Annotated in this window: 57 protein-coding genes and 1 pseudogene (2 of these 58 cut by a window edge); 37 read left to right on the top strand and 21 right to left on the bottom strand. The window is 69.6% G+C overall.

The annotated features are described in order from the left end of the window. Both ACWDSJ_RS17565 and ACWDSJ_RS17560 read right to left on the bottom strand, forming a co-directional pair. Window positions 1–609: the 5' portion of a hypothetical protein gene (locus ACWDSJ_RS17565; protein ID WP_450033137.1), read on the bottom strand. The gene continues 294 nt to the left of window position 1, outside the view; only the first 609 of its 903 coding nucleotides appear in the window; the start codon lies at window positions 607–609; the stop codon falls past the left edge of the window. Window positions 610–673: 64 nt separating this feature from the next. Next, window positions 674–2062, bottom strand: a complete 1389-nt coding sequence (locus ACWDSJ_RS17560) for a helix-turn-helix domain-containing protein (RefSeq protein ID WP_450033136.1) — start codon at window positions 2060–2062, stop codon at window positions 674–676. Window positions 2063–2252: 190 nt separating this feature from the next. On the opposite strand from ACWDSJ_RS17560, the gene ACWDSJ_RS17555 reads away from it, so the two are divergent. Next, window positions 2253–3047 (top strand): hypothetical protein, encoded by a 795-nt coding sequence (locus ACWDSJ_RS17555; protein ID WP_450033135.1) that lies wholly within the window; start codon window positions 2253–2255, stop codon window positions 3045–3047. Beyond that, a complete protein-coding gene (locus ACWDSJ_RS17550) occupies window positions 3044–4222 on the top strand; it encodes an acyl-CoA dehydrogenase family protein (RefSeq protein ID WP_450033134.1) in 1179 nt (392 codons plus the stop codon). The genes ACWDSJ_RS17555 and ACWDSJ_RS17550 overlap by 4 nt, the downstream gene beginning before the upstream one ends. On the opposite strand, the gene ACWDSJ_RS17545 is transcribed toward ACWDSJ_RS17550, so the two are convergent. Next, window positions 4215–4724, bottom strand: a complete 510-nt coding sequence (locus ACWDSJ_RS17545; protein ID WP_450033133.1) for an NUDIX domain-containing protein — start codon at window positions 4722–4724, stop codon at window positions 4215–4217. The genes ACWDSJ_RS17550 and ACWDSJ_RS17545 overlap by 8 nt on opposite strands. Window positions 4725–4832: 108 nt before the next feature. Further along, the gene (locus ACWDSJ_RS17540; protein WP_450033132.1) at window positions 4833–5252 is read right to left on the bottom strand and encodes a TIGR03618 family F420-dependent PPOX class oxidoreductase; all 420 of its coding nucleotides are present in this window, start codon (window positions 5250–5252) and stop codon (window positions 4833–4835) included. 155 nt (window positions 5253–5407) lie between these two features. Here ACWDSJ_RS17540 and ACWDSJ_RS17535 point away from each other — a divergent pair, with 155 nt between their 5' ends. Both ACWDSJ_RS17535 and ACWDSJ_RS17530 read left to right on the top strand, forming a co-directional pair. Further along, entirely contained in the window at window positions 5408–5644 is a 237-nt protein-coding gene (locus tag ACWDSJ_RS17535; RefSeq protein WP_450033131.1) for a hypothetical protein, read from the top strand. A gap of 172 nt (window positions 5645–5816) precedes the next feature. Then, a pseudogene (locus ACWDSJ_RS17530) lies at window positions 5817–6287 on the top strand (SDR family NAD(P)-dependent oxidoreductase); the annotation flags it as partial. 72 nt (window positions 6288–6359) lie between these two features. Here ACWDSJ_RS17530 and ACWDSJ_RS17525 read toward each other — a convergent pair. The 3 genes from ACWDSJ_RS17525 to ACWDSJ_RS17515 are packed head-to-tail and all read right to left on the bottom strand — an operon-like array spanning window position 6360 to window position 7900. Beyond that, entirely contained in the window at window positions 6360–6755 is a 396-nt protein-coding gene (locus ACWDSJ_RS17525; RefSeq protein WP_450033130.1) for a nitroreductase family deazaflavin-dependent oxidoreductase, read from the bottom strand. 57 nt (window positions 6756–6812) lie between these two features. Then, a complete protein-coding gene (locus ACWDSJ_RS17520) occupies window positions 6813–7019 on the bottom strand; it encodes a DUF397 domain-containing protein (RefSeq protein WP_450033129.1) in 207 nt (68 codons plus the stop codon). Further along, entirely contained in the window at window positions 7016–7900 is an 885-nt protein-coding gene (locus tag ACWDSJ_RS17515) for a helix-turn-helix domain-containing protein (RefSeq protein WP_450033128.1), read from the bottom strand. Before ACWDSJ_RS17515 ends, ACWDSJ_RS17520 begins: the two co-directional genes overlap by 4 nt. 188 nt (window positions 7901–8088) lie before the next feature. Here ACWDSJ_RS17515 and ACWDSJ_RS17510 point away from each other — a divergent pair, with 188 nt between their 5' ends. The 3 genes from ACWDSJ_RS17510 (at window position 8089) to ACWDSJ_RS17500 (ending at window position 12268) form a co-directional block, all read left to right on the top strand. Next, window positions 8089–8259, top strand: coding sequence for a hypothetical protein (locus ACWDSJ_RS17510; protein ID WP_387362061.1), 171 nt, complete (start codon window positions 8089–8091; stop codon window positions 8257–8259). A 253-nt stretch (window positions 8260–8512) separates the two neighbouring features. Next, window positions 8513–9454, top strand: a complete 942-nt coding sequence (locus tag ACWDSJ_RS17505) for an alpha/beta hydrolase (RefSeq protein WP_450033127.1) — start codon at window positions 8513–8515, stop codon at window positions 9452–9454. Between the two features lie 231 nt (window positions 9455–9685). Continuing rightward, window positions 9686–12268 (top strand): ABC transporter substrate-binding protein, encoded by a 2583-nt coding sequence (locus tag ACWDSJ_RS17500; protein WP_450033126.1) that lies wholly within the window; start codon window positions 9686–9688, stop codon window positions 12266–12268. Here the strand turns inward: ACWDSJ_RS17500 and ACWDSJ_RS17495 are convergent. The 4 genes from ACWDSJ_RS17495 to ACWDSJ_RS17480 are packed head-to-tail and all read right to left on the bottom strand — an operon-like array spanning window position 12265 to window position 14710. Continuing rightward, on the bottom strand, window positions 12265–12603 hold the full coding sequence (locus ACWDSJ_RS17495) for a hypothetical protein (RefSeq protein WP_450033125.1): 339 nt from the start codon (window positions 12601–12603) through the stop codon (window positions 12265–12267). The two genes, ACWDSJ_RS17500 and ACWDSJ_RS17495, sit on opposite strands and share 4 nt — an antisense overlap. Window positions 12604–12627: 24 nt before the next feature. Then, window positions 12628–13014 carry a hypothetical protein gene (locus ACWDSJ_RS17490; protein ID WP_450033124.1) on the bottom strand — a complete coding sequence of 129 codons (387 nt, stop codon included), beginning with the start codon at window positions 13012–13014 and terminating at the stop codon, window positions 12628–12630. Further along, the gene (locus ACWDSJ_RS17485) at window positions 13011–14270 is read right to left on the bottom strand and encodes an amidase domain-containing protein (protein ID WP_450033123.1); all 1260 of its coding nucleotides are present in this window, start codon (window positions 14268–14270) and stop codon (window positions 13011–13013) included. Before ACWDSJ_RS17485 ends, ACWDSJ_RS17490 begins: the two co-directional genes overlap by 4 nt. Window positions 14271–14302: 32 nt before the next feature. Further along, window positions 14303–14710: a VOC family protein gene (locus ACWDSJ_RS17480; RefSeq protein ID WP_450033122.1), complete on the bottom strand. Its 408-nt coding sequence runs from the start codon at window positions 14708–14710 to the stop codon at window positions 14303–14305. 61 nt (window positions 14711–14771) lie between these two features. Between ACWDSJ_RS17480 and ACWDSJ_RS17475 the strand changes: the two genes are divergently transcribed. Further along, complete coding sequence (locus tag ACWDSJ_RS17475; RefSeq protein ID WP_450033121.1) at window positions 14772–15722, top strand: helix-turn-helix transcriptional regulator; 951 nt, start codon at window positions 14772–14774, stop codon at window positions 15720–15722. On the opposite strand, the gene ACWDSJ_RS17470 is transcribed toward ACWDSJ_RS17475, so the two are convergent. Further along, window positions 15709–17220, bottom strand: coding sequence for a molybdopterin-dependent oxidoreductase (locus tag ACWDSJ_RS17470; RefSeq protein WP_450033120.1), 1512 nt, complete (start codon window positions 17218–17220; stop codon window positions 15709–15711). The two genes, ACWDSJ_RS17475 and ACWDSJ_RS17470, sit on opposite strands and share 14 nt — an antisense overlap. Window positions 17221–17225: 5 nt before the next feature. Further along, window positions 17226–17873 carry a fasciclin domain-containing protein gene (locus tag ACWDSJ_RS17465; RefSeq protein WP_387362077.1) on the bottom strand — a complete coding sequence of 216 codons (648 nt, stop codon included), beginning with the start codon at window positions 17871–17873 and terminating at the stop codon, window positions 17226–17228. A gap of 164 nt (window positions 17874–18037) precedes the next feature. Here ACWDSJ_RS17465 and ACWDSJ_RS17460 point away from each other — a divergent pair, with 164 nt between their 5' ends. Both ACWDSJ_RS17460 and ACWDSJ_RS17455 read left to right on the top strand, forming a co-directional pair. Then, window positions 18038–19045, top strand: coding sequence for an alpha/beta hydrolase (locus tag ACWDSJ_RS17460; protein WP_450033286.1), 1008 nt, complete (start codon window positions 18038–18040; stop codon window positions 19043–19045). Window positions 19046–19085: 40 nt separating this feature from the next. After that, complete coding sequence (locus tag ACWDSJ_RS17455) at window positions 19086–20519, top strand: MFS transporter (protein ID WP_450033119.1); 1434 nt, start codon at window positions 19086–19088, stop codon at window positions 20517–20519. Here ACWDSJ_RS17455 and ACWDSJ_RS17450 read toward each other — a convergent pair. After that, on the bottom strand, window positions 20516–21379 hold the full coding sequence (locus tag ACWDSJ_RS17450; protein WP_450033118.1) for a sigma-70 family RNA polymerase sigma factor: 864 nt from the start codon (window positions 21377–21379) through the stop codon (window positions 20516–20518). The genes ACWDSJ_RS17455 and ACWDSJ_RS17450 overlap by 4 nt on opposite strands. Window positions 21380–21507: 128 nt before the next feature. Between ACWDSJ_RS17450 and ACWDSJ_RS17445 the strand changes: the two genes are divergently transcribed. The 8 genes from ACWDSJ_RS17445 (at window position 21508) to ACWDSJ_RS17410 (ending at window position 30408) form a co-directional block, all read left to right on the top strand. Further along, window positions 21508–21897, top strand: coding sequence for a DoxX family protein (locus ACWDSJ_RS17445; protein WP_387362082.1), 390 nt, complete (start codon window positions 21508–21510; stop codon window positions 21895–21897). 94 nt (window positions 21898–21991) lie between these two features. Beyond that, a complete protein-coding gene (locus tag ACWDSJ_RS17440) occupies window positions 21992–22369 on the top strand; it encodes a YciI family protein (RefSeq protein WP_450033285.1) in 378 nt (125 codons plus the stop codon). After that, window positions 22366–23607: an RNA polymerase sigma factor gene (locus ACWDSJ_RS17435; protein WP_450033117.1), complete on the top strand. Its 1242-nt coding sequence runs from the start codon at window positions 22366–22368 to the stop codon at window positions 23605–23607. Before ACWDSJ_RS17440 ends, ACWDSJ_RS17435 begins: the two co-directional genes overlap by 4 nt. Beyond that, entirely contained in the window at window positions 23604–24464 is an 861-nt protein-coding gene (locus ACWDSJ_RS17430; RefSeq protein WP_450033116.1) for a hypothetical protein, read from the top strand. The genes ACWDSJ_RS17435 and ACWDSJ_RS17430 overlap by 4 nt, the downstream gene beginning before the upstream one ends. A 12-nt stretch (window positions 24465–24476) precedes the next feature. Further along, on the top strand, window positions 24477–24818 hold the full coding sequence (locus ACWDSJ_RS17425) for a VOC family protein (protein WP_450033115.1): 342 nt from the start codon (window positions 24477–24479) through the stop codon (window positions 24816–24818). Between the two features lie 92 nt (window positions 24819–24910). Beyond that, entirely contained in the window at window positions 24911–28180 is a 3270-nt protein-coding gene (locus ACWDSJ_RS17420; RefSeq protein WP_450033114.1) for a carboxyl transferase domain-containing protein, read from the top strand. After that, a complete protein-coding gene (locus ACWDSJ_RS17415; protein WP_450033112.1) occupies window positions 28174–29154 on the top strand; it encodes an endonuclease/exonuclease/phosphatase family protein in 981 nt (326 codons plus the stop codon). Before ACWDSJ_RS17420 ends, ACWDSJ_RS17415 begins: the two co-directional genes overlap by 7 nt. A gap of 9 nt (window positions 29155–29163) precedes the next feature. Further along, the gene (locus ACWDSJ_RS17410) at window positions 29164–30408 is read left to right on the top strand and encodes a serine hydrolase domain-containing protein (protein ID WP_450033111.1); all 1245 of its coding nucleotides are present in this window, start codon (window positions 29164–29166) and stop codon (window positions 30406–30408) included. Here ACWDSJ_RS17410 and ACWDSJ_RS17405 read toward each other — a convergent pair. Continuing rightward, window positions 30405–30995 (bottom strand): TetR/AcrR family transcriptional regulator, encoded by a 591-nt coding sequence (locus tag ACWDSJ_RS17405; protein ID WP_387362097.1) that lies wholly within the window; start codon window positions 30993–30995, stop codon window positions 30405–30407. The genes ACWDSJ_RS17410 and ACWDSJ_RS17405 overlap by 4 nt on opposite strands. A gap of 64 nt (window positions 30996–31059) precedes the next feature. On the opposite strand from ACWDSJ_RS17405, the gene ACWDSJ_RS17400 reads away from it, so the two are divergent. After that, window positions 31060–31956 (top strand): oxidoreductase, encoded by an 897-nt coding sequence (locus ACWDSJ_RS17400; protein ID WP_450033109.1) that lies wholly within the window; start codon window positions 31060–31062, stop codon window positions 31954–31956. A gap of 108 nt (window positions 31957–32064) precedes the next feature. Further along, window positions 32065–32256, top strand: a complete 192-nt coding sequence (locus tag ACWDSJ_RS17395) for a DUF3072 domain-containing protein (RefSeq protein WP_387362101.1) — start codon at window positions 32065–32067, stop codon at window positions 32254–32256. A gap of 203 nt (window positions 32257–32459) precedes the next feature. On the opposite strand, the gene ACWDSJ_RS17390 is transcribed toward ACWDSJ_RS17395, so the two are convergent. Continuing rightward, complete coding sequence (locus tag ACWDSJ_RS17390) at window positions 32460–32804, bottom strand: VOC family protein (protein WP_450033106.1); 345 nt, start codon at window positions 32802–32804, stop codon at window positions 32460–32462. A 111-nt stretch (window positions 32805–32915) separates the two neighbouring features. Between ACWDSJ_RS17390 and ACWDSJ_RS17385 the strand changes: the two genes are divergently transcribed. The 8 genes from ACWDSJ_RS17385 to ACWDSJ_RS17350 all read left to right on the top strand — a co-directional run bounded on the left by ACWDSJ_RS17385 (window position 32916) and on the right by ACWDSJ_RS17350 (window position 38494). Then, window positions 32916–33578: a trimeric intracellular cation channel family protein gene (locus tag ACWDSJ_RS17385; protein WP_387362314.1), complete on the top strand. Its 663-nt coding sequence runs from the start codon at window positions 32916–32918 to the stop codon at window positions 33576–33578. A gap of 195 nt (window positions 33579–33773) precedes the next feature. Next, window positions 33774–34136 carry a hypothetical protein gene (locus ACWDSJ_RS17380; RefSeq protein WP_450033105.1) on the top strand — a complete coding sequence of 121 codons (363 nt, stop codon included), beginning with the start codon at window positions 33774–33776 and terminating at the stop codon, window positions 34134–34136. After that, window positions 34133–34540, top strand: a complete 408-nt coding sequence (locus tag ACWDSJ_RS17375) for a roadblock/LC7 domain-containing protein (RefSeq protein WP_450033103.1) — start codon at window positions 34133–34135, stop codon at window positions 34538–34540. The genes ACWDSJ_RS17380 and ACWDSJ_RS17375 overlap by 4 nt, the downstream gene beginning before the upstream one ends. Before the next feature lie 14 nt (window positions 34541–34554). Further along, window positions 34555–34926 carry a hypothetical protein gene (locus tag ACWDSJ_RS17370; RefSeq protein ID WP_450033101.1) on the top strand — a complete coding sequence of 124 codons (372 nt, stop codon included), beginning with the start codon at window positions 34555–34557 and terminating at the stop codon, window positions 34924–34926. Window positions 34927–34972: 46 nt separating this feature from the next. Next, window positions 34973–35527, top strand: coding sequence for a hypothetical protein (locus ACWDSJ_RS17365; protein ID WP_450033099.1), 555 nt, complete (start codon window positions 34973–34975; stop codon window positions 35525–35527). Between the two features lie 281 nt (window positions 35528–35808). Then, window positions 35809–37341: an aldehyde dehydrogenase family protein gene (locus ACWDSJ_RS17360; protein WP_450033097.1), complete on the top strand. Its 1533-nt coding sequence runs from the start codon at window positions 35809–35811 to the stop codon at window positions 37339–37341. 35 nt (window positions 37342–37376) lie between these two features. Next, window positions 37377–37880, top strand: coding sequence for an SRPBCC family protein (locus tag ACWDSJ_RS17355; RefSeq protein WP_450033095.1), 504 nt, complete (start codon window positions 37377–37379; stop codon window positions 37878–37880). Then, a complete protein-coding gene (locus tag ACWDSJ_RS17350; protein ID WP_450033093.1) occupies window positions 37877–38494 on the top strand; it encodes a TetR/AcrR family transcriptional regulator in 618 nt (205 codons plus the stop codon). Before ACWDSJ_RS17355 ends, ACWDSJ_RS17350 begins: the two co-directional genes overlap by 4 nt. A gap of 259 nt (window positions 38495–38753) precedes the next feature. Here ACWDSJ_RS17350 and ACWDSJ_RS17345 read toward each other — a convergent pair whose 3' ends face one another. Beyond that, on the bottom strand, window positions 38754–39131 hold the full coding sequence (locus tag ACWDSJ_RS17345) for an STAS domain-containing protein (RefSeq protein WP_450033091.1): 378 nt from the start codon (window positions 39129–39131) through the stop codon (window positions 38754–38756). A gap of 127 nt (window positions 39132–39258) precedes the next feature. Here ACWDSJ_RS17345 and ACWDSJ_RS17340 point away from each other — a divergent pair, with 127 nt between their 5' ends. From ACWDSJ_RS17340 to rox, 7 genes are all read left to right on the top strand, one after another. Continuing rightward, the gene (locus ACWDSJ_RS17340) at window positions 39259–43851 is read left to right on the top strand and encodes a SpoIIE family protein phosphatase (RefSeq protein WP_450033089.1); all 4593 of its coding nucleotides are present in this window, start codon (window positions 39259–39261) and stop codon (window positions 43849–43851) included. After that, complete coding sequence (locus ACWDSJ_RS17335; RefSeq protein WP_387362123.1) at window positions 43851–44138, top strand: STAS domain-containing protein; 288 nt, start codon at window positions 43851–43853, stop codon at window positions 44136–44138. The genes ACWDSJ_RS17340 and ACWDSJ_RS17335 overlap by 1 nt, the downstream gene beginning before the upstream one ends. 84 nt (window positions 44139–44222) lie before the next feature. Further along, a complete protein-coding gene (locus tag ACWDSJ_RS17330; protein ID WP_450033087.1) occupies window positions 44223–45185 on the top strand; it encodes a ferritin-like domain-containing protein in 963 nt (320 codons plus the stop codon). A gap of 306 nt (window positions 45186–45491) precedes the next feature. Further along, window positions 45492–47105, top strand: a complete 1614-nt coding sequence (locus ACWDSJ_RS17325) for a PP2C family protein-serine/threonine phosphatase (RefSeq protein WP_450033085.1) — start codon at window positions 45492–45494, stop codon at window positions 47103–47105. A gap of 85 nt (window positions 47106–47190) precedes the next feature. Beyond that, window positions 47191–48264 carry a cobalamin B12-binding domain-containing protein gene (locus tag ACWDSJ_RS17320; protein ID WP_450033083.1) on the top strand — a complete coding sequence of 358 codons (1074 nt, stop codon included), beginning with the start codon at window positions 47191–47193 and terminating at the stop codon, window positions 48262–48264. After that, window positions 48261–48656, top strand: coding sequence for an STAS domain-containing protein (locus ACWDSJ_RS17315; protein ID WP_450033081.1), 396 nt, complete (start codon window positions 48261–48263; stop codon window positions 48654–48656). The genes ACWDSJ_RS17320 and ACWDSJ_RS17315 overlap by 4 nt, the downstream gene beginning before the upstream one ends. 34 nt (window positions 48657–48690) lie before the next feature. Beyond that, a complete protein-coding gene (gene rox / locus ACWDSJ_RS17310; RefSeq protein ID WP_450033079.1) occupies window positions 48691–50115 on the top strand; it encodes a rifampin monooxygenase in 1425 nt (474 codons plus the stop codon). A 55-nt stretch (window positions 50116–50170) separates the two neighbouring features. Here the strand turns inward: rox and ACWDSJ_RS17305 are convergent, their stop codons facing one another. From ACWDSJ_RS17305 to ACWDSJ_RS17290, 4 genes are all read right to left on the bottom strand, one after another. Then, on the bottom strand, window positions 50171–50887 hold the full coding sequence (locus ACWDSJ_RS17305; RefSeq protein ID WP_450033077.1) for a DUF6882 domain-containing protein: 717 nt from the start codon (window positions 50885–50887) through the stop codon (window positions 50171–50173). Window positions 50888–51115: 228 nt separating this feature from the next. Next, window positions 51116–51277: a hypothetical protein gene (locus ACWDSJ_RS17300; protein WP_450033076.1), complete on the bottom strand. Its 162-nt coding sequence runs from the start codon at window positions 51275–51277 to the stop codon at window positions 51116–51118. A 39-nt stretch (window positions 51278–51316) separates the two neighbouring features. After that, window positions 51317–51967, bottom strand: coding sequence for a sterol desaturase family protein (locus ACWDSJ_RS17295; protein WP_450033074.1), 651 nt, complete (start codon window positions 51965–51967; stop codon window positions 51317–51319). After that, a complete protein-coding gene (locus ACWDSJ_RS17290) occupies window positions 51964–52695 on the bottom strand; it encodes a FadR/GntR family transcriptional regulator (RefSeq protein WP_450033072.1) in 732 nt (243 codons plus the stop codon). The genes ACWDSJ_RS17295 and ACWDSJ_RS17290 overlap by 4 nt, the downstream gene beginning before the upstream one ends. A 161-nt stretch (window positions 52696–52856) precedes the next feature. On the opposite strand from ACWDSJ_RS17290, the gene pheS reads away from it, so the two are divergent. Together pheS and pheT are read left to right on the top strand one after the other, a co-directional pair. Then, window positions 52857–53915: a phenylalanine--tRNA ligase subunit alpha gene (pheS, locus tag ACWDSJ_RS17285; protein WP_450033070.1), complete on the top strand. Its 1059-nt coding sequence runs from the start codon at window positions 52857–52859 to the stop codon at window positions 53913–53915. Between the two features lie 30 nt (window positions 53916–53945). Next, window positions 53946–54983 carry the 5' end (the start) of a phenylalanine--tRNA ligase subunit beta gene (pheT, locus tag ACWDSJ_RS17280; protein ID WP_450033068.1) on the top strand. It continues 1488 nt past the right edge of the window, so 1038 of the gene's 2526 nt are visible here — the first part of the coding sequence; its start codon is at window positions 53946–53948; its stop codon lies off the right edge, out of view.

The raw sequence follows: 54983 nt of genomic DNA, 5'->3' as shown, positions 1-54983 counted from the left end.
CTCCGGCAAGTCCTGCCACAGGACCTCGATATCGGTGCGGGCATTCGCGGGCATACCCGGCGGAAGATCCAGCGGCGCACGGAAGATCCGGCCGTCGCCCGCCTTGGCCGCGCCCTTCTGGGTCCAGTACAGCAGGCGGCGGTCGGTATCCACCGCGATCCCGACCGGCCAATTGCGCACCACCTGCGCATCCTCGGTGCCCTCGCCGGTGACCACCAGCGCCCGCAGATCACCACCGTCGAGATCGCAGGTCAGCACCTGCATTCCTTCCCGGTCACACCAAAACAATTGCCCCGCTTGGAAATCCGCCGTCAGCTGCTTGCCGGTCGTGAACGCGCCGGGCGCGACGATCGTCACGCGATTGCCGCCGTCGAGATCGACCCGCTCGATCATCCCGTTGTGGCGGAAGAACGGCGGCTCCCGTCCCGGTGCCGGAGCCTCGTCGGGGGCGCCCATGCTCGTCCAGTAGATGTGGCCCCGGTGATGGTCCACGGCGATGCCGTCGGGGACGGCGTCGAGGCCGTCGACCAGCGTGCGGATCTCGGTGCCGTCCAGGGAGATCGCGTGCATGACGCGGGCGGCGATGTCGAGCGCGAGCAGTTCGGTCACGATGTGGCCTCCGGGGTCGGAAACTACAGCACCTGGTGCCTGCGTGGTTCATCGTAGCCGATGGCTAATAATCGGCAAACTGGGCATATGGGGCATGCCCTATGCCGGTGCGCCGCGCGAACGAGTGCAGTCCTTGGAGTGTGTTCGCGGTGGGATGGCGGAGCAGGCTGAGGGTGATCTGCTGGATCGGTTTGCGGAATCGGACTTCGTCGGGCGCGGCCTGTTCGGCGGACAGCAGGGCGTTGTAGCAGTGTTCGGGTTTGTCCCATTGATGGAATGCGCGGGCGACATCCGACCAGTAGCGAGCGCGGCGTTCGGCGGAGGGGATGGCGGCGGGGTTGATCTGTCGCGCGGCCTCGATGGCGGCGCCCGCGTCCCCGAGTGCGCGTGCGGCGCTGACCTGATACAGCCCGACGGCGGTCGGTCCGAATCCGGTGAGGTCGTCGAGTTGTTCGGCCGCGTCGCGCGCTTCGGTCAGCAGGGTGCGGGCGGCGTCGCGGTCGCCGTCGACAGCGGCGGTGTAGGCGGCGGTGGACAACAGCGATCCGTACATCGCGAGATGCCGAAGTCCTTGCCGCAGTTCGGGTTGCAGCGAGGCGGCGGTATCGACGACCAGTTGGTGTGCGGTGGCGGCGTGTCCGGTGCGGCGCAGCACGATCGCCCAGGCGCGGCGAGCGTCGGCCTGAATGAGGATGTCGTCGCTGCCGTGTGCGACCTGTACCGCGCGATCAGCGGTGGTCCACGCGAGCTGGTCGCGGCCGAACTTGACCGTCAGTTTGGCTGCCAGGATGTAGGTCCGGGCGAGCAACGCGTTGGCCGAGGCGATCTCCTCGGCGTGGCGTCCATGGGCGCGGGTGGCCATCGCCGCAGGCAGCAGTACGGGCAGCCGCGCCGCGACCTCGGCGTACCGGCCGAGGTCGAACGCCGACCGAGCCGCCGCCAGATCATGCTCGATCCGCGCACGTTCCATCGGTGCGCTCCCGGAAGGCCCAGCCAACAGGATCTGCTCGAGGGCGCGGAGGGGGTCGGCGGCGTCCGGCGATCGTGTCGCGGAACTGCCGAGGACGACGGCGGTGCCTGCCAGGCCCGTCAGTCCGGTCAGCAGCGTGCGGCGACGCATGTCGGCCTCCTCGTCCGGCGCGGAGATGACGCCGACGATAGCGGTGGGTGAGCGCACACGCATGGGTTGTGGTGGAGTGTCGGCCAATCCGAGCAGCGACGGTGGAATATCGAGAGCGTCGGCGAGGCCGCGCAGCACACCGACATCGGAGAGATGCTGCTTGCCGGTTTCCAGCCGCGACAGTGTGGAGATCGAATAGTTGGTGCGCTGTGCCAAGTCGGCGAGGGTCAAAGCGGCCGCCCGGCGGACAGCGCGGACGACCGCGCCGTAGTCACCGGACGCGGCGGCGGTATGGACGGCGTCGAGATCCCAGATCGGATGACCCTGGTTCATGCCCGAGTCCCTTTGTCAGACCGAGAGTTCGAGCGTATCGAGCGGATCGACCAGTGCGCCAGATGGTTTGCGTGGTCCGCAAAGTGCTGCCGCACTCTGCAACAGCGATGGCAAACGCTCCATGGACGGCGTGTTCTGGACTGGTCGCGGCAGCTTGATCCCTCGTCCCCTGCCGCGATGGAGGTACCCGATGATCATCCCTGCCACCTCGTCGCACCCGTCGACCATAGAGATGACCGCTGCCGAACTCGAAGACGCAGGGCTGCTCCATGTCGGCGATAACGTGACGATCAGCCGGTTCGCGGTGTTCGTTCCGGCTGACGAACTGGGCGTGACTCGACCTGTCGTCGTCGGTGACAGCGCGCGGATCGAGGCTTTCGCGGTCGTGTACGGCGGCACAACGATCGCCGAGCGAACCCGGATCGAGGAGCGCGCCATTGTCGGCAAACCCGAGACGGGATATGCCGTGGGCCGGATCCGCTCCGGCCACGGAGGCGGTACCGTCATCAGCCGTGGCGTTGTAATCCGTTGTGGTGCAGTCGTCTACGCCGACACCAGCATCGGTCCCGACACGGTGGTCGGGCATCACACGGTGCTGCGCACCGGTGTTCGGGTCGGTGCCGATACTCAGCTCGGTCATCAACTGTGCGTGGAACGCGACACCCGCATCGGAACCGGGGTGCGGTGCTCGCCGGGTTCGCACATCACCAGTTCCGCAGTGCTGTCGGACCGGGTCTTCCTCGGTGCGGGGGTGCGCACCATCAATGACAAGACATTGACCTGGCGTGATCCGCACCGCGAGCCGATTCTGGTGGCACCCCGGTTCGACACCGGCGCCAAGGTCGGAAGCGGTTCGGTGATTCTGGCGGGAGTCACGATCGGAGCGCACGCGCTCGTCGGAGCCGCTTCCGTTGTCACCCATGACATTCCACCCGGCGCACTGGCCTATGGCCACCCCGCGCGCGTGTACGGAGAGGCCCGATGAACGCGGTCGATCTTCCCGGCGCGCTCGGCGTCTGGTTGGATCCACTGCGTCCGGTGCTCGATCCCGAATCCTGCTGCGAGTGGAGGCATCTCGTCGCACTTGCCCACGCGCTGGACGACGTGGCTGGGACGCTCCAGCTCGAGCCGCTGCCCGCGGATGCGGATGGAAGCCGTCGGTTGCTGGCGATTCGGGCCGAGCTGGCTCACCGTGGCGTGCTCGACACCACGACCCGTTCGGCGCTGTTCACGGTGCTGGCGCAGTTCGTGTGCGGCTACCACGACATTGATCTGCGTGACGCGATCGGGCTCGGCCACGGCGCGCTCATCGCTCGCCATGGCGGGCCACTGACCCGCGAGCGATGGATTCCGCGCCTGCTGACCGGACAGCTGGCGGGGATCGCGATCACCGAACCGCACGGCGGATCCAACCCGATTGCCACCCGCACCGCCGCGCGCCGGGCTGCCGACGGAACGTTGCTGATCACTGGCCGTAAGACCTGGATATCCCGACTTGTCGAAGCGGCAGTGCTGATCGTGTTCTTCCGCGCTCCGGAGGGCACGGTGGCGGCGGCCGTGGTCGACGCCACCGCCCCGGGACTGCGACGCCAGTCGATCACGCCGTCCGGGTTGGCGGGCTGGAGCTGGGGAATTCTCGACCTCGACGATGTCGCGGTCCGGCCCGACGAGGTTCTGCTTGACGACGGAATGACGTTGTTGCGCAACCACTTCGCTCGATACCGGCCGTTGGTCACCGCAACCGCCGTCGGTGGTGCCGCGGCAGTGTTCGACTTGGTCACCGCGGCGCTCGGTGTTCGCCAGGCGGCCGGTGACCTTCCGCGGGTGCGGGATTCGGCGTTGGTGACCATCGGGCGTGCCCGTGCGCAACTGATGAGTGCGCTGCTCGGTGCCGTTGCGGCGGCACGGCTGAGCGAGGCGGGGCATCCCGACGCGGAGTGGTGGGCCGCGGTGACGAAGGCCCACGGGATCGATCTCGCCAATCAGGCTGCCGCCGAGCTGGTGCTACTGCTGGGCGCGGCTGGATTCCGCGCCGACAGCCGGGCCGCGAAGACTCGCAGCGATCTCAATGGGCTGCTGTACGCCGACGGTATTCACGACAGCCTTTACCGGGCCGCCGGAAAGCAGCACATCGGGCGGTCCTGCACATCCTTCAAGTGATGCGCCGCCCCTGCTCACACAACACGGTCGCGCCGACGTGGACTGCCTCCAGGGCCGCCGACAGACGGTCGGCGAGTAGCGGTTTCACCAGTGCGGCAGCGTCTTTCAGGGAATAGAAGGCTGCCGAGCGGATTTCGGTCGGGTTGAGTGCCATGGTGTTCAGGTCGGGTTCGGTCAGGATGCCGCCGTCGAAGACGAAGATGATTCCTTCGGGGCGGTTGTCTTGGGGGCGAACGTAATCCACGACCAGGAGGCGGCCTATCGGGGTGTGCCAGCCGATCTCCTCGAGGAGCTCGCGCTTTACGGTTTGCCACGGTGATTCGTCTGCCTCGACGGATCCGCCGGGGATCTCCCAGTTCTTCTTGTAGCTGGGCTCGACCAGCAACACCCGGTCGCGCGGATCTCGGAAGAGGACCCCGGCGGCCATGCGCTTGCGGTTCAGTGTGGTGACGTACTGGTGTACCGGCAGGTTGTTGGGGTCGGATTCGCTCGACGTGGTCACGCGCGACACGGTAGCGACGTCCTGGGTGACTCGGACGGAGGCGGGTCGCGGTTCGAATTCGGCTGTGGCGGTGGAGGTCCGGACCGGTGTGGTCCGGTCCTCCTGTTTCTATGCCCAGGGGCCCACGCCGCCGATGCGGTCGATGGTGATGTGGGTCAGATATCCGGCGGGCGAACCAGGGGGTGGGAAGCCGGTGTTGGGACCCAGGAGGGAGGTGGCGATCTCGTCCAGGAGTTCGGGGGCGCCGCCTTGCTCGATGTGGGCGGTGCCCTTGATCGAGAGGTAGGGGGTTTGGAGGGTGGTGCGGTCGGGGGAGACGAAGGTTATGGCTACTCGGGGGTCGCGGCGGATGTTGCGGACCTTCTGGTGTTCGGCCAGGTGGGCGGCGAGGAGTTCGTCGTCGCCGTTGGGGGTGGGGCGGACGACCATCCATACCAGGCTGATCTGGGGGCTGCCGTCGCGGTTGAGTGTGACGAGGGTGGCGGGGGTGGAGGCGATGAGTTCGCGGGCCTTGTCGTCGAGTTTCATGGTGTCCCTCTTGGCGATGGGGTGGGTCGAGGGCGGATGCCCTCGTTGATACCGACGGGGTGGGGGTTGGAAACTCATCGCTGACAATAGTTCGCTCTAGTGAGGGGGTTGGTCCCGTAGAATTGGGCCTGGTAAGCGTGGCGCGGAGGTGGTGTATGACCGACGAGGAGATCGTCGTCTTGTTCGCTCTGGCGCGGTTGGACCACGCGGACAGTGATCTCGATCTGGAGGATGTCGCCGCCCTGGTGGTGCGTCGGTTGAGTCCCGATCAGGTGCTCGACCTCGCCACCCGGAACCTCGCCGCGCGAGACGAGTTGCGGGGGGCGGTGTTCGAATCGGCGGTCGAGCATGTGCTCCGGACCGTCCTGACCGCCCGGGGGCCTGCCGACTGAGGGGCGTCGCGCGAGGTTTCTTGAATGGCGATCCACATGGTGGACGAGGTGCGGCGTGCCGCGCCCGGCGTCTACCTGGGCATGGGGACCTGGGGATTCACCGACGCTCAGCGGCGTGTCCCGCGCCCCTTCCTGCTGACCGGCCCGGTCGGTCCGTACCGCGGCGACGTCGGCCGGGGAGATCCAGCTGATGGTGACCGCCCAGATCGAACTCGTCCACCGCGTCGTCCCCGGCATGAAGAAGCGCCACTGGGGCCGCATCGTCAATCTGTCCTCGCTCGCCGCGTTCGCCCCACCGGCGGCCAGCCTGCTCTACACCGGCATCAAGTCGTTCACCCTCAACACCTCACAAGCCCTCGACATGGAACTCAAACCCCACGGCATCCACGTCACCGCGCTGTGCCCCGGCTTCACGCGCACCGAGTTCCACGATGTGATGGGCACTCGCGACCAGGCCGACCATCTGCCCCGAATCCTCTGGCAGCAGCCCGAATCCGTCGTCGCCGAAGGCTGGGCCGCCGTGATGAAGGGCAAGCCCGTGTGTGTGCCCGGCGCCGTCAACAAGATCTCCGCCGCCGCCATGAAACCCCTGCCCATCCACCTGGGCTACTTCCTGGGAAAGACCCTCAACCCGTTCAAATAGAGCTGAACCCGTCTGCCATCGACGGGTTCGCTTGTCCCGCAAGGTGTCTCGCGGTCGTGCATCGGGCGGGGGTCAGGTGATGTCGGCGAGGAAGATGAGGTTGTTGCCGGACATCAGGCGGGCGCCCAAGGGGAGGTCGGGGCCCGCTTCGGGGCGGGTGGCGAGGCGGGGGTTGGTGAGGTGGTAGCGGCGGAAGGTCATGCGGGCGTGGCCTTCTCCGGCGGCGATGATGTTCTTGGCCCAATCGGTGCGGCCGTGGCCGAGGACGACGCAGAATTTGTTGCCGCCGTAGCGGAAGCCGGTGACGGGGGTGGAGTAGGGGGTGCCGGATTTGCGGCCTCGGTGTTCGATGAGGGTCAGGCCGGGGAGGTAGGGGGCGAGGGGGCGGATGAGGGGGTTGAAGTACTTGCTCTGGAGGCGGTCGAGCCAGGGCGGGAACATGGAGTCGGCGGGCTTGGCCTCGGTCATGTCAGAGGGTCTCCTCGGTGAGAGTGGTTGTGGGAGTGTGCCATTCGGCGGGTGAGGTCAGGAGTGATCGAATCGGCCCCTGCTGAGACCTGTTGTGAAGGCGTCCCATTCGCTGGCGGAGAAGACCAGCGCGGGGCCGGTCGGATTCTTGGAGTCGCGGACGCCCACCCCGCCGGTCGGGAGGTGGGCGACCTCGACGCACTCACTGCCGCCAGCGCTGTGTGTGGACTTGTACCAGCTGGCGGCGGATAGGTCGATACTCACGACGAGAACTCCCTTGCGTTGGCCCAGACCAGATCCCTGGTCGCACGTGGGTCCAACGCTACCTGGCGGACAAGCGGGAGGGCATCCTCGAACTTGAGGACCTCGGCTTTCCTTTCAAGGAACAACGCGCCGACAAAAGTCTCGATATAGACGACGGGCGGCGGGGTGAGTTTGGTATTCGGAAGTACTGGAAAACGCATGAAACTGAACGAACCGGATATGAATGCGAGCCCGTGCGTCTCCTGGTCGGGGATCGCCCTGAGGGTGATGTTCGGCGCTTCGCTGAGCTCTAGCAGGTGATTGAGTTGATCCTCCAGCACCCCTCGCCCGCCGATGGGACGCCGAAGGACGACTTCCGGTACGAATGCCTCCAGCTCGAAGTCGGGATCCTCGAGACGTCGCTGGCGTTGCTCGACGAGCGTGACCAGCTTCTCGACCTGCTCGGTGGGATGGTTCGGGAATTCTGCCCAGACGAGTTGGCGCCGATACTCGAGAGTTTGCAGCAGTCCGGGCACCAGATTCAGATGCAATTGGGTTATGTGCCCGGCAATTTCCTCGAGCTGAAGGTAGTACTCGAAATTCTCTCGGATGTTATCGAGATGTGGCCGCCACCATCCGCCCTCGTTCTTGCGATCCCGCCGAACCTCCTCGCCGAGATCCAGCAGTAGGCGCCGCTCCTCGTCGCTGACCTTCAACTTGTCGCAAATGGCGTTGAGTACCAAGCTCGTCGTGTTGTGCTTCTGCCCGTCCTCGAGACGTCCATACGTCTGCGACGACGTTTCGGCGGCCCTCGCCACCGCGAACTTCGACAGTCCCGCCCGCTCACGCAGCTTCTGCAACTGCCAACCCAGTGCCCTGCTCGCCAGCGTCGAACTCGCCATCGTTAGCCTCGCTTTCTATTTGCATGAAATTTGGAAGTTGAACCCTTGGAAGGTGATTCGAGCAGCGCCATCGATGCTCCCGAGAAACTCCCACCCTGCCGCGCGGAAGAGTAACACTACAACCGCAAGCCTCGCTTCCACTTTCGCTCGGAAGGACCGCCAGATTGTTTGTCTCCCATCATGTTCCCGTGACCGACCATTCCGCCGTCCCCGTGATGACCCTCGCCTACGCCCACCTGATCATGCAGATCCATATCGAATGTCCGACTTCGGTGTGCCCGTTGCGTTCCCAGGCGTTGCGCACGCTCGTGGAGGCGGGGCGCATTGTTCCCGCATCAATTCCAAAAATGGGATTCTGAATGGCGGAGCAACCGATGGGGTTGTTTCACCGGCTCCCGGGGCATGCCATGTCGGCCCGGGCCATGCATTTGGAGCTGCGGCACGTTCGGCACGCGCGATGCACGTTCGATACATGCGATATGAAGCGGTTCTGCTGGTCTCGGCTGCTCGCACTCGGGCATCCGCGACCGGGGGACTCGCCTTCGGAGTGTCCGCGCTGTCCGACTGTGCCGTAGGGGTGTTCGAACGACCGCGCGCGGGTACCCGGGCAGGGTGAGGGCGTCGACATTCTTTGCGATTCTGGTGTGCGCGGTGATGGCGTCGGGGGTGATGCCGGGCGTGGTCGCGGCGGAACCTCCGGGGGCCCGGATCGTCACCGCGGAACCCCTCGGGGACTCGACCGAGCGGATCGACGTGTACTCACCCGCCATGGACACGGTGGTGAGCAACCGGGTGATCCGCACGGCGGGCGGCGGCCCGGCACCGACGTTGTACCTGCTCACCGGCATCGGCGGTGGGGTGGACAACATCTCGTGGTGGGACGACACCGATGTGCGGGAGTTCTTCGTGGACAAGCACGTCAATGTGGTGCTGCCGGTCGGCGGGGCCTCCAGCCTCTACACCGACTGGCTCGCCGACGATCCCGTGCTGGGCCGCAACCGCTGGCAGACCTACTTCACCCAGGAGTTGCCGGGTGTGCTCGACGCGCGGCTGAACACCAACGGGCGCAATGCGATCGCGGGGGTGTCGATGAGCGCGGGGTCGGCGATCGATCTCGCCATCCAGGCGCCGGACCGGTACGCGGCGGTGGCCGCCTACAGCGGGTGCCCGTGGACCGCGGATGCCTCGGGGACGGCGATGATCGCGGCGCAGGTGGTGCGCGGCGGCGGCAATCCGCTGAACATGTGGGGTGCGCCGGGCAGCGAAACCTGGCTCGCCCATGACGCTTTCGCGCGGGCGGGGGCGCTGGCCGGGAAGACCGTCTACCTGTCGGCGGGGTCGGGGACGCCGGGGCCGACCGATCGGGGCGGTCTGCCCTTCCCGCCGGTGGAGGCGCTCGCGAACTCGTGCACTACCTCGTTCGCGACGCGACTGAACCATCTCGGGATTCCCGCGACGCATGTGGTGCACTCCGACGGCTCGCACACCTGGGGTCTGTTCGAAACCGATCTGCACGAGTCGTGGCCCCGAATTGCGGCGGCTATCGGGGCCTAGTCGGCCGCAATAGAATTCGGTCGTGCGTTCCGGTCCCGAACCCGGCCGAACGTGCCATGATGCGGGGACTCGTCGGCTGGGACGGCCAGAGCCTGGGGGAAGGGTGAGATGACCGGTTTTCGCGGAGCGCCCGAACTTTACGATTTGATCCGAGAGTTGTGCAGGCGCCCGCGAGCGGGGGATCGGTGGCGTCGCGAAGGGCAGGGCAGACACCTCGTCGGTCGCCGAGGGTTGCCGCTGCTGTGCCTGGCGCGGGAGAAAAAGCGGCATCCCGATGTGGTGCCCGATATCGTCACGCATCTGAAACGCGCGATGCCGGGGGATATCCGGATCAGCAACCCCGAGCTTCCCGCGCCGCGCGGGGACGGGGAGGCGGCCGACGAGGTCGAGCGGATGCGGGATCTGCTGGACGCGGCCGCAACGGGATTCGTGCGCAACCACATTCGCGGGCGGCGGCTGCGATTCGAGCGATTCATGCTGGTGGTCTGGTTGATGCGGCAGAGCATCGACATCGGCGATCCCAATCCGGATCGCACGTTGCGGCTGCGGTTGCAGCAGCGGGGGCTGACCGATCGGCTCGGGGCGTTCGTCGAAAGTGGCGGGAACAGAATCAATTACGACAGCTGGTGGTGGCGGCTGCTGTTGTGGTGGTTGCGGCTGCTGACGGTCGGGGTGTTCCAGCTCGCGGTGACGGGGCGGGTTCCGGTGCTGTCCGGCCGATATCGGTGGTTCCTGCGGCAGCGGTATCTCGCGCCCGAACTGTCGGGGACATTCGTGCGGTTCGCGAGCCGGTTGACGGCCGGGGAATGGCAGAAGGAGGAGCGGGAATCGCTGTGCCTGCTGCTGGTCCACGCCTTCCTCGAGGATTTGCGGCGGGCCTATCGGCTGCCGTTCTGGCAGGTGTGGCGGCGGCGCGAAATGGTCTATCCCGTGCTGTGTCTCGACGATATCGACGCCGGGAACGGAGGATTCGCGCTGCTGGCGTTGGTGAATGACGTCCGCAATCAGAGCGGGCTGTTCGATCCGCTGTTGGTGATCGGCGCGTGCGAGGAGCTGCCGCCGGACGTGGGGACCGACGCCGACCACCGGGCCGGGTACGACGCGACGCAGGCGTTCGCCGCCTACCACCACTGGCAGGACACGCTGCACGACGCGCAGCGCAAACGCGGCGAGACGGCCTGGTACCTCCCGATCCGGATCGGCAGCGAGCAGTGGTCGACCGTGCCCGGCGGACATCACTTCCCCGTGCGGCCGGGGCGGCCCGCGTGGTGGCTGAGCCGGTGGACCCGGATCGGGGTGCCGGTGGTCGTGCTCGCGCTGGTCGGCGGGGTGCTGGTGTGGCGCGGGGAGACGTATCTGCACGCGCATTGCGGGGTGCGGGACGAGGGGCTGGTGTGGACGGGCACGGAATGCGTGGGGTTGAGCGACGGGTCGTTCGATCTGTTCCAGCCCTCCGACGAGCCGGTCCGGCAGGTGGAGGCGCTGCTGGCGAGGCAGAACCGGCAGGCCGAGGCCATGCAGCGCGCCCAACCGGAGCGGCCGTTCATCACCCTGGTCGTGCTCGAGGGGTTCACCTCCTCCACCGGCACCACCACCGGGCTCACCGAACCGCTCGAGGCCGTCGAGGGCGCCGTGGTCGCCCAAGCGCGCCAACTGAATACGAGCGACGCCTCGGCGCCGATCGTGCGGATCCTGCTCGCCAACGCGGGCCGCGATCTGCGGGAGGGGGCGCGTCTGGTCGAGCCGCTGCGCGCGCTGGTGCGGCGCGATCCGAGCGTGGTCGGGGTGATCGGATTCGACGAGAGCCGCCGAACGGTGATCGAGCTGATCCGGTCGATCACCACGATCGGTTTGCCGATGGTGGGGTCGACGCTGTCGGCCGATCAGCTCGTGGACGCGTCGCCGATGTATTTCCAAGTGGCGCCGCAGAATCGGCGGGAGGCGGAGGTGGCGGCCGCGTTCGCCGAGACTCTGCTCGCGGACAAGTCGACGCCGGTGCGGGGCAAGCGGATTCGGATCTACTACTCCAACGACGAGGACGACATCTACAGCGTGAACCTGCGCGACGACGCGCGGGACTCGTTCGCCCGGCGGGACTTCGACGTGTCCGCGGCGGCGTTCGGGGCGGGATCGGCGTCGCTGCGCAACAACGACCGCGTGTTCGCCAATGCCGCGGCGGCCGGGCGGGACATCTGCTCCTACGACGGGTTGGTGTTCTACGCCGCGCGCGGCTCCGACTTCGACGGATTCGCCTCCGCCGCGGCGCAGTGCGGGAGCAAGGCGGTCCTGATCGGTGACGACGACGTCTCCGCGCATGTGGCGGATCAGACCGCGCGCCAGCATGTTCGGGCGTTTCCGTACTACTACCTGAACTTCGCCAATGCCCCGATCGATCGGCCCACCCGGGCGGCGCGCGACTTCTACGACTCGTGGGCGGGGCTGTTCTCGGTCGAGCCGTCCGGGCGCGGGCGCGGGATCGACGGTTACGGCGCGCTCGCCTACGACGCGGCTCAGGTCATCATCGCCGCCGCGGGCTATCTGCACGACTCCCGGCCGTCGATTCCCTTGACGCCCGGCACGGTCTGGCGTCAGATCACCACGATCCACGCGACCGAGGACACCAACAGCAAACCGCTCGAGGGTGTCACCGGGCGCATCGACTACGGCGGCGACATCACTCGAAATGTGCCGTTGGACAAGCCGATCGCGGTGTTGCGGGTGGACGGGGGCGAGATCGATCTGGGGTTCCGGAAGTACTGCGGTGCGGCCACCGAGGAGCTGGCTCCCGAAAGCTGGTGTCCGCGAACGAATTAGGACGGGGGTTTGCCCAGGCCGTTGAGCGCCGTCGCGATGCGGTTGAAGCCGGTGGTGTTGTCGACGTCCATGCCGTGCAGGGTCTGGGCGGCGGAGACGATGCGTTCGCCCGCCGTCTCGAGCTCGGTGATGGTGTCCTCGATCTCGCCGCGCAGGGACGCGGCGTACTTGACGAGGACGGCGCCGGTGGCGAAGCCCTTGTTGCCGTCGGCGGCCGGTTGGGCGGAGTCGAACAGCGGATCGAGCGCCGTGCGGGCCGTCCCGGCCTCGGTGTGAATCATGGTGCCGGAGCCGCCGACTCGGTCCGGTTCGATATTGATCTCGTCCCCACTCATGAGAATCCCCCTCGTCGTGTTTTTCTAACCGCTGCCGCAGGGCAGGCCGCTGCCGTCCAAACCTCCGTAGGGATCGGTCGGTGCGGAGATCAGGAAGAACACCCCGGTCACGACGCCGCCGACCGCGACCGCGCACAGCACGGCGGCGAGGATCAGCAGCGGGCGGGGCGATCGGCTCGCCAGCACTCGGCAGGCGAGGGCGAAACAGGCCGTGGCCAGGGCCGCGGCGACGATCGCGAGCACGGTCACCGCGGTGACGTCCGGCAGCGGCGGCACGAGGCGGCAGTGGGTGCCGACGACCTCGTCGTGCCAGCGCGTGCGGCGGGCGGCGCGGGTCCAGAAGGCGAGTGCGGCGGCGGCGAGCGCGATCGGGCCGACGATGAGGGCCGGGCGTAGGCGCGGCAGGGTCACCAGGTTTCCTTCGGGCGCACGATCGTCACCGTCTGGCGGCCCTCGCGCTGCTCGCCGACGGGCAACCGATCCTGGAGACTCTGGTTGGCCGCGCCGGGGGTGTGCTGGGTGTAGAGGACCTCGCCGTCGGGGAGGACGGCGGTGACGACGGCGGTGTGGTGGCTGACGCCGTCGGGGTGGTCGCCGGGGCCGTCGGCGTAGTTGAAGTACACGATGTCGCCCGGTTTCGCTTGGGCGACAGGCACTTCCGAGCCACCGTGGTCGAGGAAGAACTTGCGCTGGGCGTCGGAGTTGTACCAGGACTCGGTGTGGGTCTTGCCCTGGATGAACGGGACGCCCAGATCGCCCGCGGCGGAGGTGCCCCAGTTGTCGCTGTCGAGGGTGCCCCAGCTCCAGAAGTCCATCTTGTCCTTCAGGCCGCCCTCGCGCAGGCTGTGCGAGGCGAAGTTGGCGCAGTTGTTGCCGAAGACGTCGATGCCGGTGTCGTTGGCGTGCGCGAGGGCCCAGGCGACGGTCTTGGTCGGATCGTAGCCGCGGCCGTCGTCGCGCAGGGCGTTCTTCACGTCCTCGGGAATGCCACGCAGAGCGCACAATTCGACGGGGACCGCGCGCATGAGGGCCTGTTGCTGTTCGGGGGTCAGGCTCGCCCACCACTCCGCGACCTGGGCCTCGGTGAGGCCGTCGGGGAGCGCATCGCGCAGGGCCTCCAGGGCTTTCTGCACGGCGGTGGCCTGGCGGGCCTGCGCCTGGGCGGCGTCGATGGTGTCGGGGTCGACCGAGACCGCGTTGATGGCCGCCACGCACGCCTGATCGGCCTGGGTGGCGGCCTCGACGGCGTCGTCGATCGTGCGTTGGGCCTCGATCAGCTCGAGGAAGGTCAGCGCGTCGGGGACGGTGCCCTTGGGGATGGTGACGCGGCCGGTGCCGTCGACGGACAGGCCGAGTTGACCGGCGCGTTGTATTGCGCCGGTCAGCTCGCGCTGGGCGATGCCGATCGCGTCCTGGAGGGTGTCCAAGGCGGTCATCGCGCCGCGAGACAGGATGCTGGCGTTGACCATTCGGTTGGCGACCTTGACCAGGACCGCGCGCGCTCGCTCGCCGGTCCGGTCGGGCCAGCTCTCGGACAACTCCTTGATGCCGTTGGCGTGGATGTTGTCGGCGGTGCGCTCGGTCTGTTTGGAGATCGCCAGCATGTCGTCCGCAGCGGTCTGCCAGAGTTGCGGTTTCGCGTCGCGCAAATCGACAAAGGTGACCATCGAACCCCCCTCCCAAGTGTTCGCGGGTTATCTTACCCGGGCGTCACCACGTCGAGAACCCATGCCACGCCGAAGCGGTCGCGCAACATGCCGTAGGTGTCGGCCCAGCCCGCCGGGCCGAGGGGGACCACGACGGTGGCGTCCGCGCTCAGGGCGTTCCAGTAGCCGGTGATCTCCTGGACGGTGTCGCCGCGCACGGAGACGAAGACCGGGTTCTCGCCGGGGTGGTAGGGCAGGGTGGCGGGGACGTCGTAGGCCATGACGTGAAAACCGTTGTCGGCGAGGACTTGTCCCCACAGGACGTGGTCGCCCTCGGCGGTGTTCCCGGTGTCGGCGTAGGTGACGACGGTGAGGTCGCCGCCGAAGACGGATCGGTAGAACTCGAGGGCGGTTCGGGCGTCGCCGCGGAAGTTCAGGTGGGTGGTGGTCGTGATTGACATGGGACCAGATTCGCAGCGGTAGAGGACAGGATGTGTCCGCTTCTTCGGGCAGGATGGATTCGTGCCGAAAACCTCCGCGCGGTTGCTCGCGCTGTTGTCGTTGTTGCAGGCGCGGCGGGACTGGCCGGGCGCGTCGCTGGCCGAGCGGCTCAAGGTCAGTCCGCGCACGGTGCGCCGGGATGTGGAACGGCTGCGGGAGCTGGGGTATCCGATCGTGACGGTGAAGGGGCCGGACGGCGGGTACCGGTTGGGTGCGGGAACGCGGTTGCCGCCGTTGCTGTTCGACGACGAACAGGCGGTGGCCGTGGCGGTGGCGTTGCGGACGGCCGCGGCCACCGGGGCGGGGATCGGGGAGGCGGCGTTGCGGGCGCTGACCGTCGTGCGGGAGGTGATGCCCGCGCGGCTGCGGCATCGGGTCGACGCCGTGCGCGTGACCGCCGTCGGGCGGCCGGGGCCGTCGGTGGACGGCGAGGTGCTGGCGGCGGTGAGCGCGGCGGTGCACGCGGGGGAGGTCCTACGGTTCGACTACGGGAGCGATACGCCGCGGCGGGTGGAACCGCATCACCTCGTGACGCGGGACGGGCGGTGGTATCTGGTGGCGTGGGATCTCGATCGCGGGGAGTGGCGGATCTTCCGGGCGGATCGGATCGCGCCGCGGACGCCGACGGGACCGCGATTCGCTCCGCGCGCGGTGCCGGGTGGGGACGTGGGGGCGTTCGTGGCCGGAAGGTTCAGCGGCACAGACGGTTCCGGGTTGTGGCCGTGCTGGGGGGAGGTGATCCTCGCGCGGTCCGCCGCCGAGGTGTCGCCGTTCGCCGAGGACGGGATCGTGGAGGAGCTCGGGCCGGGGCGGTGTCGGCTCACGGCGGGGTCGTGGTCGTGGGTGGCGTTGGCGGCGGCGCTGGCGCGGTTCGACGCCGATCTCGAGGTGGTGCGGCCGGACGAGTTGCGGGAAGCGTTCGGGCGGTTGGCTTCTCGTTGTGCGGCGGCGGGGCGGGTCAGCGGACGGTGATGACGCGGCTGTGCCAGCCGGTGGCGCCGTCGGGGAAGGGTGGGGCGCGGTGGTCGGTCTGGGTGATGCCGTCGCGGTCGCGGGCGCGGACGCGGAGGGTGTGGGTGCCCGGGGACGCGTCCCAGCGCCAGAACCATTGGCGCCAGGTGTCTTTCGAGTACTCGGCGGCGAGGGTGGCGGGTTGCCAGGGGGTGTCGTCGACCTGGATTTCGACGGCGTCGATGCCGCGGTGCTGGGCCCAGGCGACGCCCGCGACGGTGACGACGCCCGCGGGGACGGTCGCGAAGGCGGCGGGGACGTCGATGCGGGAGGCGGTCTTGATCGGGGCGTCGGCGGCCCAGCCGCGTTGGGTCCAGTAGGCGCGGGCACGGTCGAAGCGGGTGAGTTCCAGGTCGATGACCCATTTGGTGGCCGAGACGTAGCCGTAGAGGCCGGGGACGATCAGGCGGGCCGGGTAGCCGTGCTCGACGGGCAGGGGGGCGCCGTTCATGCCGACGGCCAGGAGGGCGTCGCGGCCGTCGAGGATCGCCGAAAGCGGTGTGCTGGCGGTGAATCCGTCGATACTGCGGGACAGCAGCATGTCCGCGTCGGGGTGCGGGCCCGCCTCGCGGAGCAGATCGGCCAAGGGGTAGCCGGTCCAGACGGCGGTTCCGGCGAGGTCGCCGCCGACCTCGTTGGAGACGCAGGTGAGGGTGATCGTGCGTTCGACCGCCTGGCAGGCGCGCAGCCGGTCGAAGTCGAATTCTATTGTGCGGTCGGCCATTCCGTGAATGCGCAGCCGCCACGCGGAGCTGGTGAGGGCGGGTAGTTGCAGGGCGGTGTCGACGCGGTAGAAGCGGTCGGCGGGGGTGATGAACCCGGTGACGCCCGGCACCGGGACCCGGGCCGCGCCGGGGGCGGGCGCGGGCGAATCCGTGCGGGGCAGCCGGAACCGGGCGCGGTCGGCGGTCACGTCGCGCAGCCGGGTGCCGAGCCACTGCCCGGCGGCCGCCGCGCCCACGGCCAGCGTGGCCGCGCCCGCCGCCAGCGTGAGGTATGCGCGGCGTGAGGGTTCGGTGGGTGCTGGGGTGGTTCGTGGCGATGTCGGGATCAGGAGGTGCAGCACGAGCGCTCCGGCGACTGTGCCGACGAGGGTGGGGATGGCGAAAAGGGGGGTGGCGGTGGGTCTTTGGAGGGCGGCTGCGGTGACGAGGAGGCCGAGGAGGGCCAGGAGGAGGGTGCCCCAGGGGCGGCGGTGTTCGAGGAGGCCGAGGACGGCCGCTCCGAGCAGCATGACCGCGGCCATCGTGGCGAACAGGGCGGTTTTGTCGTTGCTGCCGAACCATCGGATGGCGGCGTCCTTCAGCGTGTGCGGGGTGCGGTCGACCACGGCCGCGCCGAGGGCGAACAGGGGCGAGGCGGCCGGGTCGACGACCGCCGCGACGAGGTGGCCGACGCCGAGAACCGTTGCGGCCGAGAGTATCCCGGCCGTGATGCGGCGGGCGACGGAGGCGGACACGTGGATCAGGCCGGGGGCATGAGGACGGTGTCGATGAGGTAGACCGTCGCGTTCGCGGTCTTGACGCCGCCGCAGACGACCGACGCGTCGCCCACCTTCAACGCGTCGCCGGAGCCGGTGACCGTGACATCCGCGCCCTCGACCGTCTTGTGCGTCCCGGCGATCTTGTCGGGCGCGATCTGCCCCGGCACGACGTGATAGGTGAGGATCTTGGTGAGGGTCGCCGAGTCGGTCTTCAGCGAGTCGACCGTGGCGGCCGGGATCTTCGCGAAAGCCGAGTCGACCGGGGCGAATACGGTGAACTGGCCGCCGTTGAGGGTGTCGACCAGGTTCACCTGCGGGTTGAGCTGACCCGAGACCGCGGCCGTCAGGGTGGTGAGCATGGGGTTGTGGGAGGCGGCGACGGCCACCGGGTCCTGCGCCATGCCGCTCACCGAACCGGGGCCGGTGGGGTTCTGCGCGGCGTAGGCGGAGCAGCCGGACCCGACCATTTTCGCCCCGGCGGCGTTCGCGGTGGTGGAGTTCGCGGTCGAACCGGACATCGTGGTGGTCGTCGAGCCGCCGGAATCGGACTTGTTGTCGGAGCAGGCGGTCATTCCGGCCGCGGCGGCGCCCGCCACCAGCACCGCTACCACGCAACGTCGCATCTTCATCGGTATTCCTGCCTTCGTGATCGGCGGCCGGGGTGGCCGCGGCGATTTCGGTCGCAGGGGACTTCGGGAGGACCCCGGGTGCGGATCGGTGCGAATTTTTCCGGGCGCGAACCAAACCGGCCGGGGTAGCGGTCCGAAGTTCTGCGAGACCGATGCGAAAGGGGATGGATGTGAAGACCACAACGTCGCTGTGCCGGGTGGCGGTGGGCGTGCTCGCCACGGCCTGTCTGGCCGGTACCGGTGCGATCGCGACGGCCGCGCCCGAGGTGCCCGGGGTCGTCTCGGTCGAGCCGATGGGCGACCGGTACGAGACCGTCACGGTGTTCTCCCGGGCCATGAACCGGCCGATTCCGGTGCAGGTCGTGCGCGCGACGGGGGCGTCGCGGCCGACGCTGTATCTGCTCAACGGGTCCGGCGGCGGGCCGAACGAGAGCGGCTGGGACAAGCAGACCGACGCGGTGGACTACCTGCGCGGCAAGGATGTCAACGTGGTGACGCCCATCGGCGGCGCGAACTCCTACTACACCGACTGGATCCGCGACGACGCCGTGCTCGGGCACAACAAGTGGCAGACGTTCCTCAACGAGGAACTGCCGCCGGTCATCGAGTCCTATCTGGGCGCGAACGGGCAACGCACCCTCGCGGGCGTGTCGATGAGCGGCACCTCGGTGCTGAACCTGGCCATCGCCAAGCCCGGCTTCTGGAACGGCGTGGCCTCCTACAGCGGGTGCGCGCAGACCTCCGATCCCGTCGGGCACGAATTCGTGCGGCTCACCGTCGAGAACTGGGGCGGCGGGCAGAGCGTGGCGAATATGTGGGGGCCCGCCGACGATCCGTTGTGGCGCGCCAACGACCCGCTGCTCAATGCCGAAAAGCTCAGGGGCACAGCGGTTTACCTGAGCGCGGGCAGCGGAGTTCCGGCCGCGCCGCACGACACACCCTCGGATCGGCGGGTGCAGGAGGGCCGGATCCCGCTGCCGGTGCAGATCGTGTTCGGCGGGCCGATCGAGGCGGCGATCCACTACTGCACGGTGAACCTCGTGAATCGCTTGCACGCGTTGGAGATTCCGGTGACCTTCGACGACCGGCCGGTGGGCACGCACTCGTGGGGGTACTGGGAGGACGATCTGCGAACCTCGTGGCCGTTCCTGGCGGGAACGCTGGGGGTGTGAGCGAGGGTTTTCGGAGCGGCGGACGGGGAACGTTCCGCGCATGGGCACCGTGCGCACGCAGATTCCGGCTCGGCTCGATCGACTGCCGTGGGCGCGCTGGCATTGGATGATCGTGGTCGGGCTGGGGTCGGTGTGGATCGTCGACGGGTTCGAGGTCACCGTGGTCGGCAGTGTGGCCGGGCGGCTGTCGGAGCCGGGGAGTGGGCTGGCGATCTCGTCGGCGCAGGTGTCGGGGCTGGCGGCGGCGATGTATGTGACAGGGGCGTGCGTGGGGGCGTTGCTGTTCGGGTGGTTGACGGATCGGTTCGGGCGCAAGCGGCTGTTCATCGTGACGCTGGTGGTGTATCTGGTGGCGACGGCGATGACAGCGTTCTCGTTCTCGCTGTGGTGGTTCGTGGTGTTCCGGTTCTGTACGGGGCTCGGCATCGGGGGCGAGTACGCGGCGATCAATTCGGCCATCGACGAACTGATTCCGAGCAAGTACCGCGGGCGCATCGATATCGTCATCAACGGGACCTACTGGTTGGGCGCGTCCGGTGGGGCGTTGCTGTCGGTGGCGGCGTTGAATCCGAATCTGTTCGCGCCGAATATCGGCTGGCGCTTGATGTTCGGGATCGGGGTGATCTTCGGGCTGCTGGTGCTGGTGGTGCGGCGGCACGTGCCGGAGAGTCCGCGGTGGATGTTCATCCACGGTCGCGACCGCGACGCCGAGCGGCTGGTGGACGGCGTCGAGGAACGGGTGCGCGGGGAGACTGGGGCGGAACTGTCGCCGGTCGAGGAGACCATCGAGGTGCGGCAGCGGCGGTCGACCGGATTCGGGGAGATCGCGAAAGTGATGATCCGGCAGTACCCGCGCCGTAGTGCGCTGGGGCTGGCGCTGTTCGTCGGGCAGGCGTTCCTCTACAACGCGGTGACGTTCAATTTCGCGGTCATCCTGCATGAATCGTTCGATGTGCCGAGCGATCGGACCGGGTACTTCTACGCGGTCATGTGTTTGGGGAGCTTCTTCGGGCCGTTGCTGCTGGGCCGGTTCTTCGACACCGTGGGGCGCAAGCCGATGATCTCGGCGTCGTATCTCGGTTCGGGAATCCTGTTGTCGCTCACCGCATTACTGTTCGTGCGCGGTGACCTGACGGCGGTGACGCTGACCGCGTGTTGGGCGGTGGTGCTGTTCGTGGCGTCGTGCGGGGCCAGTTCGGCGTATCTGACGGTGAGCGAGATCTTCCCGATGGAGACGCGGGCGATGGCCATCGCGTTCTTCTACGCGGTGGGCACGGCCGCGGGCGGGATCGCGGGGCCGCTGGTGTTCGCGGATCTGACCTCCGGCGGGGACGCGGGACGCACGGCGCTGGCGTTCCTGATCGGAGCGGTGGTGATGATGGTCGGGGGTGTGGTGGAGTTGCTGTTGGGGGTGCGGGCGGAGGGGCGATCACTGGAAAGCATTGCGGCGCCGTTGAGTTCGCGGGGCGGTTAGGTCAGGACACCGGTGAGGTCGAGGTCTTTCAGGCGGGCCGGGTCGGCGAGGATCTCGATGCCGGTGATGTGGTCGCCGGTGAGGGTGAAGGCGATGATCGAGACCGGGGTGCCGTCGACGAGGTTGATCAGGCCGGGGAGGCCGTTGACGAGGGCGCGGTGGGAGGTGGCGCGGACGGCGGCGGGGCGGAAGCTCAGGGCCTGGGTGGCGACCGGTTCGGCGCCCTGGATGACGCGGGTGAGTTGACCGGCGTCGGCGCGCAGCACCACGTCGGGGTCGAGGACGCGCAGGAGTTCGGCGAAGTCGCCGTCGCGGGCGGCGGTGAGGAAGGCGTCGACCACGCGGCGCTGCCGGGGGCGGTCGGGGGACGGGACGGTGCCCTGGACCCGGCGGCGGGCCTGGCTGGCGAGTTTGCGGGCGGTCTGCGGGGTGCGGTCGACGATGGGGGCGATGCGGTCGTAGGGCAGGGCGAACATGTCGTGCAGGACGAAGGCGAGGCGTTCGGCGGGGCTGAGCGACTCCAGGACCATGAGCAGGCCCAGGCCGACCGAATCGGCAAGCAGCGCTTCGTGTTCCGGGGTGGTGTCGGGGGTGATCACCGGGTCGGGGAGGTGGTCGTCGTCGAGGGGTTCCTCGTGTTTGCGGGACCGCAGCATGTCCAGGCAGATGCGGCCGACGACGGTGGTGAGCCAGCCGCCGAGGTTGTCGATGTCGGCGGTGTCGGTGCGGGCCAGGCGCAGCCACGCCTCCTGCACCGCGTCGTCGGCTTCGCTGAGCGAGCCGAGCACGCGGGCGGCGACCGCGCGCAGATGGGCGCGGTGCCGCTCGAACGCCTCGGCCAGGAACTCGGTGTCGTGCACGGGTGCCTCCTCTGATCGCGCCGCCCTATCCCTGACGGATCGGCGGCGACGAATGTGACCGGTCACGTTTCGCGCGGCTCGTACGTCAGTGCGTCGAGACCATCCTCACCGAGAAGGAGCCACCCGCGATGACCACCACCCTCACCCCCTCGAAGACCCGTTCGCGCGCAATCCGACTGGCGAAGGCGCTGCCGGTCGTCACGATCCTGGCCGAGACCGCGATCGGGGCGAGCTGGGATCTCGCGCGCATCGGCATCGTGCGCGACACCCTCGTCCACCTCGGCTACCCGGTGTACTTCCTCACCCTCCTCGGCGTCGGCAAGGTCGCGGCGCTCGCGGCCATCCTCACCCCCGGCCACCCCCGCACCCGCGAATGGGCGTACGCGGGCCTGTTCTTCATCTACGCCGGGGCCGCGATCTCCCACCTCACCGTCGGCGACGGACCCGACCGCTGGACCATGCCGATGGTCTTCGCCGCCTGCACCCTCGCCGCGCGGGCGTGGTTGCCGGTCCGATGAGCCTTCCTCCGCCGCGCTGTCGAGATACGGTCGGTCTGTTCGTCATCCTCTTGAACCGATCGTCCGACGGAGGAGTGGAGGACCTGTGCAGTACATGTTGTTGATCTACGGATGTGAGCGGCCCGAGGTGGGGGAGCCCGGGTTCGAGGAGGCGTTGGCCCGGGTGAACGGGTTCGCCGAGGAGTGTCGGCGGCGGGGGGCGTTCGTGTGGGGGCGGCCCTTGCAGGGGGAGCACACCGCCACGACGGTGAGTGTGCGGGAGGGGCGGACGTTGATCACGGACGGGCCGTTCGCCGAGACGCACGAACATCTCGGGGGCGCTTACGTTCTCGATTGCCGGGATCTGGACGAGGCGCTGGAGTTGGCGGCGCTGTGTCCGATGGCGGCGCGGGGGACGATCGAGGTGCGGCCCATCGCGCCGGTGCCGGGGCTGTACGAGCGGGTGGCGGATTCGGCGGCCGCCGGGGAATGACCGCCGCGCCGGTCCTGCGGGAGGTGTACCGGGAGCATCGGGCGCGGATGCTCGCGGCGCTGATCCGCGTCCTCGGCGATTTCGAACTCGCCGAGGACGCGTTGCAGGACGCGTGCGCGCTGGCGTTGCGGTCCTGGGCGGACTCGGCGCCCGACGATCCGGTGGCGTGGCTGCTGACCACCGCGCGGAATCGGGCGATCGACCGGATGCGGCGCGCGAAGGTGGGGCGGGAGAAGCTGGCCCAGCTCGGCCCGACGCCCGAGGCGGTGACGATGACGACCGGATTCGACGAGGAGGGCCTGCTCGGGATGGGGGACGAGCGGCTGAGTCTGATCTTCACCTGCTGTCACCCGGCGCTGGCCGAGGACGCGCGGGTGGCGCTGACCCTGCAAGCGGTCGCGGGACTGACCGCCGGGCAGATCGCGGCGATGTTCCTGGTGTCCGAATCGACGTTGGCGCAGCGGCTCGTACGGGCCAAACGCAAGATCCGCGACGCGGGCATCGGCTTGCAGGTTCCGGCGGATTCGCAACTGCCCGAACGACTTTCGGGTGTGCTCGCGGTGTTGTACCTGATCTTCACGCGGGGATACACCGCCGCGCCCGATCGGCCCGAGCGGCGCGCGCTGCCGCGGGAGGCGATCCGGCTCGCCAAGCTGGTCGCGACGCTCATGCCCGACGAACCCGAGGCGCTGGGGTTGGTCGCGCTGCTGCTGCTCCAGGATTCGCGCCGCGCCGCCCGCTACGACGACACCGGGGAGCCGGTGTTGCTGGCCGATCAGGACCGGTCGCGCTGGGATCGGGACGAAATCGCCGAAGCCGTCGGCGTTCTCGACCGCGCCCTGCGGCTGGGCAGGCCGGGACCGTATCAGGTGCAGGCGGCCGTCGCCGCCCTGCACGCGCAGGCGCCCGACGCCGAGCACACCGACTGGGCGGGCATCGCCGCCCTGTACGAGCGGCTGCTGGCCCTGTCCCCGTCGCCGGTGATCGCGCTCAATCACGCGGTGGCGGTGGCCGAGGCATCCACTCCCGCAACGGGTTTGGCGCTCATCGACCGTATCGACGGGCTCGACCGCTATCACCTGCTGCACGCCGCCCGCGCCGATCTGCTGCGCCGCCTCGGCCGCACCGCCGAGGCCGCCGCCGCGTACCGGCGCGCCCACGAACTGGCCGCCAATCCCGCCGACCGCCGCTTCCTCGCCGGGCGGCTGCGCGACCTCGACCTTCCGGAGACCTCATGAGACTGACCATCCTCGACCACGGTCATCGCCGCCGAGCCAAGGTGTTCATGGCGCTGACCTCCGCGACCTCGCGGACCGACAGCCCGGACATCGTGAAGACGCTGCTGTATCGGCCCGGATTCCTCACCCGCCCGCTGCTCGACCTGACCGCCGACGCGATGCGCGGGCCGTCGTATTGGACGGCGGGGGAGCGCGAGTACCTCGCGATGAATACCGCGCGGCTGCACCGGTGTCCGTTCTGTATCGACTCCCACGCCGAACTCACCCGCATCGCCGGGGAGGGGGAGATCGATCCCGATGATCCGTCGTCCGCGCGGCCGGAGTTGCGGGCGGTGTGGGACTTTCTCGAGGTGCTGTGCCGGACGCCCAAGCGCGCGGATATCGGGATGGTCGACGGGGTTCCGCGGGCGGCGGTGCGAGAGGCGTTGCGCGTCAATCTGGTCTGGAACATCGTCAACCGGCTGGCCAACGCGTTCGGATTCGTCCTGCGGGAGGGGCAGTTGCACAGCGGTACCCGGGCGCTGCACCGCTTCGGCTATCGGTTCCCCGGGTTCCTGCTCGCGGGCGGTCCCGCCGCGAAACACGCCGACCCGGTGGACGAGCTGCGGGAGTTGGCGCTCGCCGCGGCGGAGCTGCCCGAACCGTGGCCGTCCTATGTCGCGCTCGTGCGGGACGCCTCCTATCGGATCACCGACGCCGACATCGATCGGCTCACCGCGGCCGGGCATTCCGAGGACGAGATCTTCGAGGTGACGGTCGCGGCGGCCGTCGGCGCGGCACTGGAAACTTTCGACGCCGGGGTTGTCGAGAACGACCGCGGCCGTTCGTCCTCCGGTACGTCAACCGACGATCACTGAGAGGACCACATCATGCCCGGACAGATCAACTGGCTCGAGATCCCCGCCGCCGACACCGCCCAGGCCCGCGCCTTCTACGGGGGCCTGTTCGGTTGGGGCACAGACGAATTCGGCGACGACTACCACGTGATCGGCAACGGCCCGGCCGGGGCCATCGCGCCGCGCGCGGACGGGTTCACCCAGCCACGGGTGTACTTCGCCACCGACGATATCGACGCGTCGATCAAGCGCCTGCACGAACTCGGTGGCAGCAGCGACGGTGCGGAGGCCGTGCCGGGCGTCGGGCGGATCGCGCACTGCCGCGACGACCAGGGCACGCCGTTCAGCCTGTACGAACCGGCCGCCGAGGGCTGATCCGCCGGGCGCACCTGGCACGGGCCGCGCGGTCCACAAGGAATGGGCCACCGGCCGTGCCACGGGACGCCCGGTCTCGATACGGTCTCCCGGTGAACAACCTGCGTTTCGAGCGTCTGCTGGTGGCCAACCGGGGGGAGATCGCGTGTCGCGTGTTCCGGTCCGCGGCGTCGGCGGGGCTGACGACCCTCGGTGTCCGCTCCGCCGACGAGCGGGACGCGTTGCACATCCGGCGGTGCGATGAGGTCGTGGAGTTGCCCGGGGCCGGACCGGCGGCGTATCTGGATGTCGCGGCGCTCGTGTCGGCCGCGGCCGCCGCGCGGGCGGACGCGGTGCATCCCGGGTACGGATTCCTTTCCGAGAGCGCGGAATTCGCGCGGGCGTGCGCGGCCGAGGGGATCGCGTTCGTCGGGCCGTCGCCGGAGACGCTGGAGCTGTTCGGCGACAAGGCGCGCGCCCGGGCGCTGGCGATCGAGGCCGGGGTGCCCGTGCTGCCGGGTACCGAGGGCGCGACCTCCCTCGCGCAGGCGCGGGCCTTCTGGGAGCGGGAGGCCGCCGAACGCGACGCCGCGATCATGGTCAAGGCGATCTCCGGCGGCGGGGGCCGGGGCGTGCGGGTCGTGCGGGCCGCCGCGGAACTCGAACGGGCCGTGGCCGATTGCGCGGCCGAGGCGCGGGCCGCGTTCGGCGACGACGCGCTCTACGTGGAACGCTTCCTGCCCTGCGCCCGGCACGTCGAGGTGCAGGTGGCGGGCGACGCGTCCGGCGCGGTGACGCATCTGTGGGACCGCGATTGCAGTGTGCAGCGGCGGCATCAGAAGCTGATCGAGATCGCGCCGAGCGCGGTGCTGCCCGAACCGCGCCGGAACGCACTGCTCGACGCCGGGGTCGCGATCGCCGAACGCGCCCGCCTGCGCGGGGTCGCGACCGTCGAATTCCTGGCCACGCCCGAGGGCGAGTTCTACTTCCTCGAGGTCAATCCGCGCATCCAGGTCGAGCACACCGTCACCGAGGAGGTGCTGGGAATCGATTTGGTGGACATCCAGTTCCGGCTCGCCGCGGGCGAGTCGCTGGCCGCGCTGGAGCTCGCCGGGACGCGGCCGCGCGGGGTCGCCGTGCAGGTCCGGATCAATGCCGAAACGCTGCTCGACGACGGAACCGTGGCGGCGTCGGGCGGCGCGCTGACCGAATTCGACCTCGCCGCCGGAGCGGGCGTGCGCACGGAGGTGAGCGGGTATCGGGGGATGACGGTGAATCCGCGCTTCGATTCGCTGCTGGCCAAGGTGATCGTGCACGGCCGCGATCTCGACGCGGCGGCCCGGCTGGCCGCGCGGGTGCTTGCCGAGAGCCGGATCGGCGGTGTGGAGACCACTCTCGGATTGCAGCGTGCCGTCCTCGAGCATGCGGACTTCCGTGCCGGAGTCTGCGATACGACCTGGTTCGAGCGGAACCTGCCCGAATTACGCGCGCGGGCAAAGGAATTCATCGATCCGACGACCGAAACCGTGCCGGATCTCGGCGACGATCTCGCGGGGGAGGTGGTGCGTTCGAGCACCGGCGGGGCCGTGGTCGAGGTGCTGGTCGGGGTGGGCGACGTGGTGGCTCGCGGTCAGACGCTGCTGCTGATCGAGGCGATGAAGATGCGGCATCCGGTGGTCGCGACGGTGCCGGGGACCGTGCTCGCGATTCCGGTCGCGGTGGGCAGTGTGGTGTCCGAGGGCACGGCGCTGGTCGCGCTGGAACCCGGTGCGGCGGAAGGGGATTCGGCGGCCGACGCGCGGATCGATCCCGAGGAGATGCCGCCGGTGGTCGGGGAGCTGCTCGCGCGGCGGGCACTCCGGTACGACGCGGCGCGGCCGGACGCGGTCGCCAAGCGGCACCGGCTCGGGATGCGGACGGCGCGGGAGAACATCGCGGCGGTCACCGATTCCGGATTGGACGTCGAGTACGGCGGATTCGCGGTCGCGGCGCAGCGCGCGCACCGATCGCTGGCGGAGCTGGAGGCCAAGACGATCGCGGACGGCATCGTCACCGGCCTGGGCCGGGTCAACGGCGATGTGTTCGACCGTGAGCGGTCGACCTGCGCGATCCTCGCCTACGACTACACGGTCATGGCGGGCACGCAGGGCTACTACAACCATCAGAAGACCGATCGGGTGCTCAACGTCGCGCGCGAAAGACGGTTCCCCGTCGTGCTTTTCGCCGAGGGCGGGGGCGGGCGGCCCAACGACACCGACGCGCCCATCGTGGCGGGGCTGCACTATCCGACCTTCGCCGCCATGGGCCGGCTCAGCGGCACCGTGCCGACGGTCGGGGTGGTGGCGGGCCGCTGCTTCGCGGGCAATGCCGCGCTGCTCGGGCTGTGCGATGTGGTGATCGCGACCGAGAACAGCAATATCGGCATGGCAGGGCCCGCCATGATCGAGGGCGGAGGGCTGGGGGTGTTCGCGCCGGAGGACATCGGGCCGATCGGGGTGCAGCGCCGCAACGGCGTGGTCGATGTGGTGGTGGCCGACGAGACCGAGGGCGCGGGGGTGGCGCGGCGGTACCTGTCCTATTTCCAGGGGGATCTGCCCACGGCCGAGGTCGCCGACCAACGGCTGTTGCGGCACGTCGTTCCGGCGGATCGCAAGCGCGCCTACGATATTCGCGCCGCAATCGACATCCTCTTCGATCTCGGGTCGGTGCTGGAGCTGCGGCGGGATTTCGCGCCCGCGGCGATCACCGCGCTCGCGCGGCTCGACGGCAGACCGGTCGGGGTCGTCGCCAATCAGCCGACCGTGAACGGCGGGGCGATCGACGCGTCCGCCGCCGACAAGCTGGCCCGGTTCCTGAACCTGTGCGACGCCTACGCGTTGCCGGTCGTATCCCTCTGCGACACACCGGGTTTCATGGTCGGACCGGAGGCGGAGAAGGACGCGGGGGTGCGGCGGTTCGCGCGGCTGTTCGTGCTCGGCGGCAATATGACCGTGCCGACGGCGACCATCGTGCTGCGCAAGGGATACGGGCTCGGGGCGCTCGCCATGGCGGCCGGGGGTTTCCACAACACCGCGCTCACGATCGCTTGGCCCACAGGGGAATTCGGCGGGATGGGACTGGAGGGCGCGGTGCGGTTGGGCGCCCGCGACCACCTCGCCTCGATCGAGGACGAGGCGGAACGGCGGCGGCAGTTCGACGCGCTGGTGGCCGCGGCCTACGAGCACGGCAGCGCGGTGAACGCGGCGCGGCATCTGGAGATCGACGAGGTCATCGATCCGGTCGAGACGCGGGACGTGCTCGCCGCGGCGCTGCTGTCGCGACCGGGACCGCTGCGGGACGGGTGGATCAACGCGCGGCGGCGGGTGGGGGTGGACACGTGGTGACGGGATCGGCGCGGCGGCGGCCGGTGTTCGCGATCGTCGTGGCCGTGCTGGCGTGGATCGCGACGGTGACGGGAGCGTTCGGGATCGCGGCGCACTTCAGTGGATTGTCCTGGCGGCCAGCCGTTCTGGCGGCCTCGGTCGCGCCTTACGCGATGGCCGTCGCGGTCCTGGGGGCGGTGGCGTTCGCGGTGCAGCGGCGGTGGATCGGGGCGGGTGTCGCACTGGCGGTGGTGGCCGCCGCGCTGGCGACGCAGGCGCCGTTGTACGTGGGCGGGGCGGACGCGGGCGGCGGGCGGCAGGTGGTGGTGATGCAGGCCAATCTGCTGTTCGACGGGGCCGATCCGGCGCAGTTCGTCGAGCTGGTGCGCGCTCGGGAGGTGGAGGTGCTCACCGTGAACGAGGTCACGGTGGGGGCGGTCGAGGCGCTCGGGCGGGCGGGGCTGGATCGGCTGCTGCCGTATCGGTACGTCTCGCCCGCGCGCACGGCCGCCGGGACGGGGATCTGGAGTCGATATCCGTTGTCCGACACCGTCGAATACGACGGGTATGTGCTCAATCAGCTCTCGGCGACGGCCGCGATACCGGATGTCGGGCCGGTGTCGGTGTACGCGTTCCATCCGATTCCGCCGGTGCTCGACGCCGGGGTGTGGGCCGACGAATTGGCAAGGCTGCGTGCGGTTCTGGGGCGCGCGCCCGCGGGTCGGCCCGTGCTCGTGGGTGGCGACTTCAACGCCACCTACGATCATCGGCAGTTCCGGGCGCTGGCGTCCGGGCGGTTCCGCGACGCCGCCGAACAGGCCGGGGCGGGGCATCTGGTCACCTACCCGACCGACAAGCGCTGGCCGCCGCTGGTCGGCATCGATCACATCCTGGTCGCGGGAGGGCACGCCGCGCGGGTGGAGACGGTGTCGCTGCCCGGGTCGGACCATCGGGGCCTCGCCGCGCACATCCGGCTCGTGCGGCCGGATCTCTAGGATGGGCGGATGGCTGTTGACTCGTTGGTGACCATCGCCGGGGATCTCGACGCGGTGACGACCGTCGGGCCCGAGGACGAGCCGGGCGCGGCGGGACTCACCGACGGGACGGTCGAGGCGGTGTGGGAGTCGGTGCGCGGGTGGTACCGGCTGGGGACCACGCCCGCCATCCAGGTGTGCCTGCGGCGCAACGGGAAGATCGTGCTGAACCGGGCCATCGGGCACGGGCGGGGCAACGATCCCGGCGACGGACCGGACGCGGAGAAGGTGCTCGCCACGCCGGACACCCCGTTCTGTGGGTTCTCCACGGCCAAGGGGGTGGCGGCGACGGTGATGGCGATGCTCGTCGAGGACGGCGTGTTCGCGCTGGAAGATCCTGTGTGCCAGTACATTCCGGAGTTCGCGGCGAACGGGAAGGGTGCGATCACCATCGGGCACGTGCTGTCGCATTCGGCGGGGGTGCCGTTCCTGACCGGGCCGTATCGCGGGTTCGACACGGTGGTGGACGAGGAGTTGGCGGTGCGGGCGCTGACCGAGCTGCGGCCGAGCTGGCCGCCGGGACGGTTCCGGGTGTATCACGCGTTGACCAGCGGGTTGATCCAACGGTTGCTGGTGCGGCGGGCGACGGGCAAGCGGATGCGCGAGCATCTGCGCGAACGGGTGTTGCGGCCGTTGGGCTTCCGGTGGACCAACTTCGGCGTCGCGCCCGCGGATGTGGACGCGGTGGTGGCGGGGGTGCGCGTCGGTCCCGGGCCGTCGCGGGTGTGGCGCGCGCTGGCGCGTAAGGCGCTCGGCGGTGGGATGGGCGGCATGTCGGAGGAGGCGACGCGGGCGTTCCTCACCGCGGAACTGCCGTCCGGGAATCTCGTGACGACCGCGTACGAGCTGTCGCGCTTCTACGAAATGCTCGCGCGCGGAGGGGAATTGGACGGTGAGTGGATTCTGCGGCCGGACACGTTGCGGTGGGCCATCGCGCCCGCCGAGCGGATTCCGGGGGTGGCGGGGCGGGTGAGCCGGGCCGGGTTCGAGTTGGGCGGGCGGCGGTCGAAATTCGGGCGGCACACCGAAAACCATTTCGGGCGAAGCGGTCTGACGACGCAGTACGGGTGGGCCGATCCGGCGCGGGGGTTGTCGGGGGCGATTCTGACCAGCGGTAAGGCCACCGGGGATATGAAGCGGCCGTGGGAGTTGTGCGCGTTGATCTCTCGGCGGGTGGAGCGGCTCGCGCCGGGGGAGCGGGTGTTCGCGGTCTAGGGGCGGGCGCCGCGCAGGAACTGTGTGGCGGCGGTCGCGACGATCTCGTCCAGGGATTCCGGGGGGACCATGCCGCCGTTGACGAGCGAGGCGATGCCCTGCATCGTCGCGAACAGGACGACGCCGATTCGTTCGGGCGGGCCCGCCTCGAGGTCGCCCTGCCGCTGACCTTGCACGATCAGGTCGTTCATCAGGCCCATGGGCGCCTCGGCCGCGGCCACCAGGTGCGCGGCGTCGGGGCGGTGCTTACCGGCGTACATCAACTCCAGCAGGGCGGCGTTGTCTACGGCGAAGCGGATGTAGGCCGTCATCGTGGCCAGCACGCGGGCGGGGAAGTCGTCGGCGGCCTCGGCCAGCGCCGCGCGCAGCGCGAAATCCATTCGGGCGAAACCGGATTCGGCGAGGGCGTCGAGCAATGCCTGGCGATTGGGGAAATGACGGCGCGGGGCGGCGTGGCTGACGCCGATCTCGCGGGCCAGATCCCGCAGCGTCACCTGGTCCGCACCGCGCTCGCGCAGGCCGCGTTCGGCCGCGTCGAGCAGGGCGGTGCGGAGATTGCCGTGGTGATAGGGGCGGTCGTCGGGCACGAGACACATGCTAGCAAAAATGTTTCCGTTGACGACATTGTTTCCACTGACTACTTTGTAGCTCATGACAACATTCTCGGTTTCGGACATTCCCTCGCAGGCGGGGCGCACGATCGTGGTCACGGGGGCCAACAGCGGGATCGGCCGGGCGGCGGCCCGGGCGCTGGCCGCCAAGGACGCGCGGGTGGTGCTCGCCGTGCGCGATCCGGACAAGGGGCGGGCGGCGGCGGCCGAGATGGGCGGGCGCACCGAGGTGCGGCGGCTCGATCTGGCCGACCTCGACTCGGTGCGGACGTTCGCCGCGGAGCTCACCGAACCGGTCGACGTCCTGATCAACAACGCGGGCGTCATGTTCCCGCCGTTGACGCGGACCCGTGACGGCTTCGAATTGCAGTTCGGCACAAACCATCTCGGGCATTTCGCGCTGACCAATCTGCTGCTGCCGCGCATTCGGGGGCGGGTGGTGACGGTGTCGTCGAACGGGCATCGGGCGGGGTCGATCGACTTCGACGATCTGAACTGGGAGCGCCGGACCTATCGGCCGATGGGCGCGTACGCGCAGTCGAAACTGGCGAATCTGCTGTTCACCGCCGAATTGCAGCGGCGGCTCGAGGAGGCGGGGTCGCCGGTGATCGCCACCGCCGCGCATCCCGGGGTGGCGGCGACGAATCTGGTGCGGTTCGACGGGCGGCGGGTGCGCTATCTCGTGGGGAAGGCGATCGCCGGACTCCTGGCCCAGAGCGACGCGGACGGGGCGTTGCCGACCCTGTTCGCGGCGGTGGCGGAGGTCCCGGGCAACAGCTACGCGGGGCCGAGCGGGTTCCTCGAGGGGCGCGGTGCGCCGAAGCTCGTCGGTCGCTCGGACCGGGCGCGCGACGCCGAGACGGCCCGTCGGCTGTGGGAGGTGTCGGCGGAGTTGACCGGGGTCGGGTTCCCGCGCCTTGCGCCGCAAGGGGTTTGACGCCGGGATCGTGTCCCGGCCGGGGCCGTTCGCCGGGATGTGATTGAAGATCGGGCGCTCGGGTAATCGGCGGTCGAACACATGTTCAGCCGACTGTGAGGAGGGATCATGGTGCAGCCGAATCCGGAGAAGGATCCCGAGGAGTGGACCACCGGTGACGAGCCGATGACGGGGCCGCAGGAGTCCTACCTGCAAACGCTGGCGCAGGAGGCGGGCGAGGAGGTGCCGGAGGGGTTGACGAAGGCGCAGGCTTCGCAGCTCATCGACGATTTGCAGCAGCGGACCGGGCGGGGGGCTTGATGGGGGCTGACGTGGCCCTGCGCTCTGCGGCGCACGCGGCGCGGGGCGTGACGCGGGCCTGCGTTCTGTGGGGTGCCGGGTGTGAGGCGTGATGCGGCCCTGCGTTTCGCGGGGCCTGACGCGACCCTGTGGCGCACCGGGCGTGGCTCGGTGCGCCGCAACGGGTTTCGTGGTTGTTGCTCGCGTGAGATGGGTGGGGGGCTTCAGGACTGGGCGAGGCCGATGATGTTGCCCTGGGGGTCCTTGACGATGGCTACCTGCTTGCCGCCGCCTACGTCGTGGGGCTCCTCGGTGACGGTGGCGCCCGCTTCGACCAGGGATTTGACGTGGGCCTGGATGTCGTCGACGGCCCAGAAGGGGGTGCCGCCGGTCATGCCGCGGTCGGCGCCGTTGGGGACCAGGCCGACCGCGAGGCCCGCGGCGGTCTCGAAGTGGACGTAGTAGGGCTGATCGATCGCCGGTTCGGTGCCGAGCAGCGTCGTGAACTGGGCCTTGGCGGCGTCGATGTCGGTCACGGGGTAGAGGATCGCGTCCAGTGTGTTCGTCATGGGGGAAACGCTATGGCGGCGGGGCGCTCCCGGGCTTCTCGATTCCTGACCGGATTCGGCGAGGTTGTCTCGCGGCCCGCGGGCGTGGTAGCCACAGGTGTGCTGATCTCGATGTGCGCGTCCCTGGCGGGGACCTCGCAGCTGGATTCCGCGGTGACGACGGCCCAGCAGGTGGGCGACCGGTTGGGCACCTTCGCGTTCGCGGTGTCGGGGGCGTTGCTGGCGGTGGAGAAGAAGTTCGACATCGTGGGGATCGTGACGCTCGCGGCGGCGACCGCGGTCGGCGGTGGCATCGTGCGCGATCTGGTGATCGGCGCGCATCCGCCGCTCGCGTTCACCGACCTGTCGTATCTGGGCATCGCGGTGGTGGCCGCGCTGTGCGTGTTCGTGTGGCATCCGCCCGAACGGCTCACCGGCCGCCCGCTCGACGTCGCCGACGCGATCGGCCTCGGGGTGTTCTGTGTGACAGGCACTTTGGTGGCCGCGCGCGCCGGACTGGGCGGGCCCTCGGCCGTGCTGCTCGGCGCGGCGACCGCGGTCGGCGGCGGTGCGCTGCGGGACGTGCTCGCCAACGAGATCCCGCGAATCCTGCGGCGGGACAGCGAGATCTACGCCATCCCCGCCCTGCTCGGCGCGACCGCCACCGCGGTACTGCTGCACTACGGGCGTTACTCGAGTTTGGCGGGGACGCTCGTGATCCTGGCGGTCGTCACCGTACGCGTGCTCGCGTTGCGCTATCGGTGGCGAGCCCCTCGGGCGCGGCGCAGGTCGTGACGGTTCAATATTGAAAACGCAAGATTGCGTTCTGGGCTGTGATATGGAATTGATTCGCGCGATAGTCGAAGGATATGACCGCGCGCCCGCGGTGGCATTCTTACAGCGCTTGTCGCCCCTGCGGAACGGGTGGTACTGTGCGAATCCGGTATTGGGCCGTCTGCCATAGTGCGCGGCTATCACGTTGGAGTAAAAGTGAATTTGGACGATGCCCTCAGGGATGGCATGTCCGTGGACGGGGCGCTGGGTATCGCGCTGGTCGATCACACCAGTGGAATGATTCTCGGTAAGCAGGGGGGCAATTCTCTGCTCGATATGGATGTGGCGGGGGCCGTGCTCACCGAGGTATTCCGAGCCAAGGTCAATGCGATCGAGGCATTGCAACTCGACGACGAGGTCGAGGATATTCTCGTCACGCTCGGGTCGCAATATCACATCATCATGCCGTTGGCGGATCGAGGCTCGTTGTTCCTGTATCTCGTGCTCGACCGGAAACGGGGAAATCTCGCCCTGGCCCGGCATCTGCTGCGCCGGATCGAACAGGCGGTTCGGGTGTGAGCCGGCGGCTGACCATCGCCCTGAGCGAACCGCGCAAGGTCGCCGACCTGCTGACCGCGGTGTGCGCGGACATCGACGACGCGGCGTACGCTTTCCTCGCGAGCCGGGACGGGCTGGTCATCGCGGCCAGTGGGGCGGCCGACGAGGCGTCGGAAAGCGAAGTGGCGCTGCGGGGCTCGGCGCTCGCGTCCGCGGCAGTCGGCATCGGCGACCATTTCGCGGTGCTGTCGTCGCACGGACGGCTGCAAGCCACGCTGTTCGAATCCGAGCGCGGCTGCGTCGGCATCTACCCGATGAGCAGCACCGTGCTGCTCGTGGTGGGCACCGCGCAGGCGGTGAACCTTGGTCGGCTGAGCGCGGCGGCGAAGAAGATCATCTCGGCCCTCCAGGAACCGAACGGATAAAGGGAATCAAGCACATGTCGAATATGGATGTCGCGCTGAAGGACATGATGTCGGTGGACGGCGCGCTCGGCGCGGCCGTGGTCGACTACCACAGCGGGATGGCACTGGGCACGCTCGGCGGCTCCAAGGACCTGGACCTCCAGGTCGCCGCCGCGGGCAATACCGAAGTGGTGCGGGCGAAGCTGCGCACCATCGAGCAGCTGGGGATGCAGGACGACATCGAGGACATCCTCATCAGCCTGTCCAGCCAGTACCACATCATCCGGCCGATGACCGACGCCCGCTCCAAGGGCTTGTTCCTCTACCTCGCCCTCGATCGCTCGCGCGGCAACCTCGCTTTGGCTCGGCATCGGTTGAAGACCATCGAGCAGGAGTTGGAGGTATAGGGCTGGCTTCGTGGCCGTCGCGCGGGGTTCGAGGTCTAATGGCCCGGTGGGTGTGACGCGGCGGATTTCGGTGGTGGGGACCTCGGGGTCGGGGAAAAGCACGCTGGCGCGGCGGATTTCGGAGCGGCTCGGGGTCGCCTACGTGGAGCTGGATGCCATTCATCATCAGGCGGATTGGCAGCCCTTGGGGGAGAGCGAGTTTCGGGCCGCGGTGGCGGAGCGGCTCGCCGTCGGGGGGTGGGTCGCCGATGGGAACTATCGGGGGAAGCTGGGGGATCTGGTCTGGCGGCAGGCCGATACCGTGGTGTGGTTCGATCTGCCGCTGGCATTGGTGATGACGCAGGTCGTCCGGCGGACCCTGCTGCGCCTGGTGCTGCGGCGCGAGTTGTGGAACGGCAACCGGGAGCGCTGGCGCGACCTGCTCTCCCGCGACCCGCAGCGTTCGATCATCATGTGGGCGTACCGATCCCACGCGACCAATCGCGCCCGGTTCCTCGCCGCCGAGCGGGATCCGGAGTTCGCGCACCTGACGTTCGTGCGGGTGCGCTCGCATCGCGAGGCCGAGGCGTTTGTTGCGTCGTTGCCCGTATTCAAGCCGTAGCCGGGTGCCCATGGGGGCAGTGCGTTGCCCGTGTCGAAGCCGTAGCCGGGTGTCCAATGAGGGCGGTGCGTTGCCCGTATCGAAGCCGTAGCTGGGTGTCCATTGAGGGTGGAGCGCAACCCGTAGCCAACTATCGACCACCCGGAACATCGAGTTGTCCACTCAGCGGGACAGATCCGTCGAATCGGTCATACACGGCTCTCGCGTACGTATGATTCGGTCTCGTCTGCCAGGCATGACGGGTAGTGAAGAGAAACGCGTTTCACGTTCGAGGAGAGCTCATGGCCATCGTTCGCTCGGTTCCCGAGACCGCCGACGGGCGCCGTCGGCTCGCTCTGGACAGTCCGGTCGATCGGCGGCCCATCGATGAGATCGAGGTCGCCACCGCCGCGGATGTGGCGAGCGCCGTGGCGAAAGCGCGTGCGGCGCAGGCTGAGTGGGGTGCGCGGTCGGTGAAGGACCGGGCGGCCGTGGTGCGGGCGGCGGTCGAGGTGCTCGTGGCGCGGCGGGACGAGGTCGTCGCCACCGTGTGCGCGGAGACCGGTAAGCCGCGGGTCGAGGCGCTGATGGTGGAGATCGTGCCGTCGTGCGACTTCATCAACTACTGGAGCGCGCACGCGGACAAGACGCTGCGACCTCGGCGGCAGAGGCTGCACGGGTCGCTGCGGATGCTGAAGAAGCTCTACATCCAGCAACAGCCGCTCGGCGTGGTCGGGGTGATCACCCCGTGGAACGGGCCGTTCGTGCTCTCGCTCAACCCGGTGGTGCAGGCGCTGCTGGCCGGAAACGCCGTGCTGCTCAAGCCTTCCGAGGTGACGCCGCGCTCGGGCGAATGGGTCGCGCGCATCCTGCACGAGGCCGGGGTGCCCGAGGACGTGTTGCAGGTCCTGCACGGCGACGGCGAGACCGGGGCGGCGCTGGTCGGCGCGGACATCGACAAGGTGTGCTTCACCGGCAGCGTCGGCACCGGCCGCAAGATCGCCGCCGCGTGCGCCGAACGGTTGCTGCCCTACACGCTCGAACTGGGCGGCAAGGACGCCATGATCGTCTGCGCGGACGCCGATATCGAGCAGGCCGCGGCGGGCGCGGTGTATCTGTCGATGTTCAACACCGGGCAGGTGTGTATGAGCGTCGAGCGGATCTATGTCGTGGAGAGCGTCGCCGACGAATTCGTCCGGCGCGTCACCGAGATCGCGCGCGCGGTCACTTACGGGCCCGGCGAGGCCGATATGGGTCCGTTGTTCTGGGACCGTCAGCTCGATGTCATCACGCGGCATCTGGACGACGCGAAGACCAAGGGGGCCGACATCGTGGTCGGCGGCGCGCCCGCGACCGGGGAGGGGCTGTACTTCCAGCCGACCGTCGTCGTCGACGCCACGCACGAGATGCAGCTCATGACCGAGGAGACCTTCGGGCCGATCGTCACCATCACCCGGGTACGGGACGAGGACGAGGCGATCCGGCTGGCCAACGACTGCAAGTACGGGCTGAGCGGCTCGGTGTTCACCAAGGACGCCGCCAAGGCGCGCCGCATCGCCGCCCGGCTGCACACCGGTTCGGTGGTGCACAACGACGCGTCGGTCGTGTACGGGGTGCCCGAGGCGCCGTTCGGCGGGCGCAAGGACAGCGGGGTCGGGCGGGTCAACGGGACCGACGGGCTGTTGGGGTTCACCCACGCCCAGCCCGTGCTCATCGACCGCGGTTTCGAGCAGGGCAGCATTCGATACCCGTACTCGGAGAAGGCGATTCGCAATCTGGAAAGCATGATTCGGTACGGGTTCGGTACCAAGTTGGGCCGTCGGCTCACCTCCTGACCCCGCCGAATCCGTAGACGACCGAGAGGTAACCCGTGCCCGAACTCCATCCGTGCGAACTCGTGGACGCGTCGTTCACCGCGACCGCGCGGCACCGCTTCGTCAACAGCGTCGAGTTGGCCGTCACGCCCGAGCAGGTGTTCGAGGTGCTGGCCCAGGCCGGCACCTGGCCGAAGTGGGCGTCGGTGATCACCCATGTCGAGTGGACCAGTCCGGAACCGCGCGGGGTGGGCACGACGCGCACCGTGCGGATGCGGGCGGGGATGGTCGGCGACGAGGAGTTCCTGGTGTGGGAACCGTTCCGGCGCATGGCGTTTCGGTTCAATGCTTCGACGGTCAAGGGGATCACGGCGTTCGCGGAGAACTACGATATCGTGCCGACCGCCGAGGGGTGCCGGTTGACCTGGACCCTCGCCATGAGCGGGGATCGGGCGACCGAGGTGTCGCTGCGGCTGTTCCGGCCGGTGATGAATCTGACGTTCCGCCGCTTCCTGCGGAAGCTGCGCACGCTGACCGACCGGCGGTACGCGGCCGTATGAGGCGGGCGCCCTGGAACGGTTCGCCGCCACGGGATTCCGCCGAGGCGCGCGCCCGCATCATCGACGCGGCGATGCGCTGTATCGATCGGCACGGCGCGGGTAAGGCGCGGCTGTCGGACGTGGCGGCGGAACTCGGCGTGATCCGGCAGACGGTCTATCGCCATTTCCCCAGTACCGAGGACCTTTTCGCGGCGGTCGGCCACGCGGCCGCCGAGGAGTATCTCGAGCGCCTCCTCACCCACCTGCGCGGTATCACCGATCCCGCCGAGATGGCCGTGGAGGCCGTCGCCTACACCGTCGAGCGCCTGCCGCACGACCGCTACCTCGGCCTGCTGCTGTCCGCCGGCCAGCCCACGGTCTTCTCCCGCGCCGCCACCGGCGAGGTCGCCTTCGACATCTCCCGCCGCCTCTTCGAACGCTCCGAGATCGATTGGGCCGCACACGGTTACACCGGCCCCACCCTGACCGAGGTCATCGAATACCTGCTGCGCGTTTTGCTCTCGTTCGTGGTCGACCCCATGCCCGCCACCCGAAACGGGGCCGAATTGCGCGCGTTCCTGCGCCGCTGGGTCGCGCCCGCGATCACGGCGGGAGCCGTGGTGCCGGTGCGCTGAGTCGGGGGCTTGTGGCCCGGTGAATCAGCAGGCGCGGCAGTGGGCCTTGCGCCCTGGCGAATCAGCAGGCGTGCGAGTCGGTGGGCTCGTGGCCAGGCGAGTCAGCAGACGTGAGGGTCGGGCCTTCGCCTCCGCTTAATCGGCAGTGCGGGAGTCGGTGGGCTTGTGGCCCCGACGAATCAGCAGGCGCGGCTGTGGAGCCTTGCGCCTCCGTTGAATCAGGCAGGCGTGGGAGTCGGGGGCTTGTGGCCCCGGCGAATCAGCAGGCGTGGGAGTCGGATTCCGGGGTGAGGTGGGTGAGGGCTTCGTCGACTGTGGGGGTGAAGTTGAGGAGGCGGTCGAGGCCTACTACCTCGAAGAGGTGGCGGAGGTCGGGGGTGGCGGCGGCCAGGAGGAGGGGGCAGTTCGCGGATTCGGCTCGCTGGTGGGCGGTGAGGAATACCGAGATGCCGGTGGAATCGCAGTAGAGCAAGGGGGAGAGGTCGAGGATCACGCCGCCGCCGGGGGTGAAGGGGAGGTCGTCGAGGACGGCGGTGAGTTGGGGGGAGGTGAAATGATCCAGTTCCCCGCTCACCGTCAGTACCTGGATGTCACTGCGGCGGACGTCGTGGGTGATGGTGAGAGTCGGTCTGGTCACGGTTCTCCTGGTAGTTCGGGGTCGGTGATCAGCATGCCCAGCTTCGTCGAAGTTATGCCATTGCGCCTACGCTTCGGTACCGGGAGTGGAACGATCATTCGCGCGAGGCCGGAAGAGAGGACAGCCGATGGCGGGCAGCCGGGGCGTCTTCGCCGCGGACGACGAGGTGGGACGCGATCTGGCGGCGGTGGATTGGGCCGCCACGCCGCTCGCCGATCCGCGGGGCTGGCCGCAGAGTCTGCGGACCGCGGTGAACATTCTGCTGTCGTCCCGGTTCTCGATGTGGATGGCGTGGGGCCCGGAGCTGACGTTCTTCTGCAACGCCGCCTACCGCCGGGACACGCTGGGCCGGAAGTATCCGTGGGCGCTGGGCCGTCCGGCGCGGCAGGTGTGGGCGGAGATCTGGCACGACATCGGCCCGCGCATCGAGAGCGTGCTGGCCACCGGCGAGGCGACCTGGGACGAGGCGCTGCTGCTGTTCCTGGAACGGTCGGAGTATCGGGAGGAGACCTACCACACCTTCTCCTACAGCCCCTTGCGCGACGACGCGGGCGCGGTGGTGGGGATGCTGTGCGTGGTCAGTGAGGAGACCGAACGGGTCATCGGGGCGCGGCGGATGGCGACGCTGCGCGATCTGGGCTCGGACCCGTCCGTGATCCGTACCGAAGGGGAGATGCTGGATTTCGTTGCGGCGCAACTGGCCCGCAACCCCCGCGATCTGCCCTTCACCCTGCTCTATCTGTTCGACGGCGACGGCCTGGCCCGGCTACGGGCGAGCAGCGGGATCGGTACGGGACATCCGGCGGCCCCGGCGGAGCTGACCGCGGACCCGGCGGACCCGTGGCCGCTGGCGGCGGGCCCCGAGCCGATCCCGCTCGACGATCCGCGCTTCGGGGAGCTGCCGACCGGCGAATGGGCCGAGCCGCCGACCCACGCGCTGGTGGTTCCGCTTCGGCGGCAAGGGGATTCGCCGCTGGGGCTGCTCGTCGCGGGATTGAACAGGTATCGGCCGATCGACGCGGCGTACCGGGATTTCGTCCAGCTCGTCGCCGGGCATCTCGCGGCCGGGATCGCGGGGGCGCGGGGGTATGCCGAACAGCGCCGCCGCGCCGAGGAACTGGCCGAACTCGATCGGGCGAAGACCATCTTCTTTGCCAATATCAGCCACGAGTTCCGCACGCCGCTCACCCTGATCATGGATCCGGTACGGGAGTTGCGCGAGCGGCTGGGCGAGGCCGATCCGGCGGTGCGCGCGGATCTGGAACTGGTGCACCGCAACGGTTTACGGCTCGGCAAGCTGGTGAACTCGCTGCTGGACTTCTCGCGTATCGAGGCCGGGCGGATGCGGGCGCGTCACGAGCCGGTCGAGCTGGCCGGGCTCACCGCCGAATTGGCGAGCGTGTTCCGGTCGGCGGTGGAGAAGGCCGGGCTGCGGCTCGAGGTCGACTGCCCGCCGTTGCCGCGGCCGGTGTACGTCGATCGGGGCATGTGGGAGAAGGTGATCCTGAACCTGCTGTCGAACGCGCTGAAGTTCACCTTCGAGGGAACGATTCGGGTGGCGGTCCGGGAGGACGGCGGGGAGGCCGTGGTGACCGTCGCCGATACCGGGGTGGGGGTGCCCGCGGCGGAGATGCCGCGGCTGTTCGAGCGGTTCCATCGCGTCGAGAACGCCCGCGCCCGCTCGCACGAGGGCAGCGGCATCGGGTTGGCGTTGGTGCGGGAGTTGGTCGTGCTGCACGGCGGGACCATCGACGCGGAATCGGCCGAAGGGGTCGGGACCAGTTTCACGGTGCGGCTGCCCTTCGGGCGGGCGCATCTGGCCGACGCCGCGATCGCCGCGCCCGGCGAGGCGCCCGTGGCGGACGACAGCGCCGAACCCTATGTGCAGGAGGCGTGGCGGTGGCTGCCGGACGCCGAGTCGGATGCCGAAGTCGTTGCGGCGGTGAGTAATTCGCCCGACGCGCGGGTGCTGGTGGCCGATGACAACGCCGATATGCGGGATTACCTGACCCGGCTGTTGCGCGGCGCGGGCTATCGGGCCGAGGCGGTCGCCGACGGTCGCGAGGCCCTGAACGCGGTGCGCGCGGGGGTGCCGGATCTGGTCGTCGCCGATGTGATGATGCCCGGTCTGGACGGGCTGGCGCTGGTGAACGCGCTGCGCGCCGATCCGCGCACGGCGTCGGTGCCGGTGGTGCTGCTGTCGGCCCGCGCGGGGCAGGAGGCGTCCGCGGAGGGGCTGCGGGCCGGGGCGGACGACTACCTGGTGAAGCCGTTCGCCGCGGCCGATCTGCTGGCCCGGGTGCGCGCCACCATCGAGCTGGCCCGGCTGCGCGGGCACCATTCGCGGTGGCGTGCGGCGCTGATCGACTCGTTGCAGGAGGCGTTCTTCGTCTGCGACGCGACGGGTGCGGTCATCGAGATCAACGCGGCGTTCACCGACACCCTCGGCTACGGCCCCGAGGGCCTGCCGTACCGGCCGATCCACCCCTGGTGGCCCCGCGCCGAATCCGACCCCCAAGCGGTCGCCTTGATCGAGCGCGTCTTCGCCGGCGTCCGCCGCGAGAGCCGCGGCACCCACACCGTCCCCGCCGTCCACCGCGACGGCCGCCGCCTCTGGCTCCGCCTCGCCTGCAACGAGGTCCGCGACCCCGACACCGGCCGCCGCGCCCTGGTCGGCACCCTCCGCGACGTCACCGCCGAACGCTATGCCGCCCAACGCGAAACGGCCCTCGCCGCTTTGAGCACCCGCATCGCCGACGCCACCAACCCGAGCGCCGTGGTAGCGGTGGCCATCGATGAACTGAAGCGCCTCTGGCATGCGGAGGAGGTCATCGCCGCGTTGTTCACCGACGATGAGGCCCCCACGATCACGAGCACGGAGGACCAGCGGCCGCGGAACGTGCCGACGGCACCCAGCGAGGCGTCCGCGCGTCCGGGGGCGACCGGCGGCGAGGTGTCGCCGCATCGGGAGTCGCTGTCGGAGCGGGAGATTGGGGCCGAGGGGGAGTCGCCGTCTGTCCCGCCGACTTGTGGCGAGGGCCGGGAGTCTTTGTCGGAGCAGGAGATTGGGGCCGAGGTACCCTCTCGTCGGGATTCGCTGTCGGAGCGGCAGACTCGGGCCGATGGGTCGTCCTGTGGGGAGTCGCCGTCCGATAGCGAGGTGTCTTCGGGTCGGGAGTTGCTGTCGGAGCAGGAGATTGGGGCCGAGGCGCCCTCGCGTCGGGAATCGCTGTCGGAGCAGCAGTCCGTGGTCGCTGGGTCGTCGCGGGGGGAGTCGCGGTCCGTTTCGCCAACTGGCGATGAAGTGCTTTCGGGGCGGGAGTCTCTGGCCGAGCCGCTGAGTGGGGCTGAGGGGGTGGCGGGTTCAGAGGTGTTGTCCGAGTGGGGGAGTGGGGGGCGGTGGGAGGTGTTGGACGAGGCGGTTCGGGGGGTTTTGGAGCGGGTGGCGGGGGAGGTGCCTTTGCGGGTGGTGGGGGAGGGGAGTTGGGTGGGGGTGGGGGTGGGGCATCCGGAGGGGCGGTTGGCGGTGGTGGTGGAGTTGGGGAGGAGGGGTGGGTTCGGGCGGGAGGACGAGCAGTTGTTGGGGTTGTTGGCGGGGCATGTGGCGCAGGCGTTGACTCGGGCGCACGATATCGATCAGCAGCGGGCTACGGCCATCGCGTTGCAGCGGGCGATTCTGGGGCCCGCGCGGTTGCCGGCGGGGTTCGCCGTGCGGTACGAACCCGCCACGCGGCCTTTGGAAGTCGGCGGGGACTGGTACGACGTGGTGCCGTTGCCGGACGAGCGGATCGGGATCGTGGTGGGCGACTGCGTGGGGCACGGGCTGGCGGCGGCCGCGGTGATGGGGCAGTTGCGCAGCGCGTGTCGCGCCCTGCTGCTCGAACAGGCAAGTCCCGCACAGACTCTCGCGGCGCTCGACCAGTTCGCGGCGGGTGTGCCGGGGGCGCGCTTCACCACCGTGTTCTGCGGCGTTCTCACGCCCGAGACGGGGGAGCTGAGTTACGCCAGCGCGGGGCATCCGCCGGGGATCCTCACCCGGCGCGACGGCACCGTGGCGCTGCTCGACGCGGGCCGCTCGCTCCCGCTGGCGGTGCGGCCGGGAAACGTTCGCCCGCAAGCGGATTGCCGTATCCCGCCGCGCGCCACGCTGATGCTCTACACCGACGGGCTGGTCGAACGCCGCCGCCGCTCGCTGACCGTCGGCATCGAGCAGGCGGGCGACGCGCTGCGGGAGGGCCGCGGCCTGATCGTCGACGAACTGGCGACCCGGATCATGGCGCGCATGGCGCCCCGGGAGGGATTCGTCGACGACGTGGCGCTGCTGCTCTACCGGCATCCCGCGCCGCTGGACATCGTCTTCCCCGCGATCGCCGCGCAGATCCCGCCCGTGCGGCACGCGTTACGAGACTGGTTGCGGCGCAGCGATATTCCCCGCGCGCTCGCCCAGAACATCCTCGTCGCCGCGGGGGAGGCGTGCGCCAACGCCATCGAACACGGCCACCGCGACGCGCCCGGCCAGGACATCCGGCTGCGGGCCGAGGTGTCGATGGATCGGCTCGAGCTCACCGTCTCCGACACGGGCCGCTGGAAGACGCCCGATCCGGTCCGCAACAGCCACCGCGGCCGCGGAACGCATCTGATGCGCGCCCTCATGGAACACGTGGACATCACCTCCACGCCCACCGGAACGACCGTCGCCATGAAGACGAGGATCCCCTGATGCCCACGCCCCTCTCCTTCGCGCACGGCCGCCGCGCCGACGGGACGCCCGTGCTCACCGCGATCGGCGAGATCGACATGTCCAACGCGAAAACCTTTGCCGCCGAACTGGATCGGGACTCCGGTCCGCTGGTGGTCGATCTCGTCGGCGTCGAATATCTGGACAGCGCGGGGTTGAGTCTGCTGTTGCAGCACGCCGACCGGCTCGAGCTGATCGCGACCTCGTTGCTCGAACCGGTGCTCGAGCTGTCCGGTCTGGCGGAGTTGACGACGATTCACCGCGCCTGACGTTATCCCGCGACGGGGGCGGGTAGCCGAATCACTGGTGCATCGTTGCGCCGCATCGAGAGTCGACGTCGAAGGACGAGATCCATGAGCACACACGACACCACCACCCTGCTGACCCAGTTACGCGCGATCCTCGAGCTCACCCACACCGAAACCCAAGTGGCCGAGACCCGGATCGCGCAGGCGCGCACCGAGGCCGTGCGCCGCGAGCTGACGGAGAACGCCGACAACGCGCGTGCCCGCGCGGCCGATATCGAGGCCGCGATCCGCGAGCTGGGCGGTTTTCCGGAGGTGGTCGGTCCCCTTCTCGGGCGGGCCGCCGCCACGGTCAAGGCGATCGCGGAGCAGGCCCAGCCGTTCGACGAGGCCCTGCTCGGCGACCTCGCGCTGGAACATCAGCTGCTCGACCGGGCGCGCTATGTCAAGGCGCTGGCCACCACCGCCGAACGGCCCGAGGTGGTCGAGTTGGCGGATCGGCTGGTCACCGCGCACGCGGCGACCGTCGACTGGCTGACCACGGTGCTGGCCGAGGACGCGCTCGGCGGCCCGGCGGCCTTGCGCCGCACGCCTTTCCAGGCGGCGACGGGGACGATGGTGAAGCTGGTGGTCATTCCGGTCACCTGGTATACGCGTGGGCTGGACCGCGCGCTGGACGCGTTCCGCAATACGCCGCCCACGCTCAACGAGTTGTTCTCGCGGGGGGCGCGCGCGGGTGAGGTGGCGGCCGAGACCGTCACGGCCTCCCGCGACGCCGCGCTCGAGGCGGCCGAACGGGTCACCCGCCGGGAGGGGGCCGACGAGGCGGCCGACAGCCTGCACGCCACCCGCGCCACGGTCGGCGTGCTCGAGCCCGGTGAGCTGCCGATTCCGGACTACGACAACCTGACCACCAATCAGGCCGTGGCCGCGATCAAGCAGCTGGACGATCCGGCCGATGTGCGGGTGGTGCTCGCCTATGAGGAGGCGCACAAGAAGCGGCAGGGTGTGGTCTCGGCCGCACAGACGCGGGTGGCCGCGATCGCCCAGGAGGTGACGGGGCTGGACTGAGCCCGAATTCGATTGTCGGCCCGCCGGTATGCGACCGGCGGGCCGGTTCGGATTTCTTGAGGGGCGACCGCGCTTCCCGCCCGGTGCGTCGCCGCCCGGATTCCCCGCTGACCGACGCGGGTATTCGGCGGGGTACGGTTATCGGAGGACACGCAGGTGTCCGTCGTCGCCCCCGACGGCTGGATTTGTCTCCACTGGTTCCACGCGATAGCTTCGAACGAGAACGACTTCGGCTGGTGTGCCCTCGGGTCGGTGAAGCAGCTCGCTGTCCCCCGCGGCAGATCACCAACGCCCAAGGGGGCTTTCGTGGAAGTCGAGACTGGTCTCGGTAATTCGTGGACCGCTCTTCCGTATCCGGTGCTCGTGGTCGATTCCGCGGGTGTCGTCGTGACGGTCAACGATCCCGTTCGAACGGTGTTACCCGGTGTTTCGCCGGGCGCGGCCCTGCGCGACGTGGGGCCGGAATGGCTGTGCGGCGCGCACGAGGTGGACGAACCGGTGGCGGTGTCCGGCAGTGTGGCCGGACGTGATTTCGACGCCCACCCCGTGGCCCTGCCCGGCGGTGAGGTGATGTGGTGGCTGGTGGAGGACACCGGCCGGTTGCTGCGGGAGGCCGAGGCGGCCCTGGCGCGCGAGCGGGAACGGGCCGCGCTGCTCGCCGAGGCGTCCACGGTGCTGATGTCGTCGCTGAACGTCGACCGGTGCATGGCCGCCGCGGTCCGGCTCGCCGCCCGGCATCTCGCGGACGCCGCGGTGCTCGTGGCTCCCGCACAGGGACAACGGCTTCCGATCGTGCACGGCTGTGCCGACGGCAGTGTGCGGCAGCGGACGGTGATCGCCGATCCGGACGCGGTCGCGGGACTCACCGAGGCGCTGCGCGGGTTTCCGCCGGTGCCGTCGCGGTGGATCGATCCGGCGAGCGTGCCGGAGTGGTTGATTCCCGACGATTTCGCCGGGCCGGTCGGGTCGGTGGTGATCACTCCGCTGCCCGGTCACGGGGTTCCGGCGGGGGCGCTGGTGTTGTTGCGGCACACCGATCAGATGGCGTTCAGCGAGGGCGAGGAGGTGTTCGCGCGGCTGTTCGCCGCGCGGGCGGGCGCCGCGCTGTCGGCCGCGCGGCTCTACGCCGAACAGGCCGCGATCACCGGTACGCTCATGCGAGATCTGTTGCCGCCCAAGCTGCAACGCGCGCACGGCGTCGAATTCGCCGGGGGCTACCGGGCTTCCGAGCACTACGAGGTGATCGGCGGGGACTTCTACGACGTCCATCCCGCCCGTGACGAGGACGGGGAGACACTGGTCGCGCTCGGGGACGTGTGCGGCAAGGGACTCGAGGCGGCGGTGCTCACCGGCAAGATCCGCAACACCCTGCACGCGTTGACGCCCATGGCCGTCGACCACGAGCGGGTGCTGCGGCTGCTCAACAGCGCGATGCTGTCCTCGCACCACACCCGGTTCGCCACGCTGGTGCTGGCGTCGGTGGCCCGCCGCGACGGTCAGGTCCGGTTGCGGCTGACCTGCGCCGGGCATCCGGCACCGCTGATCGTGCGCACCGACGGCCGCGTCGAAACCGCCGACACGCGAGGCACTCTCATCGGCGCGCTGCCGAAGATCTCCGCGCAGACGTTCCGCACGACCCTCGCGCCCGGGGAGACCTGCCTGCTCTACACCGACGGGGTCACCGAGGCCCGCGGCGGGCCGATGGGCGAGGACCTGTTCGGCGAGGAACGCCTCGCCGCCGGGCTCGCCGAATGCGCGGGTCTGCCCGCCGAGGCGGTGGTGGAACGGATCCAGATGCTCACCTCGCAATGGATCGGCACACGCAAGCACGACGACATCGCGATGGTGGCGATCACCGCGCCGCATCGGACGTATCTGAGTGCGGTGGATGGGCGGACGGCGGGGAGGTATACGGCGTGAGCGTGCGTCGCGTGGGGGCGGCGGGTCGCGGTGGGACCCGGCGTGCGGTGGGTTGTCGGAGTGGGGGCTCGGAAAGGTGTGCGGGATGAGTACGGAACGGCTGTGGGAGGCCGTGGTCGCCCGGGACGAATACGCGGCGGTCGCGGCGGTTTTCGCGGCGTTGGACGCGGGGATGTCGGCGGAGGAGGTGTTGCTCGAGGTGATCGCGCCCGTACAGCATCGGGTCGGGACGGAGTGGGCGGCCGATCGATTGACGGTCGCGCAGGAGCACGCGGCGACGGCGATCAATGATCGGGTGATCGCGGCGTTGGCGCATCGAAGCGCTGACAGCGTTGTGTCGCAACGGGATTCGGTGGGGCGGCGGGGGCGGGTGACGGTGGCGTGTGTGGATGGGGAGTGGCATGCGTTGCCGGCGCGGATCTTGGCGGAGGTGTTGCGGTTGCGGGGGTGGGAGGTGGATTTTCTCGGGGCGCATGTGCCCACGCCGCATTTGATCGCGCATCTGCATCAGCACGGGTCGGAGGCGGTGGCGTTGTCGTCGTCGATCGCGACGCGGCTGCCGACCGCGCACGCGGCGATCACCGCGTGTCAGGCGGCGGGGGTGCCGGTGCTGGTGGGCGGTGCGGCCTTCGGGCCGGACGGGCGGTACGCGCGGAAGCTGGGCGCCGACGGATGGGCGGGGGACGCCCGCGCGGCGGCCGACCGTCTGGCGCAAGGGTTTTCGCGGGTACACAGCTCGCCGACCCTGCAACCCATCGATGAGCTGCCGCATCTGGCCGATCAGGAGTACACGCTGGTCAGCCGGATCTCGGGGCAGTTGGTGCGGGCGACCATGGCCGGTCTGGCGGAACGGTTCCCGGCGCTGCGGGCCTACACGGCCCGGCAGACGCAGCACACCGCGGAGGATGTCGCGCACATCGTCGAGTTCCTGACCACCGCGCTCTACATCGATGACGAGGAGTTGTTCACCGGGTTCATCGCCTGGACCGCGGGCATTCTCGGCGCGCGCGGGGTGCCGCCGGGCGCGCTGCCCCCGGCGCTGGAGGTGCTGGCGGGGCAGCTGACGGAGTTCCCGCGCGCGCTGGCCCTGCTCGCGGCCGCGCGCGCCGCGCTCGACAGCGACGCGCTGCCGGGCGCCGGACTGGGGACGCCCGCATGAGGCGCACGGTGCCGGTGTCCGGGAATCTCGACTACGAGAACGCCGACGCGTTCGTGGCGGAGGTGGAGCGGTTGCTCGCGGAGCGGCCGGAGACCACGCGATTGCATCTGGATTGCACCGAGTTGACGTTCTGCGACTCGACCGGGCTGTCCGCGCTGCTGTTGATCCGCCGGCTCACCGAGACGGCGGGCATCGAGCTGCATCTGGACAACCGGCCGCCGGTGCTGGACCGAATGCTCGGTCTCACAGGCACTTTCGATCATCTGGTCGCCACGGCGGGGACGCCGGAGTCGGCGGGCGGCGGGCGTGACGAATCGCTGAACTCCCCTCCACTTTCAACATATAGCCGACAGGGGGCCTTGCGGCAAGGCCCGGGGGGTGCCGCAGAATAACCCGCCTCAGCCGAAATCGACGGATAGGCGGTTCATGTTCGACGTCATCATTGCCGGGGCCGGACCGACGGGCGCGATGCTCGCCGCGGAACTGCGGTTGCACGGGGTCGATGTGCTCGTGGTGGAGCGGGAGGCCGAGCCGCCCGCGTTCGTGCGGGCGCTCGGCCTGCACGTGCGCAGCATCGAGGTGATGGATCAGCGTGGTCTGCTCGAGCGGTTTCTCGAACACGGCCGCCGCTTCCCGGTCGGCGGGTTCTTCGCCGCGCTCACCAAGCCCGCGCCCGAGGGGCTCGACACCGCGCACGCCTACACCCTCGGCATACCCCAGACGATCACCGACCGGTTGCTGCTCGAGCACGCGGTGGAGGTCGGGGCCGAGATCCGGCGGGGCGCGGAACTGGTCGGGCTGACCCAGGACGAGCAGGGCGTGACCGTCCGGCTGGCGGATGGGACCGAGGTGCGCTCGCGCTATCTGGTGGGTTGCGACGGCGGGCGCAGTACGGTGCGCAAACTGCTCGGGGTCGGGTTTCCGGGGGAGCCGACGCGGGTGGAGACCCTGCTGGGGGAGATGGAGGTGGGCGTCTCGCCGGAGACGGTCACCGAGGTGGTGACCCGGGTGCGCGAGGTGCAGAAGCGGTTCGGGCTCGGGCCGGTGGGGGAGGGGCGGTACCGCGTCGTCGTGCCCGCCGACGGGGTGAGCGAAAACCCTTCGGAGCCACCGACTCTCGACGATTTCAAGCGGCAGTTGCGGGCGACCGCGGGGACGGATTTCGGGGTGCATTCGCCGCGGTGGCTGTCCCGGTTCGGCGACGCGACGCGGCTGGCCGAGCGGTATCGGGTCGGCCGGGTGCTGCTGGCGGGGGACGCGGCGCACGTGCATCCGCCCACCGGCGGGCAGGGGCTCAATCTCGGGGTGCAGGACGCGTTCAACCTCGGCTGGAAACTCGCGGCGGAGGTCGCGGGGTGGGCCCCGGCGGGACTGCTGGACAGCTATCACACCGAACGGCATCCGGTGGCCGCGGACGTGTTGAACAACACGCGCGCGCAGATGGAGTTGCTGGCCACCGAGCCCGGGCCGCAGGCGGTGCGAAAGCTGTTGGCGGAGTTGATGGATTTCGACGAGGTGAACCGGTATCTGATCGAGAAGGTGACCGCGATCGGGGTGCGCTACGACTTCGGTACGGGACATGAACTGCTCGGGCGGCGGTTGCGCGACGTGCCGTTGACGGGCGGGCGGCTGTACGAGTCGATGCGGGGCGGGCGCGGGCTGCTGCTGGATCGGACCGGGAAGCTGTCGGTCGACGGGTGGGCCGATCGGGTGGATCACCTGGTGGATGTCGACGCGGAACTCGATGTTCCGGCGGTGTTGTTGCGGCCCGATGGGCATGTGGCGTGGGTGGGGGAGGATCAGGACGGGTTGGTCGCGCAGGTGACGCGGTGGTTCGGGGCGGCGGGCTGATCGAGCCACGGTCTCATGTTCGGCGGGGCGGGCCTCGGAAATCGGTTGTGGGCGTTCAGGTTCGGGCGGGGACGTTCAGGTCGAGGGCTTCGGCGCGGCCGCGGGCGTCGAAGGTGATCGTGCCGGTGAGGGTGGGGGAGTCGACGGTCAGCAGGGTGTAGTCCGGGGTGAAGGTCCAGTTCATGCCGCGCAGCACGAGATAGCGGGTGATCGCGCGGCGGTGGTCGCGCAGGGAGAGGGTGGTGAGGCCCTGGGTGAGGGTGCGCATGACGCGGGTCGGGTCGGGGGCGGGGAGGCGGAAGGCCGGGTGTTCGACGAGGAAGGCGACGGTCGTGCCGTCCGCGCCCGCACCCAGGTAGCTGGTCCACCGGCCCGTCACGGCCTTGGCCGCCTCGGTCTGGGCGGTCGCGACCTGGAGGGGGCGGGGGCCGGGGAACGCGTCGAACGGCAGTTCCGCCGTGGCCAATTCGGCGATCCGGTGCGCGATCCCGAAGTCCCGCACCGTCTCCGACAGCTTGGACACCGCGGGCGGGAACCCCGACGGATTCGCCCACGCCCACATCCACGTCCCGGCCCCCACCGCCGCGGACCCGAGGAAATGGAACCGCGGGCACTCGATCGCCCCCCGCTCGGTATCGAACGCGAACACCCCCGCCCGCATATTCACCCGCCAGGAATGCTCCCCCAACACCTCACCCAGATACACCCGATGCTCGAACGACAACAGCGCGGCATCATCCAACAAATCCGGAAAGCGAGGTGATCGCGGCACGGTGGCACTCTAAAACGCCTGCGCCGCACGCGCACCGAGGACGGTCCCCATCGCCCGATCAGGCCACGAGACTCCAGACGACCAGGGGCACAAGGCAGATCAGATAACCGATTCCCGCGACCACCCCCAACCGGTGCACCCGCGTGCCGATACGACCAACTGAACCCACCCCGGAATCACGGACGATTCGTATCACGCGGGGTAGGTTCAGTGGGGACGTGACGGTTGTCAGTCCGGGGGTTCGCCTGAGCCCTCCGTGGTGTCTGTGGCGGGTTCGGGATGTTGGTTTTGGGCGGGGGTTTTGTCGTCGGGGGTGGGTGGGGTTTTGTCGCGGTCGGGTTTGATGGGGACCTCGTCGCTGTATTCGTCGCCTTGGTTGGGTTTCGTCACGGGGGCGGGGTTGCCGGGTGGGGGGTGGCTGAAACAAGGTCAGGGGTGGAGGGATTTGGTGGTGGGGGAGGTGGGGGTGGTGGTGGGGTCGGGGTGGGTGTGGAGGAGGCGGTCGGCGGTGCCGGAGGTGGTGACGGTGAACCAGTAGTGTTCGTTCTTGAAGTGGTGTAGGCGGTGGTTGCGGCGGACGGCCTGGAACAGGCGGGTGCGGGGCTGGTAGTCGGTGTGGATGAGGTAGTGGGTCCACTCGTAGTTGAGGCCCAGGGCGCCGAGGACCACCAGGAAGGTCAGGCCGAGGCCGGGGTGTGGGAAGGCCAGCAGGGCGATCGCGATCAGGGCGGGGAGCAGCCACAGGAACGTCTGCCACGGGATGAAGACCAGCGGGACGTCGCGGGGATCGGCGTGGTGCTCACGGTGTTTGCGGGCCAGCAGGGAATCGATGGTGAGGGGGCCGAGACGCCTTGGGCGCCAATGCAATACGCATACGTGGATCACCCACTCCGCGAACGGGAACACCGCCAGCATCACCAGCGGAACCACCGCGTCGCCGAGGCCCCAGCCGCCCACGATCAGCCGCGCGACGAGCGCCCCGGCGAGCATGGCGGCGATGATCCACGGCGAGGGCCGTCGCACGAACACCGCGAACGCCGCGCCGAGCGTGAACCGCCCGCGATCGGTCCTTGTCGTCATTTGTTCTCTCCTGACTCGTCCAGGCCGCGCAGCACCGGTTCGAATTCCGCCGCCGCGGCCGACAACAGTTCCCCCGCCGCCCGCCGGGCCGCCGCCGCGTCCCCGGCGCGCACGGCCCCGGCCAGCGCGCGATACCGCTCGATCCGGCTCACCTCGGCGACCATGACCTGCGCCAGGGCGGCCATGGTCGGCTCGTAGACCACCCGCAGATTGTTGAACAGCAGCCGGAACACGACGGAATCGGCGGCGTCGACCAGCACCTCCCAGAACCGCAGCGCCGCCCACTGCTGCTCCACCGGATCGCCTTGGTGCGCAAGGGAATCCACCGCGTCGTCGAGGGCGTCGGCGCGGGCGGTATCGGCCCGTTCGGCCGCGAGCGCGGCGACCTCGCGGCCCATCGCCGAGCGCGTCTCGAGGATGCTGCGCACGACCGCCGTGTCCAGCCGCCCCTTGCGCACGAGCAGCCGCGGCAGCATGTCCACCCCGGCGTGCCGCCGGAAATCGCGCACGGTCGTCGCCCCGCCCTGACGCACCTCGACCAGGCCGGTATGGGCCAGCCGCTGCAACGCCTCCCGGACCGTCGGTCGCGACACGCCCAGCGTCTCGGCCAGTTGGCGTTCGGCGGGCAGGGCCGCGCCGGGGGGCAGTTCGCCGTCGAGCACCTCGTCCACCAGCTGTTCGAAGACCGTGTCGGGGACGGTGCGACGGTCGATGCGCTGCAAGGCCATTCGCCCACGCTAGCCCCGAGATTGGTAAGAGGTCAAGTGGTCAGACCAGTCGATAACCGGATGAGGCGGCCTGCCTGCATCGCCTACGATTCGACCAGCAACAATGTCCGTGGGGCAGAGCGCCCGCAGCACCCAAAGCAGCAGGGGAGAGACGAACCATCGTGGCCGACGACAACGCAGCCGAGCAGAACGAGGCACTGAGCGAGGAGTCGCTCTCCGCCGCGGCCGACGCGGCGGAAAAGGCGTTCGCCGCTGCCACCACCCTCGACGAGCTCGCCGCCGCCAAGACCGAGTACATGGGCGGCAAGTCGCCGATCTCGTTGGCGCAGCGCTCGCTCGGCTCGTTGCCCAAGGAGCAGAAGGCCGACGCGGGCAAGCGGGTGAACGTCGCGCGCGCCCGGGTCAGCGAGTCCTATCAGGCGCGTCACGCGCAGTTGCAGGCCGAGCGCGACGAGGCGGTGCTGGTCGCCGAGGCCATCGATGTCACGCTGCCCGCGCGGCGGCAGGCCGTGGGCGCGCGGCATCCGATCACCACGCTGTCCGAGCGGGTCGCCGATGTGTTCGTGGCCATGGGCTGGGAGGTCGCCGAGGGGCCCGAGGTCGAGACCGAGCACTTCAACTTCGACGCGCTGAACTTCCTGCCCGACCATCCGGCGCGGACCATGCAGGACACCTTCCACGTCGCGCCCGAGGGGTCGCGGCAGGTGCTGCGCACGCACACCTCCCCGGTCCAGGTCCGCTCGCTGCTCGAGCGGGAGCTGCCGATCTATGTGGTGTGCCCGGGGCGCACGTTCCGCACCGACGAGCTCGACGCCACCCACACCCCGGTGTTCTCGCAGGTCGAGGGGCTGGCGGTGGACAAGGGCCTGACCATGGCGCATCTGCGCGGCACCCTGGACGCGTTCGCGCGGGCGCTGTTCGGGCCCGACACGCGAACCCGGATGCGCCCCAGCTACTTCCCGTTCACCGAGCCGTCGGCGGAGGTGGACGTGTGGTTCCCGGACAAGAAGGGCGGCGCGGGCTGGGTCGAGTGGGGCGGCTGCGGGATGGTCAATCCGCGGGTGCTCATCGCCAGCGGCATCGACCCGGAGGTCTACAGCGGCTTCGCGTTCGGCATGGGCCTCGAGCGCACGCTCCAGTTCCGCAACGGGATTCCCGATATGCGCGACATGGTCGAAGGCGACGTGCGTTTCACGCTGCCGTTCGGTGTCCAGTCCTGACCGTCTTCCCACGAGAAAGCGAAACGTCAAGTGCGAGTAGCACAGTCCTGGCTGGCCGAAGTCCTGCAGCGCACCACGCCCGGGTGGTCGGTGACGCCGGAGGAGCTCGACGCCGGGTTCACCCGGGTCGGCCTCGAGGTCGAGGAGATCGAGACCCTCGCGCCGGTCACCGGTGACCTCGAGCGGCCGCTGGTGGTCGGGCGGGTCGCCGAGATCACCGAGTTGACCGAGTTCAAGAAGCCGATCCGGTTCTGCAAGGTGGACATCGGCAAGCCGGAACTCCAGGAGATCATCTGCGGCGCAACGAATTTCGCGGTCGGTGATCTGGTCGTGGTGGTGTTGCCGGGCGGTGTGCTGCCGGGCGGGTTCGCCATCTCCTCGCGCAAGACCTACGGGCACACCTCGCACGGGATGATCTGCTCGGTGGCCGAATTGGGCATCGGCAAGGATCATTCGGGGATCCTGGTGCTGGAGCCGGGGACCGCCGAGCCGGGGGCGGACGCCAACGAACTGCTCGGGCTCGGGGACACCGTGGTGGAGCTGGCGATCACGCCGGATCGGGGGTACGCGTTCTCGGTGCGCGGGTTGGCGCGGGAGCTGGCGTGCGGCTTCGATCTCGAGTACGCCGATCCGGCGGTGCGCACGCTGCCCGGCCCCGGCGAAGGGCATGCCGGGGCCCTGGAAGAGGGGCCCGCGTGGTCGGTCACGCTGGAGCCCGAATCCCTGTGCACGCGGTTCGCGGCGCGGCGGGTGAGCGGCATCGATCCGAAGGCCGTGAGCCCGTGGTGGTTGCAGCGGCGGCTGTTGCTGTCGGGGGTGCGGCCGATCTCGCCGGCCGTGGACGTCACCAACTACGTGATGCTCGAGCTCGGGCAGCCGCTGCACGCGTTCGACGCCGGGAAACTCAACGGCGGCTTGGTGGTTCGGCGCGCGCACAAGGGTGAGACGCTGCGCACGCTCGACGACGTGGAGCGCACGCTCGACCCGGAGGACGTGGTGATCGCCGACCAGTCCGGGGTGCAGTCGCTGGCGGGGGTGATGGGCGGTGCGGCCACCGAGGTGGCCGAC

The sequence above is a fragment of the Nocardia sp. NPDC003482 genome (assembly GCF_053588115.1).
This window is presented reverse-complemented; position numbering and strand designations above follow the sequence as displayed.

Bases quoted from the DNA above. Each gene is read 5' to 3' on its own strand.
- ACWDSJ_RS17560 (WP_450033136.1), bottom strand. From the start codon at position 2,062: ATGAACCAGGGTCATCCGATCTGGGATCTCGACGCCGTCCATACCGCC.
- ACWDSJ_RS17555 (WP_450033135.1), top strand. From the start codon at position 2,253: ATGATCATCCCTGCCACCTCGTCGCACCCGTCGACCATAGAGATGACC.
- ACWDSJ_RS17550 (WP_450033134.1), top strand. From the start codon at position 3,044: ATGAACGCGGTCGATCTTCCCGGCGCGCTCGGCGTCTGGTTGGATCCA.
- ACWDSJ_RS17540 (WP_450033132.1), bottom strand. From the start codon at position 5,252: ATGAAACTCGACGACAAGGCCCGCGAACTCATCGCCTCCACCCCCGCC.
- ACWDSJ_RS17535 (WP_450033131.1), top strand. From the start codon at position 5,408: ATGACCGACGAGGAGATCGTCGTCTTGTTCGCTCTGGCGCGGTTGGAC.
- ACWDSJ_RS17525 (WP_450033130.1), bottom strand. From the start codon at position 6,755: ATGACCGAGGCCAAGCCCGCCGACTCCATGTTCCCGCCCTGGCTCGAC.
- ACWDSJ_RS17515 (WP_450033128.1), bottom strand. From the start codon at position 7,900: ATGGCGAGTTCGACGCTGGCGAGCAGGGCACTGGGTTGGCAGTTGCAG.
- ACWDSJ_RS17495 (WP_450033125.1), bottom strand. From the start codon at position 12,603: ATGAGTGGGGACGAGATCAATATCGAACCGGACCGAGTCGGCGGCTCC.
- ACWDSJ_RS17485 (WP_450033123.1), bottom strand. From the start codon at position 14,270: ATGGTCACCTTTGTCGATTTGCGCGACGCGAAACCGCAACTCTGGCAG.
- ACWDSJ_RS17480 (WP_450033122.1), bottom strand. From the start codon at position 14,710: ATGTCAATCACGACCACCACCCACCTGAACTTCCGCGGCGACGCCCGA.
- ACWDSJ_RS17465 (WP_387362077.1), bottom strand. From the start codon at position 17,873: ATGAAGATGCGACGTTGCGTGGTAGCGGTGCTGGTGGCGGGCGCCGCC.
- ACWDSJ_RS17460 (WP_450033286.1), top strand. From the start codon at position 18,038: ATGGATGTGAAGACCACAACGTCGCTGTGCCGGGTGGCGGTGGGCGTG.
- ACWDSJ_RS17455 (WP_450033119.1), top strand. From the start codon at position 19,086: ATGGGCACCGTGCGCACGCAGATTCCGGCTCGGCTCGATCGACTGCCG.
- ACWDSJ_RS17445 (WP_387362082.1), top strand. From the start codon at position 21,508: ATGACCACCACCCTCACCCCCTCGAAGACCCGTTCGCGCGCAATCCGA.
- ACWDSJ_RS17440 (WP_450033285.1), top strand. From the start codon at position 21,992: ATGTTGTTGATCTACGGATGTGAGCGGCCCGAGGTGGGGGAGCCCGGG.
- ACWDSJ_RS17435 (WP_450033117.1), top strand. From the start codon at position 22,366: ATGACCGCCGCGCCGGTCCTGCGGGAGGTGTACCGGGAGCATCGGGCG.
- ACWDSJ_RS17430 (WP_450033116.1), top strand. From the start codon at position 23,604: ATGAGACTGACCATCCTCGACCACGGTCATCGCCGCCGAGCCAAGGTG.
- ACWDSJ_RS17425 (WP_450033115.1), top strand. From the start codon at position 24,477: ATGCCCGGACAGATCAACTGGCTCGAGATCCCCGCCGCCGACACCGCC.
- ACWDSJ_RS17410 (WP_450033111.1), top strand. From the start codon at position 29,164: ATGGCTGTTGACTCGTTGGTGACCATCGCCGGGGATCTCGACGCGGTG.
- ACWDSJ_RS17400 (WP_450033109.1), top strand. From the start codon at position 31,060: ATGACAACATTCTCGGTTTCGGACATTCCCTCGCAGGCGGGGCGCACG.
- ACWDSJ_RS17395 (WP_387362101.1), top strand. From the start codon at position 32,065: ATGGTGCAGCCGAATCCGGAGAAGGATCCCGAGGAGTGGACCACCGGT.
- ACWDSJ_RS17390 (WP_450033106.1), bottom strand. From the start codon at position 32,804: ATGACGAACACACTGGACGCGATCCTCTACCCCGTGACCGACATCGAC.
- ACWDSJ_RS17385 (WP_387362314.1), top strand. From the start codon at position 32,916: ATGTGCGCGTCCCTGGCGGGGACCTCGCAGCTGGATTCCGCGGTGACG.
- ACWDSJ_RS17370 (WP_450033101.1), top strand. From the start codon at position 34,555: ATGTCGAATATGGATGTCGCGCTGAAGGACATGATGTCGGTGGACGGC.
- ACWDSJ_RS17360 (WP_450033097.1), top strand. From the start codon at position 35,809: ATGGCCATCGTTCGCTCGGTTCCCGAGACCGCCGACGGGCGCCGTCGG.
- ACWDSJ_RS17350 (WP_450033093.1), top strand. From the start codon at position 37,877: ATGAGGCGGGCGCCCTGGAACGGTTCGCCGCCACGGGATTCCGCCGAG.
- ACWDSJ_RS17340 (WP_450033089.1), top strand. From the start codon at position 39,259: ATGGCGGGCAGCCGGGGCGTCTTCGCCGCGGACGACGAGGTGGGACGC.
- ACWDSJ_RS17335 (WP_387362123.1), top strand. From the start codon at position 43,851: ATGCCCACGCCCCTCTCCTTCGCGCACGGCCGCCGCGCCGACGGGACG.
- ACWDSJ_RS17330 (WP_450033087.1), top strand. From the start codon at position 44,223: ATGAGCACACACGACACCACCACCCTGCTGACCCAGTTACGCGCGATC.
- ACWDSJ_RS17320 (WP_450033083.1), top strand. From the start codon at position 47,191: ATGAGTACGGAACGGCTGTGGGAGGCCGTGGTCGCCCGGGACGAATAC.
- ACWDSJ_RS17315 (WP_450033081.1), top strand. From the start codon at position 48,261: ATGAGGCGCACGGTGCCGGTGTCCGGGAATCTCGACTACGAGAACGCC.
- rox (WP_450033079.1), top strand. From the start codon at position 48,691: ATGTTCGACGTCATCATTGCCGGGGCCGGACCGACGGGCGCGATGCTC.
- ACWDSJ_RS17295 (WP_450033074.1), bottom strand. From the start codon at position 51,967: ATGACGACAAGGACCGATCGCGGGCGGTTCACGCTCGGCGCGGCGTTC.
- ACWDSJ_RS17290 (WP_450033072.1), bottom strand. From the start codon at position 52,695: ATGGCCTTGCAGCGCATCGACCGTCGCACCGTCCCCGACACGGTCTTC.